Annotated in this window: 53 protein-coding genes; 16 read left to right on the plus strand and 37 right to left on the minus strand. The window is 64.2% G+C overall.

Annotated elements, in window-relative coordinates; genetic code table 11:
* Positions 1–136: 136 nt before the first annotated feature.
* The 7 genes from FJ941_RS26475 to FJ941_RS26505 all read right to left on the minus strand — a co-directional run bounded on the left by FJ941_RS26475 (position 137) and on the right by FJ941_RS26505 (position 5378).
* Complete coding sequence (locus tag FJ941_RS26475; protein WP_140510279.1) at positions 137–766, minus strand: DUF480 domain-containing protein; 630 nt, start codon at positions 764–766, stop codon at positions 137–139.
* A gap of 62 nt (positions 767–828) precedes the next feature.
* Positions 829–1608 carry a succinate dehydrogenase iron-sulfur subunit gene (locus FJ941_RS26480; RefSeq protein ID WP_027145528.1) on the minus strand — a complete coding sequence of 260 codons (780 nt, stop codon included), beginning with the start codon at positions 1606–1608 and terminating at the stop codon, positions 829–831.
* Positions 1608–2042, minus strand: coding sequence for a DUF3052 domain-containing protein (locus tag FJ941_RS26485; protein WP_140510281.1), 435 nt, complete (start codon positions 2040–2042; stop codon positions 1608–1610). Before FJ941_RS26485 ends, FJ941_RS26480 begins: the two co-directional genes overlap by 1 nt.
* 2 nt (positions 2043–2044) lie before the next feature.
* Entirely contained in the window at positions 2045–3880 is a 1836-nt protein-coding gene (sdhA, locus tag FJ941_RS26490; RefSeq protein WP_140510283.1) for a succinate dehydrogenase flavoprotein subunit, read from the minus strand.
* A gap of 4 nt (positions 3881–3884) precedes the next feature.
* Entirely contained in the window at positions 3885–4280 is a 396-nt protein-coding gene (gene sdhD / locus FJ941_RS26495) for a succinate dehydrogenase, hydrophobic membrane anchor protein (RefSeq protein WP_140510285.1), read from the minus strand.
* Positions 4280–4696 (minus strand): succinate dehydrogenase, cytochrome b556 subunit, encoded by a 417-nt coding sequence (gene sdhC / locus FJ941_RS26500; RefSeq protein WP_027145532.1) that lies wholly within the window; start codon positions 4694–4696, stop codon positions 4280–4282. Before sdhC ends, sdhD begins: the two co-directional genes overlap by 1 nt.
* A gap of 256 nt (positions 4697–4952) precedes the next feature.
* The gene (locus FJ941_RS26505; protein WP_140510287.1) at positions 4953–5378 is read right to left on the minus strand and encodes a hypothetical protein; all 426 of its coding nucleotides are present in this window, start codon (positions 5376–5378) and stop codon (positions 4953–4955) included.
* 252 nt (positions 5379–5630) lie between these two features.
* Here FJ941_RS26505 and FJ941_RS26510 point away from each other — a divergent pair, with 252 nt between their 5' ends.
* Positions 5631–6005 carry a hypothetical protein gene (locus tag FJ941_RS26510; RefSeq protein ID WP_140510371.1) on the plus strand — a complete coding sequence of 125 codons (375 nt, stop codon included), beginning with the start codon at positions 5631–5633 and terminating at the stop codon, positions 6003–6005.
* Here the strand turns inward: FJ941_RS26510 and FJ941_RS26515 are convergent.
* Both FJ941_RS26515 and FJ941_RS26520 read right to left on the minus strand, forming a co-directional pair.
* Positions 5989–7206, minus strand: a complete 1218-nt coding sequence (locus tag FJ941_RS26515) for a GGDEF domain-containing protein (RefSeq protein ID WP_140510289.1) — start codon at positions 7204–7206, stop codon at positions 5989–5991. The genes FJ941_RS26510 and FJ941_RS26515 overlap by 17 nt on opposite strands.
* 75 nt (positions 7207–7281) lie before the next feature.
* Complete coding sequence (locus FJ941_RS26520; RefSeq protein ID WP_140510291.1) at positions 7282–8478, minus strand: GGDEF domain-containing protein; 1197 nt, start codon at positions 8476–8478, stop codon at positions 7282–7284.
* A 148-nt stretch (positions 8479–8626) separates the two neighbouring features.
* On the opposite strand from FJ941_RS26520, the gene FJ941_RS26525 reads away from it, so the two are divergent.
* A complete protein-coding gene (locus FJ941_RS26525) occupies positions 8627–8944 on the plus strand; it encodes a hypothetical protein (RefSeq protein ID WP_027145537.1) in 318 nt (105 codons plus the stop codon).
* A 39-nt stretch (positions 8945–8983) separates the two neighbouring features.
* Here FJ941_RS26525 and leuC read toward each other — a convergent pair whose 3' ends face one another.
* From leuC to rplS, 7 genes are all read right to left on the minus strand, one after another.
* A complete protein-coding gene (gene leuC, locus FJ941_RS26530; protein ID WP_140510293.1) occupies positions 8984–10393 on the minus strand; it encodes a 3-isopropylmalate dehydratase large subunit in 1410 nt (469 codons plus the stop codon).
* 242 nt (positions 10394–10635) lie between these two features.
* Complete coding sequence (locus tag FJ941_RS26540; RefSeq protein ID WP_140510295.1) at positions 10636–11271, minus strand: class I SAM-dependent methyltransferase; 636 nt, start codon at positions 11269–11271, stop codon at positions 10636–10638.
* A 52-nt stretch (positions 11272–11323) separates the two neighbouring features.
* Entirely contained in the window at positions 11324–12133 is an 810-nt protein-coding gene (locus tag FJ941_RS26545; RefSeq protein ID WP_140510297.1) for an amino acid ABC transporter permease, read from the minus strand.
* Positions 12134–12220: 87 nt separating this feature from the next.
* Positions 12221–13018, minus strand: coding sequence for a transporter substrate-binding domain-containing protein (locus FJ941_RS26550; protein ID WP_140510299.1), 798 nt, complete (start codon positions 13016–13018; stop codon positions 12221–12223).
* Between the two features lie 197 nt (positions 13019–13215).
* Complete coding sequence (locus FJ941_RS26555; protein WP_140510300.1) at positions 13216–13752, minus strand: MarR family winged helix-turn-helix transcriptional regulator; 537 nt, start codon at positions 13750–13752, stop codon at positions 13216–13218.
* Positions 13749–14162 carry an organic hydroperoxide resistance protein gene (locus tag FJ941_RS26560; RefSeq protein ID WP_140510302.1) on the minus strand — a complete coding sequence of 138 codons (414 nt, stop codon included), beginning with the start codon at positions 14160–14162 and terminating at the stop codon, positions 13749–13751. Before FJ941_RS26560 ends, FJ941_RS26555 begins: the two co-directional genes overlap by 4 nt.
* Before the next feature lie 156 nt (positions 14163–14318).
* Positions 14319–14864 carry a 50S ribosomal protein L19 gene (gene rplS, locus FJ941_RS26565; RefSeq protein WP_027055127.1) on the minus strand — a complete coding sequence of 182 codons (546 nt, stop codon included), beginning with the start codon at positions 14862–14864 and terminating at the stop codon, positions 14319–14321.
* A 339-nt stretch (positions 14865–15203) separates the two neighbouring features.
* Here rplS and FJ941_RS26575 point away from each other — a divergent pair, with 339 nt between their 5' ends.
* The gene (locus tag FJ941_RS26575) at positions 15204–15956 is read left to right on the plus strand and encodes a sulfite exporter TauE/SafE family protein (protein ID WP_140510304.1); all 753 of its coding nucleotides are present in this window, start codon (positions 15204–15206) and stop codon (positions 15954–15956) included.
* Here the strand turns inward: FJ941_RS26575 and trmD are convergent.
* Positions 15938–16636: a tRNA (guanosine(37)-N1)-methyltransferase TrmD gene (trmD, locus tag FJ941_RS26580; RefSeq protein ID WP_140510306.1), complete on the minus strand. Its 699-nt coding sequence runs from the start codon at positions 16634–16636 to the stop codon at positions 15938–15940. The genes FJ941_RS26575 and trmD overlap by 19 nt on opposite strands.
* The gene (gene rimM / locus FJ941_RS26585) at positions 16633–17232 is read right to left on the minus strand and encodes a ribosome maturation factor RimM (RefSeq protein WP_140510308.1); all 600 of its coding nucleotides are present in this window, start codon (positions 17230–17232) and stop codon (positions 16633–16635) included. Before rimM ends, trmD begins: the two co-directional genes overlap by 4 nt.
* 99 nt (positions 17233–17331) lie before the next feature.
* Here rimM and FJ941_RS26590 point away from each other — a divergent pair, with 99 nt between their 5' ends.
* Both FJ941_RS26590 and FJ941_RS26595 read left to right on the plus strand, forming a co-directional pair.
* On the plus strand, positions 17332–18270 hold the full coding sequence (locus FJ941_RS26590) for a tyrosine recombinase XerC (RefSeq protein WP_140510310.1): 939 nt from the start codon (positions 17332–17334) through the stop codon (positions 18268–18270).
* A 62-nt stretch (positions 18271–18332) separates the two neighbouring features.
* A complete protein-coding gene (locus FJ941_RS26595) occupies positions 18333–19400 on the plus strand; it encodes a TraB/GumN family protein (RefSeq protein ID WP_140510312.1) in 1068 nt (355 codons plus the stop codon).
* Positions 19401–20109: 709 nt separating this feature from the next.
* Here FJ941_RS26595 and lpdA read toward each other — a convergent pair.
* The 10 genes from lpdA to mdh form a co-directional block, all read right to left on the minus strand.
* Positions 20110–21516 carry a dihydrolipoyl dehydrogenase gene (gene lpdA / locus FJ941_RS26605; RefSeq protein ID WP_140510316.1) on the minus strand — a complete coding sequence of 469 codons (1407 nt, stop codon included), beginning with the start codon at positions 21514–21516 and terminating at the stop codon, positions 20110–20112.
* A 24-nt stretch (positions 21517–21540) separates the two neighbouring features.
* Positions 21541–22296 (minus strand): SDR family oxidoreductase, encoded by a 756-nt coding sequence (locus FJ941_RS26610; protein WP_140510318.1) that lies wholly within the window; start codon positions 22294–22296, stop codon positions 21541–21543.
* Positions 22293–22802 carry a hypothetical protein gene (locus FJ941_RS26615; protein ID WP_140510320.1) on the minus strand — a complete coding sequence of 170 codons (510 nt, stop codon included), beginning with the start codon at positions 22800–22802 and terminating at the stop codon, positions 22293–22295. Before FJ941_RS26615 ends, FJ941_RS26610 begins: the two co-directional genes overlap by 4 nt.
* A gap of 35 nt (positions 22803–22837) precedes the next feature.
* Positions 22838–24115 carry a 2-oxoglutarate dehydrogenase complex dihydrolipoyllysine-residue succinyltransferase gene (gene odhB / locus FJ941_RS26620; protein ID WP_140510322.1) on the minus strand — a complete coding sequence of 426 codons (1278 nt, stop codon included), beginning with the start codon at positions 24113–24115 and terminating at the stop codon, positions 22838–22840.
* 46 nt (positions 24116–24161) lie between these two features.
* A complete protein-coding gene (locus FJ941_RS26625; RefSeq protein WP_140510324.1) occupies positions 24162–27146 on the minus strand; it encodes a 2-oxoglutarate dehydrogenase E1 component in 2985 nt (994 codons plus the stop codon).
* A 126-nt stretch (positions 27147–27272) separates the two neighbouring features.
* Positions 27273–28175 carry a succinate--CoA ligase subunit alpha gene (sucD, locus tag FJ941_RS26630; RefSeq protein WP_027145554.1) on the minus strand — a complete coding sequence of 301 codons (903 nt, stop codon included), beginning with the start codon at positions 28173–28175 and terminating at the stop codon, positions 27273–27275.
* 11 nt (positions 28176–28186) lie between these two features.
* A complete protein-coding gene (locus FJ941_RS26635) occupies positions 28187–28684 on the minus strand; it encodes a DUF1579 family protein (RefSeq protein WP_140510326.1) in 498 nt (165 codons plus the stop codon).
* A 3-nt stretch (positions 28685–28687) separates the two neighbouring features.
* Complete coding sequence (locus tag FJ941_RS26640; protein ID WP_140510328.1) at positions 28688–29059, minus strand: cupin domain-containing protein; 372 nt, start codon at positions 29057–29059, stop codon at positions 28688–28690.
* Positions 29060–29063: 4 nt separating this feature from the next.
* Positions 29064–30257 (minus strand): ADP-forming succinate--CoA ligase subunit beta, encoded by a 1194-nt coding sequence (sucC, locus tag FJ941_RS26645; protein WP_140510330.1) that lies wholly within the window; start codon positions 30255–30257, stop codon positions 29064–29066.
* A 46-nt stretch (positions 30258–30303) separates the two neighbouring features.
* Positions 30304–31272, minus strand: a complete 969-nt coding sequence (gene mdh / locus FJ941_RS26650; RefSeq protein WP_140510332.1) for a malate dehydrogenase — start codon at positions 31270–31272, stop codon at positions 30304–30306.
* Between the two features lie 213 nt (positions 31273–31485).
* Between mdh and FJ941_RS26655 the strand changes: the two genes are divergently transcribed.
* On the plus strand, positions 31486–31914 hold the full coding sequence (locus FJ941_RS26655) for a GNAT family N-acetyltransferase (protein ID WP_140510334.1): 429 nt from the start codon (positions 31486–31488) through the stop codon (positions 31912–31914).
* 41 nt (positions 31915–31955) lie between these two features.
* Here the strand turns inward: FJ941_RS26655 and zapE are convergent, their stop codons facing one another.
* The 3 genes from zapE to FJ941_RS26670 all read right to left on the minus strand — a co-directional run bounded on the left by zapE (position 31956) and on the right by FJ941_RS26670 (position 34398).
* Entirely contained in the window at positions 31956–33155 is a 1200-nt protein-coding gene (zapE, locus tag FJ941_RS26660) for a cell division protein ZapE (protein ID WP_140510336.1), read from the minus strand.
* A 122-nt stretch (positions 33156–33277) separates the two neighbouring features.
* The gene (locus FJ941_RS26665) at positions 33278–33817 is read right to left on the minus strand and encodes a protease inhibitor Inh/omp19 family protein (protein ID WP_140510339.1); all 540 of its coding nucleotides are present in this window, start codon (positions 33815–33817) and stop codon (positions 33278–33280) included.
* Positions 33818–33954: 137 nt separating this feature from the next.
* Positions 33955–34398: a hypothetical protein gene (locus FJ941_RS26670; protein WP_140510341.1), complete on the minus strand. Its 444-nt coding sequence runs from the start codon at positions 34396–34398 to the stop codon at positions 33955–33957.
* A 206-nt stretch (positions 34399–34604) separates the two neighbouring features.
* Here FJ941_RS26670 and FJ941_RS26675 point away from each other — a divergent pair, with 206 nt between their 5' ends.
* From FJ941_RS26675 to FJ941_RS26710, 8 genes are all read left to right on the plus strand, one after another.
* Positions 34605–35615 carry an MBL fold metallo-hydrolase gene (locus FJ941_RS26675; protein WP_140510343.1) on the plus strand — a complete coding sequence of 337 codons (1011 nt, stop codon included), beginning with the start codon at positions 34605–34607 and terminating at the stop codon, positions 35613–35615.
* 74 nt (positions 35616–35689) lie between these two features.
* Positions 35690–35851 (plus strand): DUF1328 family protein, encoded by a 162-nt coding sequence (locus tag FJ941_RS26680; protein WP_013892243.1) that lies wholly within the window; start codon positions 35690–35692, stop codon positions 35849–35851.
* Positions 35852–36010: 159 nt separating this feature from the next.
* A complete protein-coding gene (gene dapF / locus FJ941_RS26685; RefSeq protein WP_140510345.1) occupies positions 36011–36895 on the plus strand; it encodes a diaminopimelate epimerase in 885 nt (294 codons plus the stop codon).
* On the plus strand, positions 36895–38220 hold the full coding sequence (gene mtaB / locus FJ941_RS26690) for a tRNA (N(6)-L-threonylcarbamoyladenosine(37)-C(2))-methylthiotransferase MtaB (protein ID WP_140510347.1): 1326 nt from the start codon (positions 36895–36897) through the stop codon (positions 38218–38220). Before dapF ends, mtaB begins: the two co-directional genes overlap by 1 nt.
* Before the next feature lie 12 nt (positions 38221–38232).
* The gene (ftsY, locus tag FJ941_RS26695; protein ID WP_140510349.1) at positions 38233–40086 is read left to right on the plus strand and encodes a signal recognition particle-docking protein FtsY; all 1854 of its coding nucleotides are present in this window, start codon (positions 38233–38235) and stop codon (positions 40084–40086) included.
* A 57-nt stretch (positions 40087–40143) separates the two neighbouring features.
* Positions 40144–40818: a septation protein A gene (locus tag FJ941_RS26700; RefSeq protein WP_140510351.1), complete on the plus strand. Its 675-nt coding sequence runs from the start codon at positions 40144–40146 to the stop codon at positions 40816–40818.
* Positions 40819–40841: 23 nt separating this feature from the next.
* Positions 40842–41462 carry a pyridoxamine 5'-phosphate oxidase family protein gene (locus tag FJ941_RS26705; RefSeq protein ID WP_140510353.1) on the plus strand — a complete coding sequence of 207 codons (621 nt, stop codon included), beginning with the start codon at positions 40842–40844 and terminating at the stop codon, positions 41460–41462.
* A 35-nt stretch (positions 41463–41497) separates the two neighbouring features.
* Entirely contained in the window at positions 41498–42028 is a 531-nt protein-coding gene (locus tag FJ941_RS26710) for an NADPH-dependent FMN reductase (protein ID WP_140510355.1), read from the plus strand.
* A gap of 23 nt (positions 42029–42051) precedes the next feature.
* Here FJ941_RS26710 and FJ941_RS26715 read toward each other — a convergent pair whose 3' ends face one another.
* Positions 42052–42261, minus strand: coding sequence for a 4-oxalocrotonate tautomerase family protein (locus tag FJ941_RS26715; RefSeq protein WP_140510357.1), 210 nt, complete (start codon positions 42259–42261; stop codon positions 42052–42054).
* Positions 42262–42284: 23 nt separating this feature from the next.
* Positions 42285–43205: an SMP-30/gluconolactonase/LRE family protein gene (locus FJ941_RS26720; RefSeq protein WP_140510359.1), complete on the minus strand. Its 921-nt coding sequence runs from the start codon at positions 43203–43205 to the stop codon at positions 42285–42287.
* A 251-nt stretch (positions 43206–43456) separates the two neighbouring features.
* Between FJ941_RS26720 and FJ941_RS26725 the strand changes: the two genes are divergently transcribed.
* Positions 43457–43624, plus strand: a complete 168-nt coding sequence (locus FJ941_RS26725; protein ID WP_023774506.1) for a hypothetical protein — start codon at positions 43457–43459, stop codon at positions 43622–43624.
* Between the two features lie 184 nt (positions 43625–43808).
* On the opposite strand, the gene FJ941_RS26730 is transcribed toward FJ941_RS26725, so the two are convergent.
* The 4 genes from FJ941_RS26730 to ccmA form a co-directional block, all read right to left on the minus strand.
* Positions 43809–44390, minus strand: a complete 582-nt coding sequence (locus FJ941_RS26730) for a DsbE family thiol:disulfide interchange protein (RefSeq protein WP_140510361.1) — start codon at positions 44388–44390, stop codon at positions 43809–43811.
* On the minus strand, positions 44387–44560 hold the full coding sequence (gene ccmD / locus FJ941_RS26735; protein WP_140510363.1) for a heme exporter protein CcmD: 174 nt from the start codon (positions 44558–44560) through the stop codon (positions 44387–44389). Before ccmD ends, FJ941_RS26730 begins: the two co-directional genes overlap by 4 nt.
* Positions 44561–44692: 132 nt before the next feature.
* A complete protein-coding gene (gene ccmB / locus FJ941_RS26740; protein ID WP_140510365.1) occupies positions 44693–45358 on the minus strand; it encodes a heme exporter protein CcmB in 666 nt (221 codons plus the stop codon).
* Positions 45359–45419: 61 nt separating this feature from the next.
* Positions 45420–46028 carry a heme ABC exporter ATP-binding protein CcmA gene (gene ccmA / locus FJ941_RS26745; protein WP_140510367.1) on the minus strand — a complete coding sequence of 203 codons (609 nt, stop codon included), beginning with the start codon at positions 46026–46028 and terminating at the stop codon, positions 45420–45422.
* 285 nt (positions 46029–46313) lie between these two features.
* Between ccmA and acnA the strand changes: the two genes are divergently transcribed.
* On the plus strand, positions 46314–49004 hold the full coding sequence (gene acnA / locus FJ941_RS26750) for an aconitate hydratase AcnA (RefSeq protein WP_140510369.1): 2691 nt from the start codon (positions 46314–46316) through the stop codon (positions 49002–49004).
* Positions 49005–49095: the final 91 nt, after the last annotated feature.

Here is a 49095-nt window from a genome sequence, read left to right on the forward strand (position 1 = left end):
CTGGACTGCCTTCCCAAAGAATCTCTTCTCAGACCAATTTCAACTCCCAAAACGCCATATGCGATTCCCCTGCCCTCGTGGGGGAGATGTCCGGCAGAAGGGGGCGCTGTCCCGCCGACGTTTCGGATTGGCGGCCTCAACCGCCCAGCGCGTCAAGCCGCGCACGAAGGGCTGCGACTTCCTGCTCCAGCCCTTCCACCCTCGCCTCCAGGTCGGAGACGGGGATAGTCGGCGCACTCCGGTGCGCCGATAGAGCGGCAACATCGACCGGGCCAGCGAGGAGATGCACGTAGCGGTCCTCGCGCTGGCCCGGCCCGCGCGGGATTTCCTGGACCAGCGGTGGCCGGCGGCCGATCAGCATGTCGAGTTCACCGCGCAGGTCTTCGATCGACGAAAACCGCGCCATGCGCTCAGCGCGCGCCAGCAGCTCATGCGCCGTCTGTGGTCCGCGCAGCAGGAGCAGGCCGAGCAGCGCAGTTTGCGGCGTGGTCAGCGAGAAGCGCTGCGCCATCTGATGCTCATAACGCTCCACGCGCGAGCCGAACATCTGCCGCACGAGTCCTTTCTGCTCAAGCAGCTTCAGGGCCCGGTGCACCTCTGTCTGTTCCAGGGCCATGACAGGCTCGCGTGCCGTCTTCTGGTTGGCTGCGGCAAGTGCCGCGTTGAGCGTCAGCGGATAGACGTCCGGCGTCAGCTCCTTCTTCTCGATCAGGCAGCCGAGCACGCGCACTTCGACGGGAGAGAGAACAGGAAGGTCGTCGCTCATTGAGATCGCTATCCTTTCGAAAGCCGGAGGGACAACGCGAAGGATCGCGGCCTACCGCCGGACTAAACCCTTCTCTCCACCATCATCTTCTTGATCTCGGCGATCGCCTTCGCGGGATTCAGCCCCTTCGGACAGGTCTGCGCGCAGTTCATGATGGTGTGGCAGCGATAGAGCCGGAACGGGTCTTCGAGATTGTCGAGCCGTTCGCCCTTGGCCTCGTCACGGCTGTCGATCAGCCAGCGATAGGCCTGCAGCAGCGTCGCCGGGCCGAGATAGCGGTCGCCGTTCCACCAGTAGCTCGGGCACGAGGTGGAGCAGCATGCGCACAGGATGCACTCGTAAAGCCCGTCGAGCTTTTCGCGGTCCTCATGGCTCTGCAGCCATTCCTTGGCCGGCGTTGGCGACACCGTCTTCAGCCATGGCTCGATCGAGGCGTGCTGGGCGTAGAAATTGGTAAGGTCGGGCACCAGGTCCTTGATCACGGGCATATGCGGCAGCGGATAGACCTTGATCGCGCCTGAAACGTCGTCGCAGCCCTTGGTACAGGCAAGCGTGTTCGAACCGTCGATGTTCATGGCGCAAGAGCCGCAAATGCCCTCGCGGCAGGAGCGGCGCAGCGTCAGCGTCGGGTCGATCTTGTTCTTGATCCACAGCAGCGCGTCGAGCACCATCGGCCCGCAATCGTCCATATCGACGAAATAGGTGTCCATACGCGGGTTCTCGTCATCGTCCGGCGACCAGCGATAGATGCGATATTCGCGCAGATTGGTGGCACCCTCCGGCTTCGGCCAGGTCTTGCCCTGTTGGATCTTCGAGTTCTTCGGGAGGGTGAGTTCGACCATTACCTCAGGTCCTTTCGGATGACGAGCTTCAGCCCGGACCAGATTTCATTCACGGCGGCGACCTTGACGTCGACAAGGTCGAGCTTCAGCGCTTCAGCGCGGACAACGCCTTCGGTGACATCGGTGTCCACTTTCGACGCCTTCTTCGGCCAGGAGACCCAGATCATGCCGTCGCGTTTGATCGCCGCTTCGACATAGCCGAGGCGACCCTCGATCTCGGCGCGCTGCCGGGTGAAGGCGTGGACGGCGTCGTATTTCAGGGTTGCGCCCGAAATGCCGGACCATTCGGCCAGCCGGTCGACCTCGGCAAAATCGACGGCCTCAGTGAGGCTCTCGAGTTCGCTTGGCAGCGCGATAAAGGCGGCAATCATGCCGTCCTTCAGGCCGAGCTTGGCCGGAAGGGGCGTGCCGGAATATCCCGCCGCCGTCGCCATTGTCAGTACACCCTGGCCTTCGGCGCGATCTTGGCGAGACTGATGCCGCCGTCTTTCTCCGCCACCAGTGGCTCGGTGTGCACCGGCCGGTAGGTCAGCGTCACCGCACCGTCCTCGCCGAGACGGGCGAGCGTGTGCTTGCGCCAGTTGGCGTCGTCGCGGGCGGAAAAATCTTCCCGCGCGTGCGCACCACGGCTCTCCTTGCGCGCCTCGGCGCCATGGACGGTGGTGATGGCGTTGGCCATCAGGTTTTCCAGCTCCAGCGTCTCGACCAGGTCCGAATTCCAGATCATCGAGCGGTCGAACACCTTTATGTCCTTGAGCTCGGTCCAGATTTGCGAAATGCGCCTGCAGCCGTTTTCGAGCGATTCCTGCGTACGGAACACGGCTGCGTCCTCCTGCATCGCCTTCTGCATCTTTTCGCGCAGAACCGCCGTCGGCGTCGAACCGTTGGCATGGCGCAGCCGGTCGAAGCGGTCCATGATCTTGTCGACCGAAGCCTGGTTGGGCGACGGGATCGCCGCCTTGCGGTCGATGACTTGGCCGGCGCGGACCGCCGCGGCGCGGCCGAACACCACCAGATCGATCAGCGAGTTCGAGCCCAGCCGGTTGGCGCCGTGCACGGAAGCGCAGCCCGCCTCGCCCACCGCCATCAGGCCGGGCGAGACCCGGTCGGGGTTTTCGGCGGTCGGGTTGAGCACCTCGCCCCAGTAATTGGTCGGCACGCCGCCCATATTGTAATGCACCGTCGGCAGCACCGGGATCGGCTCCTTGGTCAGGTCGACACCGGCGAAGATTTTTGCCGACTCCGAAATGCCCGGAAGCCGTTCGTGCAGAACCGCCGGATCGAGATGATCGAGGTGCAGGAAGATGTGGTCCTTGTTCTTGCCGACGCCGCGGCCCTCGCGGATTTCCAGCGTCATGCAGCGCGAGACGACGTCGCGCGAGGCGAGGTCCTTGGCCGACGGTGCGTAGCGCTCCATGAAGCGCTCGCCCTCGGAGTTGACGAGGTAGCCGCCCTCGCCGCGCGCGCCCTCGGTGATCAGGCATCCGGCGCCGTAAATGCCGGTCGGATGGAACTGCACGAACTCCATGTCCTGCAGGGGAAGCCCGGCCCGTGCGGCCATGCCGCCGCCGTCCCCGGTGCAGGTGTGCGCCGAGGTGGCGGAGAAATAAGCGCGCCCATAACCGCCGGTCGCCAGCACCACCATCTTGGCCGAGAAGCGGTGAATGGTGCCGTCATCGAGATTCCACGCCACGACGCCGGTGCAGGTGCCGTCCGGCTCCATGATCAGGTCGAGCGCGAAATACTCGATGAAGAACTGCGCGTTGTTCTTCAGCGACTGGCCGTAGAGCGTATGCAGGATGGCGTGGCCGGTGCGGTCGGCCGCGGCGCAGGTGCGCTGCACGGGCGGGCCGTCGCCATAGTTCATCATGTGGCCGCCGAACGGTCGCTGGTAGATCTTGCCTTCTTCGGTGCGCGAGAAAGGCACGCCGTAATGTTCGAGCTCGTAGACCGCGGCCGGCGCCTCGCGCACCATGTATTCCATGGCATCGACATCGCCCAGCCAGTCCGACCCCTTGACGGTGTCGTACATGTGCCACTGCCAGGAATCCGGCCCCATATTGGAGAGCGAGGCGGCGATGCCGCCTTGCGCGGCGACCGTATGCGAGCGCGTCGGGAACACTTTGGTGATGCAGGCGGTGCGCAGGCCCTGTTCGGCCATGCCGAGCGTGGCGCGCAGGCCAGCGCCCCCGGCGCCGACGATCACCACGTCGAACTTGTGGTCGACAAAGGTATAGCCTGCCGCGTTGGCTGATTTCGTGTCCTGGGCCAAGACTTCAGCCTCCGAATGCCAGTTTCAGCAGGGCGAAGAGCGAAGCGACGCCGACCGCTATGGTGAAGAATGTGTTGAGGGCGATCAGCGCCAGCTTCATGCCTTCGCCATGCACATAGTCCTCGATGATCACCTGCATGCCGATCCGCATATGGTAGAGCGGCGAGATGAGCACCAGGGCCATGACCAACCCCACGAACGGGTTGGCGAGCGCTGCCCGCACCTGCGCATAACCGGCACCGTTGAGCGCGATCAGGAACCCGGTGAAAAACAGGATCAGCGGGATGTTGGCGATCGCCGTCAGCCGCTGGCGCCAGAAATGCCCGGTGCCTTCGCGGGCCGAGCCCAAGCCGCGCACCTTGGCGAGCGGAGTGCGCATGTCGATTTTTTTCGCACTCATCACAAAGCTCCCCGCGCCATATAGCCGGCGATCCAGATCAAGAGTGTGAGCAGGACCGAGCCGGCAAGCGTCGCCCAGGCGATCTTCGAGGCCGTGTGTTTTTCAAGTCCGGCGCCGGTATCCCAGATCAGATGGCGGACACCGCCCAGCATGTGATGCATGAGAGCCCAGGTGTAGCCGAACAGGATGAGCCGGCCGAGCCACGTGCCGAACGCCCAGTTCACCCAGTCGAAAGCACCCTGCGAACTTGCCGCCGCCATCAGCCAGACGGCGACCAGCAGCGTGCCGAAATAGAGCGCTCCCCCGGTGATGCGATGGATGATCGACATCGTCATGGTGATCGGCGGCCGGTAGACCGTCAGGTGCGGCGAAAGCGGCCTTTCGCGTCTGGCTTGGGTGGCTGGTGATTTGCTCATGGCTGCCCCAGTTCGGCGTCTCCCGCCTCAGGTGGAAATGCGGCATTACCGCTTCCGGTTGCGACTTCGGACAGCCGGTTTCTAATGCTCTTTTTGCACCGCGTCAAAGCCAGAAAACCGTTTCGAAAACGTAATTTAGTCTGACTAAAAGGCCGGATGCGGCTTCAATCGATTAGCGGCTGAGCACCCGAAGCCGGCTCGATATCGTTGCAGTGCAGCATGTCTGGCCCGAGGCGCTGCCGTGCCGGGATTTGCATCAGCGGGTGCAGGTCTGCGGCGTCGACCCCCTCTTCATCACCAGCGCCTCGCGCCCGTCGATCACGATTGCGTCATGCGTCACCGCCTGGTAGCGGCTGCTCTGGTTTGCCGGCGATGCCGCGAACTCCTCGGTGGCGCCTTCCTGCCCGACCACGCGCAGCGACGTGCCGAGATTTTGGATGGTGATCATGCCGCCATTGCCGCACCTATAGGTGGCCATGCCCGTGGTGAGGCGTGGCGCGGTGAGGTCCGTGGTGATCTTGGTTGCCGGTGGCGCGGGCTGTTGCTGGGCGGGAGCGGCAGGCGGCACCACGGGTGTAACCCTGCTCGCGGCCTTGGGCGCGCCGTCTTCCGGCACACAGGCACCGGCCGCGAAAAGCAGCGGAACAATGAACGACACCCGAACCGTTCGGCCAAACATCATGTGCTGCCCCTCCTGCCCCGAGGCACGCTAGCCACGCGGCGCGGCAAGATCAAGTTCGCCCGAGCGGCCATGTCGACCGGTTGGGGACATCGGCGGCGAACTGCAAAAATTAACCATGTTCATTAAGAAACGGCCATTGAGCCACTCCTCCCCTTAACAAAGGTTAAGAAAGAGTTAATTTCCGATTCGGATCAGATCGGGGCGCGATCTCTCTCGCGCCGACAAAGGGAGAGCGACATGCATTCCAACTCAGTGCGGGCCAAATCGGTGCGGGCCAAACTGGTCCGGACAAGCCTCGCGGTCACGCTGGCCGCACTTGCCGTTGCGGTGGCCGCGCCGGCCGAGGCCGGCTTGCGCCATCACGACCGCGTCTACGCCGATTCGTTCGGCAATCTCGTCATCGACAGCGCCGCCGGCTACAAGCGCATCATCGTCGGCGAAGGCAAGCTGGCCAAACAACTGTCCGACTACACCAGCGCCGGCCAGCCCAAGATAATCTACCAGAATGAATCCGACGACATATCGGGCGACGGCGACTGCTATCGCCCGCCGGTGTTCGTCAAGGGCCGCCCCTATATGTACGGCCTTTCCGACGGCGAGATGCCGGAGCTCAGCCCCTGCCGCTGATACGGGCCTGGCCGATTCTTACCACGGCCAGCCCATCGGCTGGCCCGGTGGAGACACGCACGCAGTCGCGCCCGGCATTCTTTGCCAGGTAGAGCGCTTCATCCGCACGCCGCATCAGGTCTGAGAAACCCTCGCCCATGTGAAGCTCGGCAATGCCGAAGCTCGACGTGCAGCGCGTGTCGGGCGGCAACCCGTTGACGGGCGAAGCGCCGAATGCATGGCGGATGCCTTCCGCGAACAGCCGGGCGGCTGCAAGGTTGGCTCCTGTCAGGATAATAGCGAACTCCTCGCCACCGATGCGGCCAACCACGTGATGACCCTCGGCCGCCTCTCGCAGCAGGCCGGCGAAGGTCTCGATCACCCGATCGCCGGAGGCATGGCCGAAACTGTCGTTGACGCTCTTGAAATGATCGAGATCGGCAATGACCATTGCCACCGGCGCGCCCAGGCGCGTGGCGTCGTGCACGGCCAGCTCCGCGTGACGCGTGAAACCGCCACGGTTGAGCAGGCCCGACAGCGTGTCCACCTCCGACTTCGACGTCACTTCGGCAAGCACATCGCGAACGAGAATGGCCAACATCAGCAGAGCCAGCGCCAGCGCAAAGACAGTGCCCAGCGACTGCGACACCAGCGCGTAACTGCTTTGCAGATAAGCCTGCGGATTGGCGCCCCAGCCGCCGAGCGCATGCGCGATGAACGGCTTTGAGGCAAACTGCAGGCCGCTGGCGGCAAGCAACGCCATCAAGATCAGATCGAGCCGACCGCGGCCTTGCCTCGACTGCCAGACGATGCCGAGGCCGGTGAACTGCATGGCTGCGTAGGGAAGCTGGTAGACCATCATGCGGGTGAGCGACTGGCGCGGCAGATCCTGCACGAAATAGACCGCGATGGTGGTGACGGCCAGAAAGAACAGCATCGGCGTCCATGGCGGCGCCACGCCATATTTGCGGGCAAGTCCGCCATTGAAGGCAATGGTGGCGCCAAGGAAAACGGCAAAGGCGGTAACCACCGGAAGCCGCGCGTCGCTGAAGACGGGAATGCTGAATTCGATCGCCGAATAGGCCATGCCCAGGACATAACCTGACGCCAGCCAGCGCGCCGGCGCGCGGCCGGCATCGTGGAACGAGACAGCCATGAAGGATGCCGCCAGCAGGCCGGCGACCGCCAGGTTGATCAACAGGATGAAGTTGGCGCCGCTCATGGATCCTCAAACCCCTGCCGACAGCTAAACATCGCCGGGCGAAAAAGACGTTAACGCCGAGCGCGGATGCGGCGGTCAGCTGGCCCTGAGCGGCTCCGGCACGAACATCGTCTCCGGCCGCTCGTAGGAGACGCGCACGCCGTCGCGGCCATTTTTCTTGGCCTTGTAAAGCGCCTCGTCGGCCCGGCGCAACAAGGGCTCCAGCGTCTCGTCGCCGCTGCGGGCCGCCACGCCGAAGCTGGCGGTGACCTTCGTGCCGGCGGGAAGCCCGTCGACGCCGCCGGCCGAATAGAGTGTGCGCACCGCCTCGGCGAACAGCCGGGCGGCGGCGAGATCGGTCAGCGGCAGGAGCACGGCGAATTCCTCGCCGCCGATGCGCCCCGCGGCACCTCGTGCTCCCGTGGCCGAGCGCAGCTTGGCGGCAAAGTCCGCAATCGCGCGGTCACCGGCGGCATGCCCGTGCACGTCGTTGAGGGCCTTGAAATGGTCGAGGTCGGCCAGCACCAGCGCCACCGGGAATTTGGCCATGGCGCAATGCTGCAGCAGCATGGCGGCGCGCTCCTCGAAACCTCGGCGGTTGAGCAGCCCCGAAAGCGGGTCGGTATGGGTTTCCGTCTTCAGCGCCTTCATCACGTCGAGCGCGGCCGCGGTGAAGAGGCAAAGCGCGATCAGCAGCGACAGCAGTGCGTGCGACAACAACGCCGTCGTCCAGTAGGACGAGCCGTAGAAGCCGTCATAGCTGGCGAAGGGCCCGTGCGCGATGACCACCACCAGGGTGCGCACGAAGAAATTGACGCTGGACAGCAGCGACAGCACGAACAGGATCTTTTCTGTCGGGCCATTGTTGCGCACCGGGCGCAATTCGGCGGCGACGAGCAGGCTGAGGCCGCCGAAACCGAAATTCATCGCCAGGATGCGCCAGGTGAGATCCGGGGTGACGAAGAGAAACCACGCGAACGCCGCAAGGCCGCCGCCCGCCAGCACGGCGATTCCCACACCGGGCACCTTCCTGCCGTAGCGGGCGATGATGGCGCCCGACAGGCAGCAGGCGGCGATGGTGAAGCAGATGTTCGACACCAGCTTGGTCAGCACCACGCCGATCGGCAAGGTGAAATACTGGAACAGGAAGCCGGGCGCCGAGGCGCAGTAGCTGAGCGCCAGCACCGCCAGATAGGGACGATGGCGCTGGTAGAACCACAGCACGAGAAACGCCGCGCCGAGCGCCAGCGCGATCGTCGGATTGAGCAACGCTATGAACAGGCCAGTGTCCAAAGGACCGTGACTTCTCTCGCTTGACGTCACGGAAGACCTTAGGGGGCAAGCCCAAACAAGCCGTTAAGCCAGGGTGTTGGCGCGATATGTCGGCGGGGAACCCGGTGCTGTCGGCAGCGTTCCTCAATTCACAATCCAGGAGCAGGCTATGGCCGACACGATCACATTGACCGACCACGATGCAATCCGTTCATGGGCTGCCGGGCGCGCCGGCTTTCCGGCAATCGTCGACATATCGCCCGAGGCTGGGACGCAGCCCATGCTGAGGCTGGTCTTCGGCCAGAACGCCTATCAGGACCAGGACCAGCCGGAACGGCCCGTCAATGCCGGCGGCTATGAGCTTGTCGAATGGGACGAATGGTTCAAGCTCTTCGAAGAGCAGCAGCTGGCGCTCGTGGTCGCGGCGGACGAACCTGGTCGCCGCGAGGAATTCCACGAGCTCATACGGCGTGACGGCAAGGCCTGACCCGGGCCGCGCCAGGCTTGGGTCAATGCCGAGCCTGGCTTATTTCCAGTCGCGGATGTCGACGAAGTGGCCGGCGATCGCCGCCGCCGCCGCCATCGCCGGCGACACCAGATGGGTGCGGCCCTTGAAGCCTTGCCGGCCCTCGAAATTGCGGTTCGAGGTCGAGGCGCAGCGTTCATGCGGCTTCAGCCGGTCGTCGTTCATGGCCAGGCACATCGAGCAGCCCGGCTCGCGCCAGTCGAAACCGGCGGCGAGAAAGATCTTGTCCAGCCCCTCGGCTTCCGCTTGCTCCTTCACCAGGCCGGAGCCCGGCACGATCATGGCATCGACATGCGGGCTGACCGTCTTGCCTTCGACCACCTTGGCGACGGCGCGCAGATCCTCGATGCGGCCATTGGTGCAGGAGCCGATGAAGACGCGGTCGAGCGTGATGTCGGTGATCTTCGTCCCCGGCGTCAGGCCCATATAGTCGAGCGCGCGCAGCTTGGAGGTGCGCTTGTTCTCGTCGGTGATGTCATCCGGGTTAGGCACGATGCCTTGCACTGAGACGACGTCCTCGGGCGAAGAGCCCCAGGAGACGATCGGCGGCAGTTTCGCCGCGTCGAGCACGATCACCTTGTCGAAATGCGCGCCTTCGTCGGTCCGCAGCGTCTTCCAGTATTCGAGCGCCGCGTCCCAGGCAGCGCCCTTGGGCGCGCGCGGCTTGTCCTTGACATAGGCGAAGGTGGTCTCGTCCGCCGCGATCAGGCCGGCGCGCGCGCCGCCTTCGATCGACATGTTGCAGATCGTCATGCGGCCTTCCATCGACAGCGCACGGATCGCCTCGCCGGCATATTCGATGACATAACCGGTGCCGCCGGCGGTGCCGATCTCGCCGATGATGGCGAGGATGATGTCCTTGGCGGTGACGCCTTCCGGCAGCACGCCATCGACGCGGACCAGCATGTTCTTGGCCTTGCGCTGGATCAGCGTCTGCGTCGCCAGCACATGCTCGACTTCCGACGTGCCGATGCCATGCGCCAGCGCGCCGAAAGCACCATGGGTGGAGGTGTGGCTGTCGCCGCAGACGATGGTCATGCCCGGCAGCGTAAAGCCCTGCTCGGGTCCGATGATGTGGACGATGCCCTGGCGGATATCGTTCTCGGAATAATACTCGACGCCGAAATCCCTGGCGTTCTTGGCCAGCGCCTCGACCTGGATGCGGCTTTCCTCGTTCTTGATGCCGAACTTGCGCTCGGGCGAGGTCGAGACATTGTGATCGACAACGGCCAGCGTCTTTTCCGGGTGACGGACTTTTCTGCCGCTCATGCGCAGGCCCTCAAAGGCCTGCGGGCTGGTCACTTCATGAACGAGGTGGCGGTCGATATAGAGCAGGCAGGTGCCGTCGTCCTGGCGGTCGACGACATGGTCGTCGAAAATCTTGTCGTAGAGGGTGCGCGGTGCGCTCATGTGCGTAAATCCGTCGATATGAGAATGGGAAAGAACTGATGCCGCAAGCCTGCAGCTGGCCGTCAGGGATCAGCGAAGTCGGCTGGTCAGGGCGCCGGACATGCGCGCGGAGAAGCGCGACGGCAGGCGTTTTCTGTCCTGCAGCACGAATCCCTTGTAGGCCGGATCGCCAAAAAGCTCTTCCATGGCCGGGTAGATAGCAATGTTTTGGGTTTTCGGCAATTGCGGCGTGTCGCCAGCGCTCAGATCACCTCGAACACAAAGGTCCTCACCAGCGCGTCCGGCTCGGCGATCGCATAGCAGCGAAACCACGGGCTTGCCTCAACCGTCCGCCACTTTCCTCCCTGCTCCAATTCATCGAACACCACCTGGAACCCGCCGCTCTCGAAAACCTGGTCGCGCACGGTGAAGATGGCGTGGCCGCCCTTCTTCGTGATGCGCACCAGCTCGTGCAGGCCAGACGCCGGCGCGTGGCTGATGGTGAACACACCGGCGGAGAAGAAGGCGCGGAAATGGCCGTCCGGCCACGGCAGCGGGCCGCCAAGCATCGCCTGCTTCAGCTCGCTGTAGGCATTGCGACTGCCGGCGATCTTGAGCATGTCGTCCGAGAGATCCAGCCCGGCAATGTCACTGTAACCGAGCGCTTTCAAGGAAGGTCCCGACAGGCCGGTGCCGCAGCCGGCGTCGAGCAGCGGCCCCTCGCCCGCCGGCACGTGGCGCGCCACCCAGGCGGTGATCAGGAACGGCAGGAGATAACCGAGCGAGGCGGTTTCGCTGTCATAGGTCGCGGCCCATGCGGTATAGGCTTGCGCCAGCGTTTCGGGCGTATCGGCCGTGTAGACCGAATCCAGCGCCGCATTGGCCTTGTCGATGTTCATGGGCACGCTCCTCCGGTAAGCACCCGAGCCTAACGCTGTCCTGGCCGAAAAACTATTCCTCGTGCTGGCGGCGCAAACGCCGCTCCAGCGCCCTGAGCGACAGCGACAGGCCAATGGTGAGGATGAGATAGATATAGGCTGTTATCGAATAGGTCTCGAAGAAGCGGAACGAGCCGGCCGCATAGACCTTGCCCATCTGCGTGATGTCGGCGACGCCGAGCACCGAGACCAGCGAGGAATCCTTGACCAGGGCGACGAAATCATTGCCGAGCGGCGGCAGGATGGTGCGGATCGCCTGCGGGAACACGACCAGCCGGAAGCGCTGCGCGCGGCTCAGCCCCAAGGCCTTCGCCGCCTCGATCTGGCCTTTCTCGACCGACTGGATGCCGGCCCGGAAAACCTCCGAGATGAAGGCCGAATAGCCGATTGTCAGCGCCATGATGGCGCGCCACAGCAACGACACGTCGCGCACCAGCAGCTCGCCGAGAATGCCGGCGCTCTGCAACGGCGCGGTCAGCGCGTTCCAGGCCGCGACGAAGGCCGGCGCGCCGGCAAACGCGATCCAGAACAGCAGCACCAGGATCGGCACGCCACGGATGATCTCGACATAGAAGCGCGCGATCTGCCGCAGCCAGGTCGAGCCCGACAGGCCCATGAGCGCAATGCCGAGGCCGATGATCGACGCCATGGCGAAAGCAACCACGGTGACGAAGACGGTGATGCCGATGCCCTTGGCGACAGTGGCGAAGACCTGCGCGTAGAGATCGCTGGCCGCGATGGCGAGTGCGGCCGCCAACGCAAGGACGCCGGCAACGGCGAGCCACCAGGGAAAGTCGGGTTTGGAGATGGAGGGGGCTGCCATCAGGTGGCGTAAGAACTGAGAGAGGGACGCGGGCGCAGCCTCAGCGCAACTCCCTGCCCCTCAGACGACTCCTTCAACAAGATTGGCTCACTGCCCCATCTTGTAATCAAGGAACCATTTCTTGTTGAGCGCATCGAGCGTGCCATCCGCCTTGAGCGCCGCGATCGCCGCGTTGACCGGCTTCACCAGGTCCGAGCCCTTGGGGAAGATGAAGCCGAAATCCTCGGTGCCGAGCGGGCCGCCGATCAGCTTCAGCTTGCCCTCCGAGGCATCGACATAGCCCTTGCCCGCAGTGCCGTCGGTCAGCACGACGTCGACATCGCCGGATTTCAGCGCCTGCACCGTGGCGCCAAATGTTTCGAACAGTTTGATGCGCGGGTTCTGCTCATTGCCGTCCAGCACGCTGTAGACGGCGGTATAGAATGGCGTGGTGCCCGCCTGCGCGCCGATCAGCCCGTCCTTGAAGGCGCCGAAGGTCTTGGCATCGGTGAAGCGGCCTTCATCGCCGCGCACCAGCATGAACTGTTCCGAGCGCATATAGGGGTCGGAGAAATCCACCTTCTGCTTGCGGTCGTCCTTGATGGTGATCCCGGTCATGCCGATGTTGTACTGGTTATCCGAAACCGCCTGGATCATCGCGTCCCAGGAGGTGTTCTGGTACTCGACCTTGAAATTGAGCCGCTTGGCGATCTCGTTCATCGCGTCATATTCCCAGCCGATCTGTTTGCCGGTCTTGGCATCGATGAATTGCAGCGGCGGATAGGCATTCTCCGTCACCACCACCACCTTTTTGCCGCCGAGATCGGGCAGCGCCTGCGCGAAGGCGGCAATGGGCGCCAGGACGAGAGCCAGCAGGCCGGCCAGCAGCAATTTTGATTTGGTCATGACAACACTCCCCGGAAATTGAAAGCGCCCGGGTATCGACCGGGCTTGCAAGAAAATCCGGCGCCGACTTTAGCTTTCCGCAAGCGCCATGCAAGACGGCACGCTGCGTTGGGATAGCCCAAAACGGATTTGGATGCCTTCAATCCGGAGATTTCCGGAACGATCCGTGCCACGGCAATGGACGGCTGCGTTGACGGCTAGGATTTTCCCGTGTCGGGGACCGACGCGTCCGTCGACCGGTCGTCGGCCACAGCGCTACGCAGGCCCGCGACAAGATGGGTGAGTGTGCCGTGCAGGGCCTTCGCTTCGCCTGGTCCGAGCGGGACGCTGCAGGCAAGTGCGGCCGAGACATCCTTCATGCGGGCGCGCAGGGCCTGGCCCTTGGCTGTCGGCTCGACCAGCACCCGGCGCTCGTCCGCGGCATCGCGCCGGCGGGTGACCAGGCCGCCCGCCTCCATCCGCTTGAGCAGCGGCGTCAGCGTCGCTGAATCCAGGCCCAGCGCTTCGCCAAGGTCACCCACCGTGCTCGGCGCACGTTCCCACAGCGCCAGCATCGCCAGATATTGCGGATAGGTCAGGCCGAGCGGATCGAGCAACGGCCGGTAAAGCTTGGTCATCAGCCCGCTCGCCGAATAGAGCGCGAAGCAGAGCTGCTGATCGAGCCGTGGCACCGGGATCGCCCCGGCGGCCTCCGCCGGGGCCTCGCTGTCTTTCGTTTCGAACTTTGTCGTCATGCCACCTTTACCGAAAGCGCCACCTCGACATTGCCCCTGATGGCGTTCGAATAGGGGCAAACCTGATGCGCCGCCGATACAAGCGCTTCCGCCGCCGCCTGATCAAGGCCTTTTGTCTCCGCCGCGAGCGCAACGCCGAGCCTGAAGCCCTCGCCGTTGGGAAGCAGGCTGACAGTGGCGGTTACCGCGGCATCTTCGAGCGGCAGTTTCTGCTTGCGCGCGACGAAGCGGACGGCGCTTTCGAAGCAGGCGGCATAGCCGATGGCGAAAAGCTGTTCGGGATTGGTGGCGCCGCCCGGCCCGCCGAGCTCCTTGGGCATCGCCAGGTCGACCTTGAGCAGGCCGTCGCTGGTCTCGCCATGGCCGGCGCGACCGCCGGTCACGTGGGCCTGTGTGGTGTAGAGTGCCATGTCGTAGTCTCCAATCATGTTGTGCACGATTATTTAGTATACTATGTAATTGGAGGTCAACCACCGTTCCGCATTGCCGGAACTGAAAGCGTTCACAGTCTGGTGAAACGAAAAAAGGCGGCCAAAGCCGCCTTTTTCAAAATCCTTCGTCGAACCTTATTCGGCGGGGGTCGCTTCAGCGGCCTTGGCTGCTTCGGCCTCGGCGGCCGCCTTCTTCTCCGCGGCTTCCTTGGCGGCCGTCTCGGCGGCCAGCGCCTGGGCGGCGGCGACCTTCTCGGCCTCGATGCGGGCCTTCTCGGCGTTCAGCGCATCACGCTCCTCATCGTTGAGCTTGCGGGCGCGCACGCCGGTGTTTTCCGAGATACGAGCCGACTTGCCGCGACGATCGCGCAGGTAATAGAGCTTGGCGCGGCGCACCTTGCCGCGGCGCACGATCTCGACGCCTTCGACCATCGGCGAGTAGACTGGGAACACGCGCTCGACGCCTTCGCCGTAGGAGATCTTGCGGACGGTGAAATTTTCCTGGAAGCCGGAACCGGCGCGGGCGATGACGACGCCCTCATAGGCCTGGACGCGGGTGCGGGTGCCTTCGGTCACGCGGACCTGGACGCGCACGGTGTCGCCGGGCTGGAATTCGGGAAGCTTGCGCTTGGCTTCGATCTTGGCGGCCTGTTCGGCCTCGAGCTGACGGATGAGATCCATCTAGAAATCCACTTCTTGTTCTTCCGACAGTCAGAGCGCCCTACGCTCGCCTTGCAGTTCCATTCGACCGCTCGGCTATGTCCTTTGTCTCCAAGACATTTGTCTTCAAAACATCGGGCAGGGGCGACTACACCGTCATTGTTGACGGGTCCGGCAGATTGTTCTTGCCGGTACGGGCGGGCACATACAGCTATTTCGGCGCTTTGTCACGCCTTGCCCATGCATTTTTTGCCGGCATGGCTCCCGGCATGGCACCATCTTAATCCTGCCGTGCCGGGTTGCGCAGATCCGGCAAGCTCCCTAAGGCAGAAATAGCACACATCCTTACGGCGGCCCTCCATGTCTGTCTTCCACGCCATCCTGCTCTTCCTGGCGGGCTTTCTGTCAGGCGCCGCCAACGCGGTCGCCGGCGGCGGCACCTTCATCACCTTCGGCGCCATGACATTGGTCGGCGTGCCGCCGATCGTCGCCAACGCCACCTCCTCGGTGACGCAATTTCCCGGCTACATCACCTCGACGCTCGCCTACTGGGACGATATCAGGCACTTCTGGCGCGGCGCGCTGCTGCTCTGCCTGATCTCGGCCGGCGGCGCGCTGGCCGGCGCGCTGATCCTGCTGGCGCTCGACAATCCATCCTTTCGCGCCTTGGTGCCGTGGCTGCTTTTGGGCGCGACGGCGCTGTTTGCCGCCGGACCCTGGCTGAAGCCGGCGCCGAAACCTGGACATGACGCGGCCGTGGGTTCTCTCGCCGGTTCGCTGGCCCAATTCGTCACCGCCATCTATGGCGGCTTCTTCGGCGCCGGCATGGGCGTGATGATGCTGGCCACCCTCGGCCTGACCCAAGCCGGCGATTACCACCGGCTGAATGCCTTGAAGAACATGCTCGCGGTGGTCATCGCCGCTGTCGCCATCGTCGTCTTCGTCTCGGGCGGCGTCGTCGCCTGGCCGCAGGCGATCATCATGATCCCGGCCGGCGCGCTGGGCGGCTATGCCGGCGTCTGGATCGCCAAGCGCGTGCCGCAGAAAATGGTGCGCGGCTTCGTGGTCGCCGTCGGCCTGTTTCTCGCCTTCTACTATTTCACCAAAGGCTGAGCGCCCAGAAGATCGGGCCGCCTCTCCTTCGTCAGCCGCTCTGACTGCTCACGCCGCCAGGCGGCGATCTTCTTGTGATTACCCGAGATCAGCACTTCGGGAATCTCCCTGCCCTCGAATTCCTGCGGCCGCGTGTAATGCGGATGTTCGAGCAGGCCGTTCTCGAAACTCTCTTCCTCACCGGACACGGCATTGCCCATCACGCCGGGCAACAGCCGCACCACGGCGTCGAGCAGCACGAGTGCCGCCGGCTCGCCGCCCGACAGGATGAAATCGCCGATCGAGACTTCCTCCAGGCCGCGCGCGTCGATCACCCGCTGGTCGACACCTTCGAAGCGGCCACACAGGATGACGGCGCCCGGCCCGGCGGCGAGCTCGCGCACGCGCGCCTGCGTCAGCGGTTTGCCGCGCGGGCTCATCAAGAGCCGCGGCCGCAAATCACCGGGAGGCGAAGCATGGTCGACCGCCTTGGCCAGCACATCGGCGCGCATCACCATGCCGGCGCCGCCGCCGGCCGGCGTGTCGTCGACGGTGCGATGCTTGTCGATGGCGAAATCGCGGATCTGGATCGCATCAAGCGACCATGTGCCGGCCTCCAGCGCCCGTCCGGCCAGCGACACGCCGAGCGCGCCGGGAAACATCTCGGGATAGAGCGTCAGCACCGACGCGGCAAAACTCACCGGTTGCCCCCGGCGTCGCGCGGTCCGCGCGGCCTGCCCTTGGGGTCGAAATCGTCCTCGCGCGGCGCCTCACCATCCTCGTCCTCGACCAGACCGGCCGCCACCGGGTCGACGCGGACAAAACCCTCGGCGATCGACACGGCAGGCACGGCGACCTGCGTGAACGGGATAAGCACACCCTTGCGCCCGGCGAGCGTCACATCGAGAATGTCGCCGCCGCCGAAATTGTGCACCGCGACGACCTTCCCGATGGCGGCACCGGTATCATCCCGGATTTCCAGCCCGATCAGGTCGGCATGATAGAATTCGTCCTCCTCGCCATCATCGGGCAACATCGAGCGGTCGACGAACAGCTCCGTACCGGCAAGCGCTTCGGCCGCGTTGCGGTCGTTGACGCCCTTGAACCGCACCACGACAACGGTGTTGGCAGGCCTTATGTCGGTGATCTGGAAGGCACGGCCGTCCCTGGCGTAGAGCGGCCCGTAGTCGGCCAGCGCCATTGGATCGCCGGTGAAGGTTTTCACCCTGAGCTCGCCCTTGATGCCGTGCGCGGCTCCGATCACGGCCATTTGGACGGGGTTTTGGGGTTTGCTCATGGGCGAAAAATCCTTTGCCCCTGCTCTAGCGCCGCCTCGCCGTCATTTCAATGACGGCCTCTTCACCGCTTCCTAACCCGAATACCCGAAAATGCCGCCATGCAGGAATTCCTCATACCGGCAAAACCCGATCTCCAGGCGGCGCGTGAGAGCTGGCTGAAGATGCTGGCGCGCGAACGCCGGCTGTCGCCGCAAACCGTCGAGGCCTATGAGCGCGATTCACGCCAGTTCCTGCACTTCCTTACCGGCCATATCGGCGGACCGCCCGGCATTTCCGATATCTCGGACCTGCGCCCGGCCGATCTGCGCGGCTTCCTCGCCGCTCGCCGCAATGCCGGTGCCGGTGCACACACGCTTGGCCGCGGATTGGCCGGCATCCGTTCGCTGCTGCGGTTCCTCGAACGACGAGGCCTGGCCAATGCGGCTGGTGCGGCTGCCTTGCGCGCGCCGCGCCAGCCCAAATCGCTGCCCAAGCCGCTGACGGCGAGCGATGCCAGGCACGTGGTCTCCGTCGAGGGTCAGCTGGCTGAAGAGCCCTGGATCGCTGCCCGCAATGCCGCCGTGCTGACGCTGCTCTACGGCTCGGGCCTGCGCATTTCGGAAGCGCTTGGGCTGGCCGGGGCCGATCTGGCATCGGAGGCCGACACCGTGCTGCGCGTCACCGGCAAAGGCGGCAAGACGCGGCTGGTGCCGGTGCTGCCGGTGGCGCTCAGGGCAATCGCCGAATACCGCAGGCTCTGTCCCTACCATCTCGATCCCAAGGGCTTGCTGTTTCGCGGCGCGCGCGGCGGCCCGCTCAACCCGGCCATCATCCAGCGCGACATGGCGAAACTGCGCGCGGCGCTCAACCTGCCTGACACCGCGACGCCGCATGCCTTGCGCCATTCCTTCGCCACCCATTTGCTCGGCCGTGGCGGCGATCTGCGCACCATCCAGGAACTCTTGGGCCACGCCAGCCTGTCGACGACGCAGATCTACACCGGTGTCGACACCGCAAGACTGCTGGAAATCTACGAATCGGCCCACCCCAGGGCCTGAACCCTTCAATTTTGCCGTCCCGATTAACGGTTTTGCCGCTTTTCGGTCCTAGGAATGGGATCATGAAACGCATCATCGCCATCGCCGACCGTGCAGCTTCCGTCTCGCTGAAACTGCTTGTCGCGCTCAACGTGCTGTTTTTCCTGTCCTTCCTTGCCGTGCTGCTGTTCGCCGCCGGCAGGGCGCACGCGGAAGTCCCGACCTGTACCGGCGCCGACATGCTGTCGGCCTTGCAGAAGGGTAGCCCTGCCACCTACGACAAGATCGAGGCGGAGGCAGCGGCCACGCTCAATGGCAAGGGCCTGCTGTGGAAGCTGGAAAAATCAGGCGAACAGCCATCCTACCTGTTCGGCACCATGCACATGACCGATCCGCGCGTGACCACGCTGCCGGCCTATGCGCAGAAGGCCTTTGACGCCGCCGGCACCCTCATCATCGAGACCACCGACGTGCTCGACAAGCAGAAGATGATGGCGGCGATGCTGAAGGAGCCGGACCTGATGATGTTCACCGACTCCACGACGCTGTCGTCATTGCTGTCGCCGGACGAAGCGGCGGCCATGAACGCCGCGCTCGACGCGCGCGGCATCCCGCCGGCAACGGTCGCCAAGATGAAGCCATGGATGCTGTCGGCCATGATGGCGCTTCCAGCCTGCGAACTCGCCCGCCAGGCCGGCGGAGCGCCGGTGCTCGACGTCAAGCTGGCGGAGAGCGCCAAGGCGGCCGGCAAGCCGGTGGAAGGATTGGAAACGGCCGAGAGCCAGCTCCGCGCCATGGCCTCGCTGCCGCTCGCCTTCCACATGAAGGGCTTGGTCGACACGCTGAAGCTGGGCGACAAGGTCAACGACATCAACGAGACCATGATCGTGCTCTACCAGCGTGGCGACACCGGCATGTTCTGGCCGCTGTTCCGCGCCGCCATGCCCGACGAGCAGGACGATCCCGCGGGTTATGCCGCCTTCGAGGAGACCATGATCACCAGCCGCAACAAGGTGATGGTCGACCATGCCGGGCCGATCCTGGCCAAGGGCAACGCCTTCATGGCGGTCGGCGCGCTGCATCTTCCCGGTCCAGAGGGACTGGTCGAGGATTTCCGCAAAGCCGGCTATACTGTCACCGCCGTCAATTGAGTCGGATGGCAGCGGAGGCCCGCAAACGCCGCGTTTCCGGCGTTTTCCTCCGCTAGCGTGAAACCCAATCAACGGTTGCGCGTTGATGGATGTTGATTGACCATTTTCATTTTCCCGGAGGACACGTTTATGGCGAACACACCAAATCCAAACGATCCGTACAATTCGTCCACCAATGCCCCTCGGCCGAGCGGCGGTGGCGGCAGCCCTTGGCTGATTGCGCTGGTCGTCGTTATTCTGGCGATAGTCGCGTATTACGTTTTCGGAAGAAGTGGCCAGCACCCGGCACCCGCCGAGCCGCCAGCGGCCAGCACACCGGCCCCGGCGCCCGCGCCGGCTGAACCGATGAAGCCCGCCGAACCGGCCAAGCCAGCCGCCCCGGCTCCCGCGCCTGCACCAGCGCCTGCGCCGGCCCAGTAAGCGGCTCGATATCAAAGACGAACGGCCCGCTGAAAGGCGGGCCGTTTTTGTTTGGTAATGACCGTTGGGAGCCTTGGCGCCAAGCCACCCGCGCGTCGTCATCCTCGGGCTTGACCCGAGGATCCATGCCGCAACCTCGGCCGAGGAATGCAGCGGAGCAGAATTCCGCACCGCGGGAGCGCTCTAAAATCACGGCATGGATCCCTTGGGCTGCGGAGCAGCTCCAGGGGTCCACGCCGCGTCGCTTCGCTCCTTGCTCCGCCATAGGACGACGAAGCGTTGGGCACCCTCAGATATGGATCGGCTTGAAGAACGTCGCCAGCGCCGCTTCCTTCACCGCTTCCGACATCGTCGGATGCGCGTGGCAGGTGCGCGCCAGGTCTTCCGACGAGCCGCCGAACTCCATCAGCACCGCCGCCTCGTGGATCATCTCGCCGGCGCCGAAGCCGACGATATGGACGCCTAGCACGCGGTCGCTCTGCTTGTCGGCCAGGATCTTCACGAAACCGTCGGTGTGTAGCATGGCGCGCGCGCGGCCATTGGCGGTGAAGGGAAATTTGCCGACCTTGTAGTCGATGCCGGCCTTCTTCAGCTCTTCCTCGGTCTTGCCGACCGAGGCGATCTCCGGACTGGTGTAGACCACGCTCGGAATGACCTCATAGTTCACATGGCCGGCCTGGCCGGCGATGGTCTCGGCCACCGCCACGCCCTCGTCCTCGGCCTTGTGCGCCAGCATCGGCCCGGCGATGACATCGCCGATGGCATAGATGCCGGGAACATTGGTCCTGAGATGGCCGTCGGTCTTGACCCGGCCGCGCTCGTCGACGTTGACGCCGGCTTCCTTCAGACCGAGGCTATCCGAAAAGGCGCGGCGTCCGGTCGAGATCAGCACCACGTCGGCATCGATCGTTTCGGCGGCACCGCCCTTGACCGGCTCGAAAGTGACGGTCGCGCCCTTCTTGGCCTTGGTGACGCCGGTGACCTTGGCGCCGAGCTTGAACTCAAAACCTTGCTTGGAGAGCAGCCGCTGGAATTGTTTCGACACCTCGCCGTCCATGCCGCCCAAAATGGTGTCGAGGAACTCGACCACGGTGACCTTGGCTCCGAGCCGTGCCCAGACCGAGCCGAGCTCGAGCCCGATGACGCCGCCGCCGACCACCACCAGATGACCAGGCACCTTTTCGAGCGACAGCGCACCGGTCGACGACACGATGATTTTCTCGTCGAAATCGACCTTGACGCCCGGAATGCCGGCGACATCGGACCCGGTGGCGATGACGATGTTTTTGGTCTCGATCTCCTCGACCTTGCCGTCCTCGCCGGTCACCGAGACCTTGCCGGCGCCAACCACCTTGCCGGTGCCCCGGAACGCATCGATCTTGTTCTTCTTGAACAGGAAGGCGACGCCGTTGACGTTGGACGACACCGTCGCGTCCTTGTGCGCCATCATTTTCTTCAGGTTCAGCTTGGGTGCCGGAATCTCGACACCGAGCGTGTCGAAGGAATGGCCGGCCTCGGCGAACATCTCGGAGGCATGAAGCAGCGCCTTGGACGGGATGCAGCCGATGTTGAGGCAGGTACCGCCGAAGGTCGCGTTCTTCTCGACCACCGCGACCTTCAGCCCAAGCTGTGCCGCCTTGATGGCGCAGACATAGCCGCCCGGTCCCGAGCCGATGATAACCACGTCATAAGCCATGTTTGTTTCCCTTTTGCTTGGGGCTCAGCGGCCGCCGCTGACATTCAGGATCGCGCCCGTCGTATAGGACGCGGCATCGGATAAAAGATAGAGGACCGCACCGGCGACTTCGTCCGCCGTTCCTGCCCTTTTCATCGGCAGCAGATCGCGGAACCGTTCTATCCGGTCCGGCTGGCCTCCGGAGGCGTGGATGTCGGTGTCGATGATGCCCGGCCGCACCGCATTGACGCGAATGCCCTCCAGCGCCACCTCGCGGGCAAGCCCGATGGTGAAGGTGTCGATGGCGCCCTTGGAGGCGGCATAGTCGACATATTCGCCCGGCGAGCCCAGCGTCGCCGCCGCCGACGAGATGTTGACGATCGCGCCGCCCGACCCGCCATGCCGCGTCGACATGCGCTTGACCGCCTCGCGGGCGCACAGGAACGAGCCGACGACATTGATGCGCATCATGCGCTCCAGCCGCGCGACATCCATCTCGTCGACGCGCGCCTTGACGTCGACGATGCCGGCATTGTTGACGAAGGCGTCGAGCCGGCCAAAGGCGCGGTCGACGGCGCCGAACATGGCCACGATATCGGTTTCCTTGCCGACATCGCCCCTGACGGCAACGGCTTCGCCGCCGCCGTCCCTGATTTCGGCGACCAGCGCATCGGCGGCGGCCTTGTTGGAGGCGTAATTGACCCCGACGCGATAGCCCGCCTCCGACCCCAGCCGGCAGATGGCGGCGCCGATCCCGCGGCTGCCGCCGGTGACCAGCAGCACTTTTTGCGTCGCGCTCATTCCTGGCATCCCTTCATCGCGAACACATCCGACGGCACTTTCGAAAAACCGCTGCCGCCATAGGCCCGGGATTGCCGCAACGCCGGCCCGAGATCGGGCAGGATCAGCGTCTTCGGCGCCTCGACGCCCTCGGCCGGCAAAAGCCCGATATTGCCCTTGTCGTCGGACGTGTAGACGACGCCGTTCCACAGCGTGCAGGCGGCAAGCTCCTCGCCGGTGACATCGCCTTCCGGACATTTGTACATCAGCGCGCCGTTAGGCCGCGATACGTCCTGGGTCCACATGACGATGCCGTTCAGCACGACATTGTTGTCGAGGACCAAGCGAAACCTGTTGGTGACGGTGGCCGACGTGCCTGTTGGGGTGAAGTCGATCTCCGCGCCGCTCTGGCTGTCGCCGTAAACGGCAAGCTCGGTTGGACAGGCGGCATGGGCATTTGCAACAGCCGCGAGAATGCCGGCCACCAGCACGACCGGTCTGGCGAGCCCAGGCAAAAGGGCCATCATTGGCCAGCCCTGCCGCAACCCGCCATCCGACCGCCTCAGAGATCGAGCACCAGCCGCTCGGGATCCTCCAGGCTTTCCTTGACACGCACCAGGAAGGTTACGGCTTCCTTGCCGTCGACGATGCGGTGATCGTAGCTGAGCGCCAGGTACATCATCGGTCGGATCACGATCTGGCCGCCGACCACGACCGGGCGCTCCTGGATCTTGTGCATGCCGAGAATGCCCGACTGCGGCGCGTTGAGGATCGGCGTCGACATCAGCGATCCGTAGACACCGCCATTGGAGATGGTGAAGGTGCCGCCCTGCATATCCGCCACCGACAGCTTGCCATCACGTGCGGCAATGCCGAGCCGGCCGATATCCTTCTCGATCTCGGCGATGGACATCTGGTCGGCATCGCGCACGACCGGAACCACGAGACCCTTTTCGGTGCCGACCGCGACGCCGATATGGGCGTAGTTCTTGAAGATGATGTCGGTGCCGTCGATCTCGGCATTGACCGAAGGGATTTCCTTCAGCGCGTGCGTGACGGCCTTGGTGAAGAAGCCCATGAAGCCGAGCTTCACGCCGTGCTTCTTCTCGAACACGTCCTTGTATTTGGTCCTGAGCGCCATCACGGCCGACATGTCGACCTCGTTGAAGGTGGTCAGCATGGCTGCGGTCGACTGCGCTTCCTTCAGCCGGCGCGCGATGGTCTGGCGCAGCTTGGTCATGCGCACGCGCTCTTCACGCGAAGCATCGTCGCCCGACGACGGCGCCCGGACCGCAACCGGGGCCGGCGCCGCTTTTGGCGTTTCGGCCGGCTGCGACGGCGCGCCCTTGGAGATGGCGTCGAGCACATCGCCCTTCAGCACCTGACCGCGCTTGCCCGAGCCGGAAAGCTGGTCGACCGACAGATTGTTCTCGGCGATCAGCTTTGCCGCCGCCGGCGCCGGCGGCATGGTGCGCGGCTCGACCGGGCCGGCGTCGCCTGCAACTTTGGCGGTCTCTGCCGCGGCCTGCTTGGTGGTCTGCGCCGCGTCGGGGCTCGAAGCCTGCGCCACGGCTTGCGGCCTGGTCGCGGGAGCAGCCGCCCCACCGCCCGAAATCGACCCTAGCAGCGCGCCGACGCCGACCGTCTCACCCTCTTTTACAGAGATTTCGCCGAGCGTGCCGGCGGCGGCGGCGGGCACCTCCACAGTCACCTTGTCGGTCTCGAGCTCGACCAGCGGCTCGTCGGCGGCAATGGCATCGCCGACCTTCTTGAACCATTTGCCGACGGTCGCTTCGGTGACGGATTCGCCAAGGGTGGGAACGCGGATTTCGGTAGCCATTGTGCCTGTCCGTTCTTTCGCTTCAGTTCTATTCGCCCAATTCTGCTTATTCGCCGAGCGCGTCTTCGAGTAACGCGGCGAGCTGGGCAAGGTGCTTCGACATCAGGCCGGTCGCCGGCGACGCGGCCGCCGGACGGCCGGTGTAGCGCACCCGCTGATGCTTGGCGTCGATATGTGCCAGCACCCATTCCAGATACGGGTCGATGAATGACCAGGCGCCCATGTTCTTGGGTTCCTCCTGGCACCACACCATCTCCGCATTGCGGAAGCGTGACAGCTCCGTGATCAGCGCCTTGGCCGGGAACGGGTAGAGCTGTTCGACGCGCAGCAGGTAGATGTCGTTGATGCCGCGCTTCTCGCGCTCCTCATAGAGGTCGTAGTAGACCTTGCCCGAGCACAGCACGACGCGGCGAATCTTGGAATCCTTGGTCAGCTTGATCGCCTGGTTGGGCAACAGCTGGGCATCGTCCCACAACAGCCGGTGGAACGAGCTTTCGCCCGAGATTTCCGGCAGCGTCGACACCGCCCGCTTGTGGCGCAGCAGCGACTTCGGCGTCATCAGGATCAGCGGCTTGCGGAAGTCGCGCTTCAGCTGCCGGCGCAAGATGTGGAAATAGTTAGCCGGCGTCGTGCAGTTGGCGACCTGCATATTGTCTTCGGCGCAAAGCTGCAGGAAGCGCTCCAGCCGGGCCGAAGAATGTTCCGGGCCCTGGCCCTCATAGCCATGCGGCAACAGGCACACGAGGCCCGACATTCTGAGCCATTTGCGCTCGCCCGACGAGATGAACTGGTCGAACACCACCTGGGCGCCGTTGGCGAAGTCGCCGAACTGCGCTTCCCACAGGGTCAGCGCCTTCGGCTCGGCCAGGCTGTAGCCATATTCGAAGCCCAGCACCGCTTCTTCCGACAGCATCGAGTTGATGACTTCGTACCCGGCCTGCGCCGCCGACAGATTGTTGAGCGGGATGTAGCGGGTTTCGTCGCGCTGATCGTAAAGCACGGAATGACGCTGCGAGAAGGTGCCGCGTTCCGAATCCTGCCCCGACAGCCGGATCGGATTGCCGTCGAGCAGGATCGCGCCGAAGGCCAGCGCCTCCGCCGTCGACCAGTCGATGCCTTCGCCGGACTCGATCGCCTGGCGCCGATTCTCGAGGAAGCGGATGATCGTCTTGTGCGCTTCGAAATCCTTCGGCACCTCGGTCAGCTTCTTGCCGATTTCCTTCAGCGTCTTGACCGGCACGGCGGTCTTGCCGCGCCTTGTCTCGTCCTGATTGTCGGCCGTGCGCAGGCCCGACCAGGCGCCGTCGAGCCAGTCGGCCTTGTTGGGCTTGTAATGCTGGCCGACTTCCCATTCGGCTTCCAGATGCGTGCGCCAGTCGGCCTTGAGCTGGTCGAGCTCGGCCTGGGTGATGTGGCCTTCCGCGATCAGGCGCTCGCCATAGATCTGCACCGTCGTCTTATGGGTGCGGATGTTGCGGTACATGAGCGGCTGGGTGAAGGCCGGCTCGTCGCCCTCATTGTGGCCGAACCGGCGGTAGCAGAACATGTCCACGACCACCGGCTTGTGGAACTTCATGCGGAACTCGATCGCCACCTTGGTGGCGTGCACCACGGCTTCCGGGTCGTCGCCATTGACGTGGAAGATCGGCGCCTCGATCATCTTGGCGACGTCGGACGGATAGGGCGACGAGCGCGAGAAGCGCGGATTGGTGGTGAAGCCGATCTGGTTGTTGATGATGAAATGCAGCGTGCCGGCGACGCGGTGGCCGCGCAGGCCCGACAGGCCGAGGATTTCAGCGATCACGCCCTGGCCGGCGAAGGCGGCGTCGCCGTGCAGCAAGAGCGGCAACACCTTGGCTCGCTCTTCCAGTGGCACGATTTCCTCGCGGCCACGGCCGAACAGGGAATCCTGCTTGGCGCGCGCCTTGCCCATCACCACGGGATCGACGATCTCCAGATGCGAGGGGTTGGCGGTCAGCGACAGGTGCACCTTGTTGCCGTCGAACTCGCGGTCCGACGAGGCGCCGAGATGGTACTTCACGTCGCCCGAGCCTTCGACCTCGTCGGGGGCTGCGGAGCCGCCCTTGAACTCGTGGAAGATGGCGCGGTGCGGCTTGGCCATCACTTGGGAAAGCACGTTGAGGCGGCCGCGATGGGCCATGCCGAGCACGATTTCCTTCAAGCCCAACTGGCCGCCGCGCTTGACAATCTGCTCCAGCGCCGGGATCAACGATTCACTGCCGTCGAGACCGAAGCGCTTGGTGCCCTTGTACTTGACGTCGATGAACTGCTCGAAGCCTTCCGCCTCGACCAGCTTCTGCAGGATCGCCTTCTTGCCGGTGGCGGTGAACGAAATCTCCTTGTCGGCGCCCTCGATACGCGCCTGGATCCAGGCCTTTTCCTCGGGATCGGAAATATGCATGAACTCGACGCCGAGCGTCGAGCAATAGGTGCGGTTGAGGATTTCCAGCATCTGCCGGATGCTGCCGAATTCGAGCCCGAGCACATTGTCGAGGAAAATGGGCCGGTCGTAGTCGGCTTCGGTGAAGCCGTAATTCTCCGGCGACAGCTCGTTATAGTCTTCGAGCTTTGCAATGCCGAGCGGGTCGAGATTGGCGTGCAGATGGCCGCGCATGCGGAAGGCGCGGATCATCATGATGGCGCGCACCGAATCGCGCGTCGCCTGGTGCACATCGGCGTCGGACAGCACGACACCGTTGGTGACCGCCTTGTCCTTGACCTTCTTTTCCAGGTGCTTTTCGACGATGCCCCAATTGCCGTCGAGCGCCGACACCAATTCGCCATTGGCCTGCAGCGGCCAGGAGGGTTTGGCCCATGAGGCGCCCTTGGCGTTCCTGCGCACATCGCCGGCATCGTCCTTCAGTCCGGCGAAGAACTCCTGCCACTCGGGATTGACCGAGGCGGGATCGTCCTCATACGCCGCGTAGAGCGCGTCGATGTAATCGGCATTGCCGCCATAGAGGAAAGAGGTAAGCGAGAATTGGTCGTTGGCCTGATCTTGTCGTGCCATTTTGTCCGCGGAGCCTGGCTCCGTCTCCTTTTTTTGGGGAGTGAGTAGTCAGTAGTCAGTAGAGAAATGGATGTCTCTCATTTGTTCACCGCTCAGTTTTTTCACTACTCACTATTCACTACTCACTTAGCCCTTGATCGCCTCGACCAGCGTCGTGCCAAGCCGCGCCGGCGAGGGCGAAACCTTGATGCCGGCCGATTCCATCGCCGCGATCTTGTCTTCGGCGCCGCCCTTGCCGCCGGAGATGACCGCGCCCGCATGACCCATGGTGCGGCCGGCCGGCGCGGTGCGCCCGGCGATGAAGCCCGCCATCGGTTTCCTGCGGCCGCGCTTGGCCTCGTCCTTGAGGAACTGCGCGGCGTCTTCTTCGGCCGAACCGCCGATCTCGCCGATCATGATGATCGACTTGGTCTCATCGTCGGCGAGGAACATCTCGAGCATGTCGATGAACTCGGTGCCCTTGACAGGATCGCCGCCGATACCGACGGCGGTGGTCTGGCCGAGGCCGACATTTGTGGTCTGGAACACGGCCTCATAGGTAAGTGTTCCCGAGCGCGAAACAACGCCGACCGAACCCTTGCGGAAGATGTTTCCGGGCATGATGCCGATCTTGCATTCGTCGGGGGTGAGCACACCCGGACAGTTCGGTCCGATCAGCCGCGAAGTCGAGCGGTCGAGCCGCGCCTTGACCTTGACCATGTCCATCACCGGAATGCCTTCGGTGATGCAGACGATCAGCGGGATCTCCGCCTCGATCGCCTCGATGATGGCTTCGCCCGCGCCCGCCGGCGGCACGTAGATGACGGAGGCGTTGGCGCCTGTCCTTTCCTTGCCTTCGGCGACCGTGGCAAAGATCGGCAGGCTCTCGCCCTTCGCGCCGGTCCAGGTCTCGCCGCCCTTCTTCGGGTGGATGCCGCCGACCATCTTTGTCCCGTGATAGGCCAGCGCCTGCTCTGTGTGGAACGTGCCGGTCTTGCCGGTCAGGCCCTGCACCAGCACCTTGGTGTTCTTGTCGACGAGAATGGACATCGGAGCCCTTTCTAAAAACCGTTGATCGAGGAAGGTGAGACGCGCCGGTAGACGCCACTCACCATGTCTTGCCAGTCATCGTTGCCGGCAGGTTTGAAATGTAATCGCATGCGGTAGGTGTCGGCATCGTCGAAAATATAGGTCACGCGCGCAAAGCCGCGCGGCGATGACCGCTCCAGCACCAGTTCGTTGCCGTTCCACATACCCGTGGCAGGCGACAACGGCACGAAGCCCATCGAATCGAACTGGTGCATGGTCACGACGCCGTTCTGGTGGTCGACGCCGAATACGGTGTGCGAACCGAACGAAATCGTGCCGTCGCGACGCTGACGATAACGCTGCACCACGAATTGGCCGCCGAACTCCGCTTCCGCCAAAACTTCGCTGGTCGCCGTGTCGCCATCGGCCCATTGCGTCTCCGCCACCTCTTCCTCGCCGCGCCACGCGCCGACCAGCGCCTGCAGGCGCTGGTGGTCGGCCGAGAGCGAAGAGAAGGACGCCGCGTTCATGGATCAGAGCCGCTTCAGATCGGTGACGGTGAGATCGCTCTTGGCATTGCCGGTGTTGAGCGTCGTCGCCGGCTCGAACATCAGCACCACGGGCTCTGCGGTGAGCGAGCGCGGCCGGTGCTCGACACCGCGCGGCACGACGATGAAATCGCCCTCGCCGAGCTCAACCTGACCATCGCGGAAATCGATGGCGATCCTGCCGCGCAGCACGAGGAAGGCTTCGTCCTCATTGTCATGCGCGTGCCAGTCGAAGGCCTCGCCGAACTTGGCGACCTTGGCCTGGCTATCATTGACGTCGCCGGCGATATGCGGATCGAACACCTCAGTGATCGTTTGATCCGCCGCCTCGACCAGATTTATCTTGCGCGGAGGCACCGTCTCAGCCCTGCACCGCCGCAACGATCTTCTTGGCCGCGTCATCAAGATCATCGGCGGACACGACGTTCAAACCGCTGTCGTTGATGATCTTCTTGCCGAGCTCGGCATTGGTGCCTTCCAGGCGCACGACCAGCGGCACTTTCAACCCGACTTCCTTGACCGCTGCAATCACGCCCTCGGCAATGATGTCGCACTTCATGATGCCGCCGAAGATATTGATCAGGATGCCTTTGACGGCCGGGTCCCTGGTGATGATCTTGAACGCCGCCGTCACCTTCTCCTTCGAAGCGCCGCCGCCGACATCGAGGAAGTTGGCGGGCTCGGCGCCATAGAGCTTGATGATGTCCATCGTCGCCATGGCAAGGCCGGCGCCGTTGACCATGCAGCCGATATTGCCGTCGAGCGCGACATAGGCGAGATCGTATTTCGACGCCTCGATCTCCTTCTCGTCCTCTTCGGTGGTGTCGCGCAGTTCCATCAGATCGGGGTGGCGGAACAGCGCGTTGTTGTCGAACGACACTTTCGCATCGAGCACGCGCAGGCGGCCGCTCTTCATCACGATCAGCGGGTTGACCTCGAGCAGGCTCATGTCCTTCTCGACAAAGGCCTTGTAGAGGATCGGGAACAGCGTGCCGCCATCCCTGGCCGCGTCGCCGTCGAGCTTCAGCGCGCCATTGAGCGCCTTCACGTCGTCCGCCGTAACGCCCTTCTCCGGGTCGATGGCGACGGTGATGATCTTTTCCGGCGTGTCATGCGCGACCGCCTCGATGTCCATGCCGCCCTCGGTCGAGACGACGAAGGCGATGCGGCCGACCGAGCGGTCGACCAGGATCGAGAGATAGAGCTCGCGCTCGATGTCGGCACCGTCCTCGATATAGAGGCGATTGACCTGCTTGCCGGCCGGGCCGGTCTGCTTGGTGACCAGCGTGTGGCCGAGCATCTCGTTGGCGTTGGCCACCACCTCGGCGACCGACTTCGCCAGCCGCACGCCGCCCTTGGCGTCGGGGCCGAGCTCCTTGAATTTGCCCTTGCCGCGGCCGCCGGCATGGATCTGGCTCTTCACCACGTAGAGCGGGCCTGGCAGCGCTTGTGCCGCGGCTTCCGCCTCGCTTGCCTTGAACACCGGCACGCCTTCGGCCACCGGCGCGCCAAAGCTCTTCAGCAGCGCCTTGCCTTGATATTCATGGATGTTCATCGGGAACTATCTCCAGGTCGGTTGCCGGGGGTGATGTTTTGGCGGGTTACTTCGAGGCGAGCTGCGGCGCGATCTTGACACAGGCCTCGGTCAGGCCCTGCACGGTCGCCACCGAAGCCTCGAACATCTTCTGCTCGGCCTTGTTGAGGTCGATCTCGATGACGCGCTCGACACCGCCGGCGCCGATGACCACGGGCACGCCGACATAGGTGCCCTTGACGCCATATTGGCCCGAGAGGTGCGCCGCGCAAGGCAGCACGCGCTTCTTGTCCTTTATGTAGGATTCGGCCATCTGGATCGCCGACGCCGCCGGCGCGTAGTAGGCCGAGCCGGTCTTCAAGAGGCCGACGATCTCGGCGCCGCCGTCGCGGGTGCGCTGCACGATCTGGTCGAGCTTTTCCTTCGAAGTCCAGCCCATCTTGATCAGGTCGGGAAGCGGAATGCCCGACACCGTCGAATAACGGATCATCGGCACCATGGAATCGCCGTGGCCGCCAAGCACGAAAGCGGTGACGTCCTCGACGGAGACCTTGAATTCCTCGGCCAGGAAATAGCGGAAACGCGCGCTGTCGAGCACGCCGGCCATGCCCACCACATGAGTCTTGGGCAGGCCCGAAAACTTCTGCAGCGCCCACACCATGGCGTCGAGCGGGTTGGTGATGCAGATGACGAAGGCCTTCGGCGCGTACTTCTTCAGCCCGGCGCCGACCTGCTCCATGACCTTCAAATTGATGCCCAGCAGGTCGTCGCGGCTCATGCCCGGCTTGCGCGGCACGCCGGCGGTGACGATGCACACGTCCGCACCCTCGATGCCGGCATAGTCATTGACGCCGGTCAGCCGGGAATCGAAGCCATCGACCGGCGACGACTGCGCTATATCGAGCCCCTTGCCTTGCGGGATACCCTCGGCGATATCGAACAGGATCACGTCGCCGAGATCCTTGAGGCCGATCATGTGGGCGAGCGTGCCGCCGATCATGCCAGAGCCGATAAGCGCTATCTTGTTGCGTGCCATGTGAGGATGATTTCCCTTTGTCTGTGACGCGCCAACACGGCGTCGAGGAAGAGGCCGGAATGCTGCGGGGACCGCGAATTTCGCCGCACCCAATAGCTCCGGTGTGGAATAAATTCAAACGATTATTTAGACCCCTGCATTTTCAATCGGTTAGAGTGTTTGGGACTTACGTAAACGTCAAAATTTGTAAGCCAACTTGGGAGAATTTACACGATGACGGTCGAGATCAGAAGGCTCAATCCCGGCGATGACACCCTTGTGATGCGGGTTGCCGACGAAGTGTTCGACGAGCCGGTGCGGCTCGATCGCCTTGCCAGCTATCTCGCGCAATCAGGCCATTTCATGATCGTCGCCCTGGCCGGGGACGTTGTCGTCGGCCAATGCGCGGCGGTCATCCACCGCCACCCGGACAAGCCGACCGAACTTTATATCGACGAAGTCGGGGTCTCGCCGGCCTTTCAGCGCCGGGGCATTGCGCGCAAAATGCTGGACGCCATGTTCGCGCTCGGCCGCGAGCATGGCTGCGAGGAGGCCTGGGTCGGCACCGAGCCGGACAATCTGCCAGCCCGGGCGCTTTATGAAGCGCGCAAGGAACCGCATGACGAGGCGAAGAGCTTTGTGATGTATGTTTACGGGCTGTAGATTTTCTAAGCTGGCGCGAAGGAACGCGGCTTCCGGATATTTCAGGCCCGCGCCCGCGCTTCCGCTGGGGCCGCCTTCGCCTTCCGCCGCTCCGCCCAATCCTCCAGCCAGTCGCGGCTCTGCATTTCGATCAGTCGTGAGGCCGTGCGCTCGAATTCGAACACCTCGACGCCGCGCTTGGCCACATAAAGCTCGTGCGGCGGCGCCTCGGCGCTCACCACAAGGCGCGTATGATGGTCGTAGAGCGTGTCGATCAACAGGATGAAACGCTTTGCCTCGTTGCGCTTGCCTTCACCCAGCACCGGCACATGGTCGATGAAGAGGGTCGAAAACCGGCCGGCGATGGCCAAATAATCGCGCGCGCCGAGTGGCTTTTCGCAGAGATCGGCGAAAGCGAAACGCGCGGCATCGCCGGCGGCGGCCGGCACCGCGACCTTGCGGCCCTTCAACGTCAGCGAGGTCTCGGCCGTCGCTGCCCCGCGCGTCATCGCCTGCCAGGCCTCGTCGAGCGCCTGGTCGGCCGCCGCATCCGCAGGCGTGACATAGACTGGCGTGCGGGCGAGCTTTTCCAGCCGGTAGTCCTTATCGCTGTCCAGCGACAGCACCTGCGTGTGGCGTTCCAATATGGCGATGAACGGCAGGAAAAGCTGGCGGTTCAACCCGTCACGGTAAAGGTTTTGCGGCGCCACGTTCGAGGTAGCGACCAGCACGACCCCATTGGCGAACAGCGCCGAGAACAGTCTGGACAGGATCATGGCGTCGGCGATGTCGGTGACCGAGAACTCGTCGAAGCACAGCACCCAGGCCTGCTCGGCGAGCGCCTTGGCCACCGGCGGGATCGGATCGTCTTCCCTGGCCGTGCCCTCCTTGCGCGCCTGCCTGTGCTTCTGAATGCGGTCCTGAACGTCGGCCATGAAGTCGTTGAAATGGACGCGGCGCTTGCGCCTGACCGGCAAGAGCTCGAAGAACATGTCCATCAGCATGGTCTTGCCGCGGCCGACGCCGCCATGGATGTAGAGGCCCTTGACCGCCTCATGCGTCTCGCGCTTGCGGGCAAACAGCCAGCCCAGCGCACTGGACTTGTGCGCCAGCCGCTTGGCCGAGATCTCCACGGTCAGCCGGTCGAGCGCAGCGGCGATCCCTTCCTGCGCGGCATCGCGTCCGATCGCGCCGGTTTCCACCAGATGATCGTAGCGTTGCCTGACGGTCGCATGGGTCTGGAGGCCGTCACGCAGATGCATCGGTCACGTCGTTGTTCAAAGCAGGACGCCCAAGAGAGAGCGAGAGGGCGCATGTTGGGATTCGGGTCAGGCCGAGCCGCCATTCGCAGGCCGGCATCACCTGAATATCAGCATACCCTAGCCTATCTTGTAAGCGAGATCGGCTGCCCGTTGGAAGTCTGGCCGTCGAATTTCGAGCCGCCCGACGAATAGAGCCGCGCCAGCGAGCCGCCGTTCTCGTCATAAAGCGTCAGCTGCTTGCCGGCGACGTTCCACGACTTGATGCCATCGATCGGCGCCGGGCAATGCAGCGGTCCGGCGCGGAAGCCGGCGCCGAACTTGGTCTGCGGCGTCGCCACCTTGCAGCTCTGGCCGGAGACGCTGACGTTCCAGACACCGGCGACGCTTGCCGCGTTGAGATCCGCGGCGCCTGCCGGCGCCGCACCATCCGGCGGCAGCGAGGCAACCTGCGTGTTCGCCGGCGCGGTCGGGAATTGCGACGGGTCGGTGGTGCCGGGCGAGGCCGGCGGCGGCAGCTGATTCGAGCTCACCTGGCCGGCAGGCGCCGGCTGCAACGGTGCTGGTTGCTGGTCGTCCATCGACGAGAAGCGTGAGGTTGAGCAGCCGCTCGCAACGAGTGCCGCCAGGGATACGGCCACCAGGCCGCCTTTCGAAAAATTCATTACAACCTCCGTCGGATTCGGCTGGGGGACGCCGTCCGCGCAATCTCACCTCCACCAAGATGGAGAAGGTGGCGAAATTTCAACCCGATATGGTTAAAATAGGGTTTGCGGAACGAATTGTTGCAAATTTATCGCACTCATCCGGCGAGCGGCGCGCTCGGCACGAACACATATCCGTCCGGTCCAACGATATAGCACTCGCGCAGACCATGCGGTTTGTCGATCGCGCCGGCCAGCACGATGTGGCCATGGTCCAGCGCCGCCGCCTCGACCGCGTCGGGATCGGCGCCATAAAGGCGCAGTTCGATGCCGGCGCCGCGCGTCTCGGCGCCCGTAATGGAGCCCGTGATCGGATTGTCGAGATAGGAATGGTCGGCATGCAGCATGAACACCGACCCCAGAAGCTCGATCGCGGCGAAATCCTCGTCAGCATAGACGATGCGGGCGCCAAGCACGTCGCGGCAGAAGGCTTCCATCGCCGCCATGTCCGATACCAGCAGATTGACGCCGATGCCGCGCGGCAGCGAACGGCCGAAATCCTCGGCTTTCATCCAGGGCGTCTTGGTCCGCTTCATCGCCATGGCGTCTTCCTCCTGATCTGATCCTAGCCGAGACCGCTTCGCCGCCCTTGGCCTTCGGCCGGCAAACGCTTGCGCCAGCCGCGGCGGGGCTTATGTCTAGATGTGAGCAGTTCCAGGAAAAGCGGTTTTCCCGGGAAAAATGCGTAGCGCTTTCCCCAGGGAGCGCGTGAAAAAAGAGTTCACCGAAACCCGCTGGAGCGCAGACCTTGGCCGCGAAACAGAAAGCCGCCAACCGTTACTACAGCGGCCCGCCCAGCGATCATTTCGACGGCACCCTGTTCTTCAATCCCGGCGGCCGGATGCCCGGCCCCTTCACGGACCTGTTGAAATGGCAGTTCAGCGGCCAACGCGCGAAATGGCCGGCTGCCAGCTCGAGCCCCTTTGCGCAGGCAAAGCCGGTCGCGACGGTTCTAGGCGCCGATCTGACCGTGACCATGGTCGGCCATGCCACGTTGCTGATCCAGACCGCCGGGCTGAACATCCTCACCGATCCGGTCTGGTCGCGACGCACCTCGCCGTTCTCCTTTGTGGGACCCAGACGCGTCAATCCGCCGGGTATCGCTTTTGGCGATCTGCCGGCGATCGACCTCGTGCTGGTCAGCCACAACCATTACGACCATCTCGACCTTGCCACGCTGGGGAAGTTGAAGAAGACGCACGATCCGCTGGTGGTGACGCCGCTCGGTAACGATGCCATCATCGCCGCCGCCGTGCCCGGCATGCGGCTTTCCGCGCATGACTGGGGCGACAGGGTCGATGCCGGCGAAGGCACCGCCATCCACGTCGAGCCCGCGCATCACTGGTCGGCGCGCAGGGCGCGCGACCGGCGCATGGCATTGTGGGCCGGCTTCGTCATCGAGACGCCGGGCGGAAAGATCTATTTTGCCGGCGATACCGGCTTCCACGATGGCATCAACTACCGGCTGATGGCGGAAAAACATGGCGGGTTCCGTTTCGCCATCCTGCCGATCGGTGCCTACGAGCCACGCTGGTTCATGGCGCCGCAGCACCAGAACCCCGAGGAAGCGGTCCAGGGCATGTTGTTGTGCAACGCCGCCTTCGCCGCCGGCTGCCATTGGGGCACCTTCCAGCTCACCGACGAGCCATTCGAAGAGCCGGTCCGGAAACTGGTCGAAGCACTGGACGCCGAAGGCCTGCCGCGAGAGCATTTCCGTGCCTTGCGGCCCGGCGAAGTCTGGGAAGTGCCCCGGATTTGATAGCCTCGGGAACCCAAGCTCGACAGCCGCGTTCTTCAACCGGTTTCAATGTGTTCGGCTTGCGAGGCGTTCCCATGCTTAGATGGATCATCATTCTCCTGATCATCGCCGCCGCGGCGAGCCTGCTCGGCATGCCGGCGCTGGCCGGCGCCGCCGCCACCGGCGCGCGTATTCTCATCGGCATCGTGCTCATCATCTTCCTGTTGATCTTGTTCGGGGTCTTCGCGGTGACGTAAGACCGGCTTCCCCGTGATCCGGCGCCTTCGCCGTGATGTCGGTCCGGCGTCTTCGCCGTGATGTCGGTCCGGCGCCTTCGCCGTGAACGCGGCTGCGCACTGGTAATTCCTGCCCGTTTCCGCCATATAGCGCCGAACGGACATGGAATTTTCGGAGTAATGGCAGGCACGGCCCCTTTCGCCAAGATGAACGGCATCGGCAACGAGATCATCGTTGCCGACATGCGCGGCCGTGCGGATCGGGTGACGGCCGCGGCTGCCATCGCGCTCAATGGCGACGCGGCGACGCGGTTCGACCAAATCATGGCGATCCATGACGCCAGGACGGCGGGCACCGCCTATTTCGTCGATATCCTGAATTCAGACGGGTCCGGCGCGCAGGCTTGCGGCAACGGCATGCGCTGCGTCGTCCAGGCACTGGCCGCCGAGACCGGCGAGAAGACCTTCACCTTCGAGACAGTGGCCGGCGTCCTCAATGCCCGCGAACATGCCGACGGCTCGATTTCAGTCGACATGGGCACGCCGCGCTTCGGCTGGCGGGATATTCCGCTGGCCGAGGAGTTCCGCGACACCCGCATGATCGAATTGCAGGTCGGCCCGATCGACGCGCCGGTGCTGCATTCGCCCTCCGCCGTCTCGATGGGCAATCCGCACGCCATCTTCTGGGTCGACGCCGACGTTTGGACTTATGAACTCGACCGTTTCGGCCCGCTGCTCGAAAACCATCCGATCTTTCCCGAGCGCGCCAACATAACCATCGCGCAGGTGACCTCACCCGACAGCATGATCATCCGCACCTGGGAGCGCGGCGCCGGCCTGACCAAGGCTTGCGGCACCGCCTCCTGCGCGGCTGTCGTTGCAGCGGCCCGCACCAGGCGCACCGGCCGCAGCGTCAACCTTTTGACCCCCGGCGGCGGCACGCTGCATGTCGAGTGGCGCGATGACGACCACGTCATCCTGACCGGCGCGGCCGAATGGGAATTTTCCGGCAGCTTCGATCCGTCGACCGGACAATGGGCCCGCGATACCGAAAGCGCGGCCTGATGTCCGCTCTTGCCAAAGGCGTCGACGTGGCGAAGCAGCCCGGCCGCATCGACGTGGTGACCTTCGGCTGCCGCCTCAACACCTACGAGTCCGAAGTGATGCGGCGCGAGGCCGAAACTGCCGGCCTCGCCGCGCTGGCAGGTGGCGCCGTGATCTTCAACACCTGCGCCGTCACTGGCGAAGCGGTGCGCCAGGCCAGGCAGGCGATCCGCAAGGCGCGCCGCGACAACCCGGCCGCGCGCATCATCGTCACCGGCTGCGCCGCGCAGACCGAGCCCGAAAAATTCGCCGCCATGGACGAGGTCGATCTCGTGCTTGGCAATGAGGAGAAGCTCAAGGCCAACTCCTATCGCGCGCTGCCCGATTTCGGCGTCAACGACACCGAGAAAGCGCGCGTCAACGACATCTTCTCGGTGCGCGAGACCGCCGGCCACATGGTCGACGCTATCGAGGGCCGGGCACGTGCCTTCGTGCAGGTGCAGAACGGCTGCGACCATCGCTGCACCTTCTGCATCATCCCCTATGGCCGCGGCAATTCGCGCTCGGTGCCGATGGGCGCCGTGGTCGAGCAGGTCAAGCGGCTGGCGGGCAACGGTTATGCCGAGATCGTGCTGACCGGCGTCGACATGACTTCTTTCGGAGCCGACCTGCCGGGTGCGCCGAAGCTCGGCAAGCTTGTGAAGACCATCCTCAGGCAGGTGCCCGACGTGAGGCGGCTCAGGCTGTCCTCCATCGATTCGATCGAGGCCGACGAGGACTTGCTCGACGCCATCGCCACCGAGCCGCGGCTGATGCCGCATCTGCATCTGTCGCTGCAGTCGGGTGACGACATGATCCTGAAGCGCATGAAGCGCCGGCATCTGCGCGATCAGTCGATCCGCTTTTGCGAGGATGTGCGCAAGCTGCGTCCGGGTATTGTTTTCGGCGCCGACATCATCGCGGGCTTCCCGACCGAGACCGACGCCATGTTCGAGAATTCGCTGGAGATCGTCGAGGAATGCGGCCTGACCCATCTCCACGTCTTTCCGTTTTCACCGCGCGAAGGCACACCCGCCGCGCGCATGCCGCAGGTTCGCCGCGAGCTGGTCAAGCAGCGCGCCGCCCGGCTGCGCGCCGCCGGCGAAGCGGCCTATGTCAGGCACCTGTCTTCGCTTGCCGGCAGCCGCCAGTCGATCCTGATCGAGCGCGACGGTCTTGGCCGCACCGAAGGGTTCACGCTTGCCGCACTCGGCACCGGCGCGCCGGGAGAGATCGTCGAAGCTGATATAACCGGCCACGATGGCGCTCGGCTGATGGCGACGCCGCTTGCCGCCCACGCTGCCTGAGAACGCAAAAGCATGGCTGGTTTTTTCAAGAAGATATTTTCGTTCGGCAAGAAGGAGGTCGTCGAGGAGCGGATCGACGAGACCGCCCCGCTGCCGCCGATCAATTGGGACCAGCTCGACGCGCTGAAGCCGGCGGCCGAGCAGGCCCTGCCGGAGTTTTTGAAGCGCGAGGAGCCTGCGGCGGAAGCCGCGCCGGCGGCCGCGCCCCGTCCTCCCGTTGAGGAGGAGGAGGAGGTAAGGCCAGCGCCCGCCGAGGAGCCAACACCGGAGCCTGCCCCCACCATTCCGCCCGCGCCGGAGCCGATCGTTCCGTCGACCCCGGAGCCTTTGCCTGAACCCAAGCCCGCGGAAGTGCCAAAGCCTGCTCCGGAAACCCCTGCCGAGCCGCCTGCGCCCGAAGAAATTCCGGTGCGGCCCGCCGTTCCGGAGCCAATGCCCGAACCGCAGCCGCAAGAGGTGCCCCCGCCCGCGCCATCCGAGCCGGAGATCGTTCCCTCGCGTCCCGAGAGGCAACCGGAACCCGCGCCCGTCGAAGTGCCGACGCCACCCGTGGAAGTGCCGGCCGAGGTGCCCGCACCGGTCGAGGTGCCACCGGCGGCGCCGGTTGAAGTGCCTCCGTCGGCCGGCGTCGAGCAGGCGGCTTCAGAGGCCGGCGCCGCCCCTCATCCGCCTGCCGGCACCTTCTCCCCGTATAGGGACGGGGAGAAGGAAGAGGTCCTTCCAACGCCAGCGGCCAAAACCGAGCCAGGCATTCCACCAGCGGAAATCGCGCCACCCATCCGCCAGCCGGCGCCGGTCGACACACAACCGGTCATCGCCGATATCGCGCCCGAGCCTCAATCGGTTCCGCAACTCGCCCCGGAGGCAAAACCCGCGCCCGGCAAGGTGACGGTTGCCAAGAAGGTCGAGCAGAAGGCGGAGCCGCAGAAGGCGCCCGAGCCGGCGCCGAGGCGATCCTGGTTCCAGCGCATGCGGGACGGGCTTGCCCGGTCCTCGCGCGAGCTGACCGGCAACATTGCCGGCGTCTTCACCAAGCGCAAACTGGACGAGGAGACGCTGCAGGACCTGGAGGACGTGCTGATCCGCGCCGATCTTGGCGTGGAAACGGCGCTGCGCGTCACTGATTCACTGGCCTCCAGCCGCTACGGCAAGGACGTCTCCGATACAGAGGTGCGCGCGGTCATGGCGGCCGAGGTGGAGAAGGTGCTCGCCCCGGTCGCGAAATCGCTCGAGCTCGACCTCTCGCACAAGCCGCATGTCATCCTGGTCGTCGGCGTCAACGGCACCGGAAAGACCACGACGATCGGCAAGCTCGCCGCCAAGCTGACCGATGGCGGCCTGTCGGTGATGCTGGCCGCCGGCGACACGTTTCGCGCCGCCGCCATCGAACAGCTGAAGATCTGGGGCGAACGCACGAAATCGCCCGTCATTGCCTCCAAGCTCGGCGCCGATGCCGCCGGTCTCGCCTACGACGCCTTCGAGAGGGCTAAGGAGGCAGGCTCGGACGTGCTGATCATCGACACCGCCGGCCGGCTGCAGAACAAGACCGAACTGATGGCGGAGCTGGAAAAGATCGTCCGTGTGCTGGGCAAGCTCGATCCCGAAGCGCCGCACACGGTGCTGCAGACGGTCGACGCCACCACCGGCCAGAACGCGCTCAACCAGGTTGAGATCTTCCGCAACGTCGCCGGCGTCAACGGCCTGGTGATGACCAAGCTGGACGGCACGGCGCGCGGCGGTATTCTGGTGGCGATCGCGGCAAAGCACAGATTGCCGGTCTATTTCATCGGCGTCGGCGAACAGGTCGACGACCTCGAACCTTTCTCGGCAAGCGAATTCGCCAGGGCGATCGCTGGAGTGGCTTGAACAAGCACGATGCCGGAAGTGAGGCTTCCGGATCGGATCGTGCGTTAGAAGGATACCATGAACCCACCCATTCTCGAACGCGATCCGTCCGACCCGCAGAAAGAGAAGAAGGAAGGCGTCAATCCCGTGCTCAAGCTGGTGCTGGAGCTCGGGCCCTTGATGGTGTTCTTCTTCGCCAATGCGCGCGGCGAGTGGCTGACGCAGAAATTACCCGTTTTGGCTGAATTCGGCGGCCCGATCTTCGTCGCCACCGGCCTGTTCATGGCCGCGACCGCGATCGCGTTGATCGCCTCATGGCTGCTCACCCGCACCTTGCCGATCATGCCTATGGTGTCGGGCGTCGTCGTCTTCATCTTCGGCGCGCTGACGCTCTATCTGCAGGACGACATCTTCATCAAGATGAAGCCGACCATCGTCAACACGCTGTTCGGCGGCGTGCTGCTCGGCGGCCTGTACTTCGGCCGCTCGCTGCTCGGCTATGTCTTCGAGTCCGCCTTCAAACTCGATGCCGAAGGCTGGCGAAAGCTCACCTTCCGCTGGGGCCTGTTCTTCCTGTTTCTGGCCGTCGTCAACGAAGTCGTCTGGCGCAATTTTTCCACCGACGCCTGGGTTACCTTCAAGGTCTGGGGCATCATGCCGATCACGCTTCTGTTCACCTTCAGCCAGATGCCGCTGATCCTGCGCCATTCGCTCGACGACAAGGCCGGCGGGGAAGAGAAAGCCGGCAAATAAGGCAGGGACTAAAGGGGAGAGCCATGGAATTCGTCACCACCCGGGAAGAGCTGCGGACGATCTACAAGACCCCGCGCCCGGCCGATGGCTCGATCCGCAAGGAAATGAAGGCGCTCGACGGCCATTGCCGCTCCTTCATCGGCAAGAGCCCGTTCGTGCCGATCGGCTCGTCCGATGGCGAAGGCAATGCCGACGTCACCCCGAAAGGCGACAAGCCCGGCTTCACCGCCATTCTCGACGAGAAGACGATCGCCATCCCCGACCGGCCCGGCAACAACCGGCTGGATACGCTGGAGAACATCCTGCGCAATCCCTCGGTCGGGCTGCTCTTCCTCATCCCGGGCATGAACGAGACGCTGCGCGTCAACGGCGAAGCCCGCATCACCGTGGATGCCACTTTGCGCGAGCGCCTCGCGGTCGACGGCAAGGCGCCGCAAAGCGTCATCGTGGTCGCCGTCAAGGCCGCCTACATGCATTGCGCCAAGGCCTTCATGCGCTCCGATTTGTGGAAGCCGGAGAGCTGGTACGACCGCGCGACGCTGCCGACGCTCGGCCAGATCCTGCGCGACCAACTGGCATTGGCCTATTCGGCCGAGGCGACCGACCGTTGGCTGGACGACGAGTACAAGCAGACGATGTGGTAGGGTTTTCGGCCACGATTCGCCCGGACCTGTCCATCTTGCTCAATCTTCTTGCCATCTCAGGCAGCCTGCGGGCGGCCTCCACCAATTCGGCCCTGGTCGCGGCGTTGGCGTTGAACGCGCCCGAGGGCTGTCGCGTCACCGTCTATGACGGACTTGGCCGCCTGCCGATCTTCAACCCCGACGAGGAGGGTGAGCGGACGCCACGCGATGCTTCCGATCTGATCGACGCCGTCACCGGCGCCGACGGCATCATCGTCTCCTGCCCCGAATATGCCCATGGCGTGCCGGGCGGACTGAAGAACGCGCTCGACTGGCTGGTCTCGCGCGACGCCGCCGTTGCCAAGCCGGCCATGCTCGCGCACGCCTCGCCGCGTTCCCTCTATGCCCGCGCGGCTTTGGCCGAGATCATGCGCACCATGTCGTTCGCGCTTTATGATGGCGGACCGGAGATCGCCCTGCTCGGCAAGAAGCCGCCGGAGGTGGCGAGCATTCTGGGGGAGCCGGCGAACGTGCTGGCCATGCGTGACGCGCTGGCTGCCTTCGCGGATTTCATTCGCTCGCGTTGAGCGACGACCTCTCTTCCGCCGCCCTACTTCTTCGCCCGCAACGTCTCGACATCGGTCTTGCCGACATACCAGTCGCGGGCGTTGACTTCCTCGAAAACCACCCAGATATCGTCATTGCCAAGTCCGGTGGCGTCCATGATCGCCGCCGTGACTTTCCTGGCGATGTCAGCCTTCTTGCCTGCCGGATCGGCGGCGATCACTTCCTTGACGATGCGGATGTTGACGAATGGCATGACGTCCTCTCCTTCATTCCTGATCAGTACGTCTTGGCCCCATTCACCATCAGCCGCACCGAATAAAGCGAAGTGGTGCCGGCGATATAGAGGCAGTTCAGTTTGGCGCCGCCGAACACGCAATTGGCGGTCACCTCCGGCACCTTGACCTTGCCGATCAGAGTGCCGTCCGGATCGTAGCAATGGATGCCGTCGAAGGCGCTGGTCCAGATACGCCCGTCGGCATCGAGCCGAAAGCCGTCGAACAGGCCGGCGGTGCAGTCGGCGAACACCTTGCCGCCCGAAACCTTCTTGCCGTGCTTGCCGACATTGAACACCCGCATATGCGCCGGATTCTGCGCGCCATGCGTGCGGCCGGTGTCGACGACATAAAGCAGGCTTTCATCGAGCGAGAAGGCAAGCCCGTTCGGCCTGACCATATCGGTGATCACGGCTTCGACCTCACCACTGTCGGGATCGACGCGGTAGACATGGCAGACGCCGATCTCGCTCTCGGCCTTGTCACCCTCATAGTCGGTGTCGATGCCATAGGTCGGGTCGGTAAACCAGATCGAGCCGTCGGACTTCACCACCGCGTCGTTGGGCGAGTTCAGCCTTTTGCCCTTCCATTTGGCGGCGACTGTGGTGACCGAGCCGTCATGCTCGGTGCGGCTGACGCGGCGGCCCGAATGCTCGCAGGTGACCAGCCGGCCCTGCCGGTCGACGGTGTTGCCGTTGGAGTTGCCCGACGGCTGGCGGAACACGCTGACGCTGCCATCGGTTTCGTCAAAGCGCAGCATGCGGTTGTTCGGAATGTCGGACCACACGACATAGCGGCCGGCGGCGAACCAGGCTGGCCCTTCCGCCCAGCGGCAGCCGGTGAACAGTTTCTCCACTTGCGCGCTGCCGTTGAACAGGCGCGCGAAACGCGGATCGAGAATTTCGTAATAGTCTGCGGCCGCCATGCATTTCCTCCCGGCATCACGTGACGCCGGATCAAGCCAGCCCGCGACCGATCTGGCAAGACGGGCTATCAGCAATTTGTAAGACAAAACGGACAGGACGTGCCTTAGGACGCCATTAACCGGCTATGCGCTGTGTGCAATGGTGCATTGCGACATCTTCTTTTTGCAATGCACCATTACTATGTCATGTTCCGTATCGATCAAGGGAGGAAGAACCAGCCGCCAGAATGCGGCACAGAAGGAACCTTGCTATGATCTTCAACGATCTCATGACCCGCGCTCGCAGCAGCATCGCCAAGCGCAAGCACTACAACCGCCTCGTCGCCGAAATCGATAGCTTCTCCAGCCGCGATCTGGCCGACATGCGGGCCGACCGCTCGGAAATGCTCTACCAGATCCACAAGCAGATCTACGGCTGAGCTTTTCAGACGGAGGCGGGGCACCGCCCCCTCACCCGGATTGCCAAACCGAATTGCAAAAGCAATTCGGGTAATCCGACCTCTCCCCAAGGGGAGAGGAGCTAACTTGCATCAACGCCCCTGTCTCTTCACCCCTCGGGGAGAAGGTGGCCGCGTAGCGGCCGGATGAGGGGACGCCGCTGCATCAACCGGGCGCCGCCAGCGCCTTGTCGATCTGCGGCAGCAGAAGCTCCTTGGCGGACTCCGCCGTCAGGGGGCCGACATGCTTGTAGGCTATTTTACCATCCTTGCCGATGACGAAGGTTTCCGGCACGCCATAGACGCCCCAGTCGATCGCCGTGCGGCCGGCTTCGTCGACGCCGATCGCCTGGAACGGATTGCCGAGGTCGCCGAGGAAGCGGCGGGCGTTTTCCGGCCGGTCCTTGTAATTCAGCGCCGCCATCACGAACCGCTTGTCCTGCGCCAACGCCAGAAGCACCGGGTGCTCTTCCCGGCATGGGGCGCACCACGATGCAAAGACGTTGACCAGCGTGACCTTGCCGGCGAAGGCCTTCGAATCGAGCCCCGGCAGATTGCTGCCCTCCAGGGGCGGCAGGTTGGTTTGCGGTGCTGGCAGGCCGATCAAGGCCGACGGCACTTCCGAGACATCGCGTCCAGACAACAGCTGCGCCAGGAACAGTCCGGCCAGGCCGAGGAAGACCAGCAGCGGCAAGAATACAAACAGGCGGCGACGGCCCGGCGGCGGCGTTTCGATTTCGCTGCTCACGGCTTTCCCGCCCCGGTCTTGTCGGAACGGCGGCGCACGCCAGCCGCCTCGAGTTCGGCAAGCTCGCGCTTGCGCGCCCGCTGGTCGATGAGGATCCAGCCGATCAGTCCGGCGAGCACCACTGCGGTGATGGCATAGGCGGCGGTGACGTAGAGGGCGTGCGGGCTCATGCCGGCCGCGTCCTTGGCATGCCGCCCGCCAACCCGATCCGTTCGCTGTGCTCGATCATGCCTTCCCTTAGCCTCGCGCCACGGCCCGCGCAATCGGCAGCCACGCCGCAGCCTGTGCCGCTCGTGGCCACCTCAATCCGTGCCATGACGCAATGCAAGCGCCGCGGCCACGGGGCCCAGCACCGCAAGAAACAAGGTCAGCGCGGCAAGAATGAGGAAGGGCTGCAGGAACGGATCCGGATTGGCCGTCGCGCCATAGCTCGCCGAAACGCCGAAGATCAGCACCGGGATGGTCAGCGGCAGCACCAGCACCGAGATCAGGAGCCCGCCACGCGGCAGCGCCACCGCCACCGCGGCGCCCACGGCGCCGATGAAGGTGATGGCCGGCGTGCCGACCAGAAGCGTCAGCGCCGTGGCGCCGATGGCCAACGGCTCCATGTTCATGAACAGGCCGAGCAGGGGCGCGGCGGCCACCAGCGGCAAGACGCTGCCCGCCCAGTGCGCCACACATTTCACCAGCACCGTCAGCGCCAGCATGTGCCGGTCGTTACCGAGCACCAGCAGATCGAGCGAGCCGTCCTCGCGGTCGGCCTGGAAAAGCCGGTCGAGCCCGAGCAGGCAGGCAAGCAGCGCGCCGATCCACAGGATCGCCGGACCGATGCGGGCCAAAAGCTTGAGGTCAGGACCAACGCCGAAGGGGATGGTGGCGATGACGGCCAGGAAGAAGATGACGCCGGTCAGCGCGCCGCCGCCGGCGCGGATCGAGAGGCGGATGTCGCGGAGGAGGAGGGCTAGCATGGGCGCGACGCCTCTGCGGCTTTGCGACACTTTCTCCAACGATGGTGCAACGCGGCCTGCATTATCCGGCCTCCCCCATCGCCAACGCCTTCGCCCCCTCCAATCCCAGCGGCAGATGCGTTGCCGCCACGATCATACCGCCATCCGCGCAATGCGCCGTCATCAGCCCCGCGAATCGCTCCTCCGAAGCCTTGTCCAGCCCAGCCGTCGGTTCATCCAGCAGCCACACCGGCCGTTGGCTGACCAGAAGCTTCGCGATCGCCGCGCGTCGTCGCTGTCCGGTCGAGAGATAGCCGAACGGCAGATGGCCGATGCCGCCCAGCCCGACCGTTTCCAGCGCCTCCTCGACATCGAGCCGGCCTTCGCCATGGAACTCCCGCCAGAAACGCAAATTCTCCGTCACGCTCAGCGCCGTCTTCATCGCGTTCTGATGGCCGAGATAGTGGCAGGCGGAGGCGATAGAGGGGAATTCCTCGCCGCCGCCTTCGAGCAGCACACGCCCTTCGGCTTTCGGCAGCAGGCCGGCGACCACCCTGAGCAAGGTCGATTTGCCCGAACCGTTCGGCCCGGTGACGACCAGCGCCTGCCCGGCCTCCAGCGCAAACCCGATGCCGGAAAACACCGCCGCGCCGCTGCGCTCACCGCCCAGATTTTCGGCGATCAGCCGCATCCCGTACCTGTCTCTCGAACGAAGCGGCACGGTCGCTGCCGCATCGCACAAATTTGCTTTGCAACTGTCTAGAACTATTCCAGAAAATTCTCTATATGCGGGTCATCCGTGCCAGCGGTCGGCGCGGGAACAGAATTAGCGCCGAACCAGCGCACGCGCCGCCTTGAACGGCTCGGGTTGCTTGGGAACGGACAGCGGAAATGGCCGTACCCGCACCTTTGCGCGTGATTGCATGCCATCGGCGTCCGTTCCCTTTCAGGCTGAACAGACAAGGACGGATCGCACGTGTCAAAATCCCTCGACAGTTTCAATTGCCGCCGCACGCTGAAAGCTGGCGACGCCGAGTATGCCTATTTCGACCTCGTCGAGGCCGAGAAGAACGGCCTCACCGGCATTGCCCAGCTGCCCTATTCGATGAAGGTGCTGCTGGAAAACTTGCTTCGCAACGAGGACGGCCGCTCCGTTACCAAGGAGAGCATCCAGGCGGTCGCCGGCTGGCTGACCGACAAGGGCACCGCCGGTGTCGAGATCGCCTATCGCCCGGCCCGCGTGCTGATGCAGGATTTCACCGGCGTTCCGGCCGTGGTCGACCTCGCCGCCATGCGCGACGCCATGGCCTCGCTCGGCGGTGATCCGCAGAAGATCAACCCGCTGGTGCCGGTCGACCTCGTTATCGATCATTCCGTCATCGTCGACGAGTTCGGCACGCCGATGGCTTTCGCCCGCAACGTCGAGCTCGAGTATGAGCGCAACGAAGAGCGCTACAAGTTCCTGAAATGGGGCCAGCAGGCGTTCCGCAACTTCCGCGTCGTGCCGCCCGGCACCGGCATCTGCCACCAGGTCAACCTCGAATATCTCGGCCAGGTCGTGTGGACCAACACCGAGGACGGCGAAACGACAGCCTATCCCGACACCTGCGTCGGCACCGATTCGCACACAACCATGATCAACGGCCTTGGCGTGCTCGGCTGGGGCGTCGGCGGCATCGAGGCCGAGGCGGCCATGCTCGGCCAGCCGGTTTCCATGCTGCTACCCGAAGTTATCGGCTTCCGCCTCACCGGCAAGCTCAAGGAGGGCGTAACCGCCACCGACCTCGTGCTCACCGTCACCCAGATGCTGCGCAAGAAGGGTGTCGTCGGCAAGTTCGTCGAGTTCTTCGGCCCAGGTCTGTCCAACATGACGCTGGCCGACCGCGCCACCATCGGCAACATGGCGCCCGAATATGGCGCCACCTGCGGTTTCTTCCCGGTCGATTCCGAAACCATCCGCTATCTCACAATGTCCGGCCGCAGCGAGGACCGCATCGCCCTGGTCGAGGCCTATTCCAAGGCGCAGGGCATGTGGCGCGAGGCCGGCTCCGCCGACCCGGTCTTCACTGATCTGCTCGAACTGGAGTTGGACAGCGTCGTGCCGTCGATGGCTGGCCCCAAGCGGCCCGAAGGCCGCGTCGCGCTCGAAGGCATTCCGGCCGGCTTCGCCAAGGCGATGGAGACCGAGTACAAGAAATCGGCCGAAATCTCCAAGCGCTACGCCGTCGAAGGCACCGACCATGACCTTGGCCATGGCGACGTCGTCATCGCCGCCATCACCTCGTGCACCAACACCTCGAACCCGAGCGTGCTGATCGGCGCCGGCTTGCTTGCCCGCAACGCCAACCGCCTCGGCCTGAAGCAGAAGCCGTGGGTAAAAACCTCGCTGGCGCCTGGCAGCCAGGTGGTGGCGGAATATCTGGAAAAGTCGGGCCTGCAGAAGGAGCTCGACCAGATCGGCTTCAACTTGGTCGGCTTCGGCTGCACCACCTGCATCGGCAATTCCGGCCCGTTGCCGGCGCCGATCTCCAGGACCATCAACGACAAAGGTTTGATTGCTGCCGCGGTACTCTCCGGCAACCGCAACTTCGAGGGCCGCGTCTCGCCCGACGTGCAGGCCAATTACCTGGCCTCGCCGCCGCTGGTCGTGGCGCACGCGCTGGCCGGCACCGTCACCAAGGACCTGACCACGGAGCCGCTCGGCGACGACAGGAACGGCAATCCGGTCTATCTCAAGGACATCTGGCCGAGCTCGGCCGAGATCCAGGAGTTCATCGAGAAGAACGTCACCCGCGAGCTGTTCGCCCGCAAATATGCCGACGTCTTCAAGGGCGACGAGTACTGGCAGAACGTCAAGGCGCCGGAAGGCCAGACCTATGCCTGGGACAACGATTCGACCTATGTGCAGAACCCGCCCTACTTCGCCGGCATGACATCAGGTTTCGGCAAGATCGGCGACATCAAGGGCGCCCGCGTGCTCGGCCTCTTCGGCGACAAGATCACCACCGACCACATCTCGCCGGCGGGTTCGATCAAGGCTGCCTCGCCGGCCGGCAAATACCTCACCGACCATGGCGTCGGCGTCGCCGACTTCAACCAGTACGGCACGCGCCGCGGCAACCATGAGGTGATGATGCGCGGCACCTTCGCCAACATCCGCATCCGCAACCACATGCTGGGCGAGAACGGCCGCGAGGGCGGCTACACCATCCACTATCCCACGAAGGAAGAGGAATCGATCTACGACGCGGCGATGGAATACAAGAAGGAAGGCGTGCCGCTGGTCATCTTCGCCGGCGTCGAATACGGCAACGGCTCGTCGCGCGACTGGGCGGCCAAGGGCACCAACCTCTTGGGTGTCCGCGCCGTCATCGCTCAGTCCTTCGAACGTATCCATCGCTCGAACCTGGTCGGCATGGGCGTCATCCCCTTCGTCTTCGAGGACGGCACCTCATGGGCTTCCCTCAACCTCAAGGGCGACGAGATGGTCGAGATCGACGGATTGAGCGCCATCAAGCCGCGCCAGACGATGGTCGCCAAGATCACCTATGGCGACGGCACGGTGAAGAACGTGCCGATCATCTGCCGCATCGATACGCTGGATGAGCTCGACTACTTCAAGAATGGCGGCATCCTGCAATACGTGCTGCGCGATCTGGCAGCGTAGAAAGCAGGGACTAAGGGAGTAGGAGCAAGGAAGCTAGGCCCGGAACGGGTAACCTACTCCCCTACTCCCCTACTCCCCTACTCCCCTACTC

It is taken from the genome of Mesorhizobium sp. B2-3-13 (assembly GCF_006442195.1).
In the GTDB taxonomy this organism is placed as follows: Bacteria; Pseudomonadota; Alphaproteobacteria; order Rhizobiales; family Rhizobiaceae; genus Mesorhizobium; species Mesorhizobium salmacidum.

Coding starts and splice junctions, on each gene's coding strand:
- FJ941_RS26625 (WP_140510324.1), bottom strand. CDS start 27,146: ATGGCACGACAAGATCAGGCCAACGACCAATTCTCGCTTACCTCTTTC.
- sdhD (WP_140510285.1), bottom strand. CDS start 4,280: ATGAGTGCGAAAAAAATCGACATGCGCACTCCGCTCGCCAAGGTGCGC.
- FJ941_RS26595 (WP_140510312.1), top strand. CDS start 18,333: ATGAAACGCATCATCGCCATCGCCGACCGTGCAGCTTCCGTCTCGCTG.
- rimM (WP_140510308.1), bottom strand. CDS start 17,232: ATGAGCAAACCCCAAAACCCCGTCCAAATGGCCGTGATCGGAGCCGCG.
- zapE (WP_140510336.1), bottom strand. CDS start 33,155: ATGCATCTGCGTGACGGCCTCCAGACCCATGCGACCGTCAGGCAACGC.
- ftsY (WP_140510349.1), top strand. CDS start 38,233: ATGGCTGGTTTTTTCAAGAAGATATTTTCGTTCGGCAAGAAGGAGGTC.
- FJ941_RS26635 (WP_140510326.1), bottom strand. CDS start 28,684: ATGAACGCGGCGTCCTTCTCTTCGCTCTCGGCCGACCACCAGCGCCTG.
- FJ941_RS26615 (WP_140510320.1), bottom strand. CDS start 22,802: ATGATGGCCCTTTTGCCTGGGCTCGCCAGACCGGTCGTGCTGGTGGCC.
- FJ941_RS26725 (WP_023774506.1), top strand. CDS start 43,457: ATGATCTTCAACGATCTCATGACCCGCGCTCGCAGCAGCATCGCCAAG.
- FJ941_RS26680 (WP_013892243.1), top strand. CDS start 35,690: ATGCTTAGATGGATCATCATTCTCCTGATCATCGCCGCCGCGGCGAGC.
- FJ941_RS26505 (WP_140510287.1), bottom strand. CDS start 5,378: ATGATGTTTGGCCGAACGGTTCGGGTGTCGTTCATTGTTCCGCTGCTT.
- FJ941_RS26705 (WP_140510353.1), top strand. CDS start 40,842: ATGGAATTCGTCACCACCCGGGAAGAGCTGCGGACGATCTACAAGACC.
- FJ941_RS26665 (WP_140510339.1), bottom strand. CDS start 33,817: ATGAATTTTTCGAAAGGCGGCCTGGTGGCCGTATCCCTGGCGGCACTC.
- FJ941_RS26560 (WP_140510302.1), bottom strand. CDS start 14,162: ATGGCACTCTACACCACACAGGCCCACGTGACCGGCGGTCGCGCCGGC.
- dapF (WP_140510345.1), top strand. CDS start 36,011: ATGGCAGGCACGGCCCCTTTCGCCAAGATGAACGGCATCGGCAACGAG.
- leuC (WP_140510293.1), bottom strand. CDS start 10,393: ATGAGCGCACCGCGCACCCTCTACGACAAGATTTTCGACGACCATGTC.
- FJ941_RS26700 (WP_140510351.1), top strand. CDS start 40,144: ATGAACCCACCCATTCTCGAACGCGATCCGTCCGACCCGCAGAAAGAG.
- FJ941_RS26475 (WP_140510279.1), bottom strand. CDS start 766: ATGAGCGACGACCTTCCTGTTCTCTCTCCCGTCGAAGTGCGCGTGCTC.
- FJ941_RS26540 (WP_140510295.1), bottom strand. CDS start 11,271: ATGAACATCGACAAGGCCAATGCGGCGCTGGATTCGGTCTACACGGCC.
- odhB (WP_140510322.1), bottom strand. CDS start 24,115: ATGGCTACCGAAATCCGCGTTCCCACCCTTGGCGAATCCGTCACCGAA.
- FJ941_RS26515 (WP_140510289.1), bottom strand. CDS start 7,206: ATGAGCGGCGCCAACTTCATCCTGTTGATCAACCTGGCGGTCGCCGGC.
- FJ941_RS26525 (WP_027145537.1), top strand. CDS start 8,627: ATGGCCGACACGATCACATTGACCGACCACGATGCAATCCGTTCATGG.
- FJ941_RS26610 (WP_140510318.1), bottom strand. CDS start 22,296: ATGAGCGCGACGCAAAAAGTGCTGCTGGTCACCGGCGGCAGCCGCGGG.
- FJ941_RS26545 (WP_140510297.1), bottom strand. CDS start 12,133: ATGGCAGCCCCCTCCATCTCCAAACCCGACTTTCCCTGGTGGCTCGCC.
- rplS (WP_027055127.1), bottom strand. CDS start 14,864: ATGGATCTCATCCGTCAGCTCGAGGCCGAACAGGCCGCCAAGATCGAA.
- sucD (WP_027145554.1), bottom strand. CDS start 28,175: ATGTCCATTCTCGTCGACAAGAACACCAAGGTGCTGGTGCAGGGCCTG.
- FJ941_RS26555 (WP_140510300.1), bottom strand. CDS start 13,752: ATGACGACAAAGTTCGAAACGAAAGACAGCGAGGCCCCGGCGGAGGCC.
- FJ941_RS26480 (WP_027145528.1), bottom strand. CDS start 1,608: ATGGTCGAACTCACCCTCCCGAAGAACTCGAAGATCCAACAGGGCAAG.
- FJ941_RS26575 (WP_140510304.1), top strand. CDS start 15,204: ATGTCTGTCTTCCACGCCATCCTGCTCTTCCTGGCGGGCTTTCTGTCA.
- FJ941_RS26550 (WP_140510299.1), bottom strand. CDS start 13,018: ATGACCAAATCAAAATTGCTGCTGGCCGGCCTGCTGGCTCTCGTCCTG.
- FJ941_RS26590 (WP_140510310.1), top strand. CDS start 17,332: ATGCAGGAATTCCTCATACCGGCAAAACCCGATCTCCAGGCGGCGCGT.
- ccmD (WP_140510363.1), bottom strand. CDS start 44,560: ATGAGCCCGCACGCCCTCTACGTCACCGCCGCCTATGCCATCACCGCA.
- mdh (WP_140510332.1), bottom strand. CDS start 31,272: ATGGCACGCAACAAGATAGCGCTTATCGGCTCTGGCATGATCGGCGGC.
- lpdA (WP_140510316.1), bottom strand. CDS start 21,516: ATGGCTTATGACGTGGTTATCATCGGCTCGGGACCGGGCGGCTATGTC.
- mtaB (WP_140510347.1), top strand. CDS start 36,895: ATGTCCGCTCTTGCCAAAGGCGTCGACGTGGCGAAGCAGCCCGGCCGC.
- FJ941_RS26670 (WP_140510341.1), bottom strand. CDS start 34,398: ATGGCGATGAAGCGGACCAAGACGCCCTGGATGAAAGCCGAGGATTTC.
- FJ941_RS26655 (WP_140510334.1), top strand. CDS start 31,486: ATGACGGTCGAGATCAGAAGGCTCAATCCCGGCGATGACACCCTTGTG.
- ccmA (WP_140510367.1), bottom strand. CDS start 46,028: ATGCGGCTGATCGCCGAAAATCTGGGCGGTGAGCGCAGCGGCGCGGCG.
- FJ941_RS26485 (WP_140510281.1), bottom strand. CDS start 2,042: ATGGCGACGGCGGCGGGATATTCCGGCACGCCCCTTCCGGCCAAGCTC.
- ccmB (WP_140510365.1), bottom strand. CDS start 45,358: ATGCTAGCCCTCCTCCTCCGCGACATCCGCCTCTCGATCCGCGCCGGC.
- FJ941_RS26715 (WP_140510357.1), bottom strand. CDS start 42,261: ATGCCATTCGTCAACATCCGCATCGTCAAGGAAGTGATCGCCGCCGAT.
- FJ941_RS26720 (WP_140510359.1), bottom strand. CDS start 43,205: ATGGCGGCCGCAGACTATTACGAAATTCTCGATCCGCGTTTCGCGCGC.
- sdhC (WP_027145532.1), bottom strand. CDS start 4,696: ATGAGCAAATCACCAGCCACCCAAGCCAGACGCGAAAGGCCGCTTTCG.
- sucC (WP_140510330.1), bottom strand. CDS start 30,257: ATGAACATCCATGAATATCAAGGCAAGGCGCTGCTGAAGAGCTTTGGC.